At 41.0% G+C, this 55,798-nt stretch carries 66 protein-coding genes (1 of these 66 cut by a window edge); 30 read left to right on the top strand and 36 right to left on the bottom strand.

Annotated features, from left to right (window positions below):
* A protein-coding gene (locus VB732_RS08345; protein WP_323230346.1) for a hypothetical protein crosses the window boundary here: on the top strand, positions 1-147 show its 3' portion. The gene continues 327 nt to the left of window position 1, outside the view; 147 of the gene's 474 nt are visible here — the last part of the coding sequence; its start codon lies off the left edge, out of view; it ends in the stop codon at positions 145-147.
* A gap of 302 nt (positions 148-449) precedes the next feature.
* On the opposite strand, the gene sds is transcribed toward VB732_RS08345, so the two are convergent.
* The gene (sds, locus tag VB732_RS08340; protein WP_323230345.1) at positions 450-1,421 is read right to left on the bottom strand and encodes a solanesyl diphosphate synthase; all 972 of its coding nucleotides are present in this window, start codon (positions 1,419-1,421) and stop codon (positions 450-452) included.
* A gap of 1,059 nt (positions 1,422-2,480) precedes the next feature.
* Between sds and VB732_RS08335 the strand changes: the two genes are divergently transcribed.
* Positions 2,481-2,678 (top strand): hypothetical protein, encoded by a 198-nt coding sequence (locus VB732_RS08335; protein WP_323230344.1) that lies wholly within the window; start codon positions 2,481-2,483, stop codon positions 2,676-2,678.
* Positions 2,679-2,859: 181 nt separating this feature from the next.
* On the opposite strand, the gene murI is transcribed toward VB732_RS08335, so the two are convergent.
* From murI to VB732_RS08310, 5 genes are all read right to left on the bottom strand, one after another.
* Positions 2,860-3,726: a glutamate racemase gene (murI, locus tag VB732_RS08330; protein WP_323230343.1), complete on the bottom strand. Its 867-nt coding sequence runs from the start codon at positions 3,724-3,726 to the stop codon at positions 2,860-2,862.
* Positions 3,727-3,851: 125 nt separating this feature from the next.
* A complete protein-coding gene (locus VB732_RS08325) occupies positions 3,852-5,744 on the bottom strand; it encodes an N-acetylmuramoyl-L-alanine amidase (RefSeq protein ID WP_323230342.1) in 1,893 nt (630 codons plus the stop codon).
* Between the two features lie 310 nt (positions 5,745-6,054).
* On the bottom strand, positions 6,055-7,947 hold the full coding sequence (locus tag VB732_RS08320) for an N-acetylmuramoyl-L-alanine amidase (RefSeq protein WP_323230341.1): 1,893 nt from the start codon (positions 7,945-7,947) through the stop codon (positions 6,055-6,057).
* A 597-nt stretch (positions 7,948-8,544) separates the two neighbouring features.
* Positions 8,545-10,023: a cation:proton antiporter gene (locus tag VB732_RS08315; protein ID WP_323230340.1), complete on the bottom strand. Its 1,479-nt coding sequence runs from the start codon at positions 10,021-10,023 to the stop codon at positions 8,545-8,547.
* Positions 10,024-10,221: 198 nt separating this feature from the next.
* Positions 10,222-10,422, bottom strand: coding sequence for a hypothetical protein (locus VB732_RS08310; RefSeq protein ID WP_323230339.1), 201 nt, complete (start codon positions 10,420-10,422; stop codon positions 10,222-10,224).
* A gap of 29 nt (positions 10,423-10,451) precedes the next feature.
* Between VB732_RS08310 and VB732_RS08305 the strand changes: the two genes are divergently transcribed.
* Positions 10,452-11,192: an SIMPL domain-containing protein gene (locus tag VB732_RS08305; RefSeq protein ID WP_323230338.1), complete on the top strand. Its 741-nt coding sequence runs from the start codon at positions 10,452-10,454 to the stop codon at positions 11,190-11,192.
* A gap of 215 nt (positions 11,193-11,407) precedes the next feature.
* On the opposite strand, the gene VB732_RS08300 is transcribed toward VB732_RS08305, so the two are convergent.
* Complete coding sequence (locus VB732_RS08300) at positions 11,408-11,770, bottom strand: single-stranded DNA-binding protein (protein ID WP_323230336.1); 363 nt, start codon at positions 11,768-11,770, stop codon at positions 11,408-11,410.
* 363 nt (positions 11,771-12,133) lie between these two features.
* Between VB732_RS08300 and VB732_RS08295 the strand changes: the two genes are divergently transcribed.
* The 3 genes from VB732_RS08295 to mreD all read left to right on the top strand — a co-directional run bounded on the left by VB732_RS08295 (position 12,134) and on the right by mreD (position 14,692).
* The gene (locus VB732_RS08295) at positions 12,134-13,141 is read left to right on the top strand and encodes a rod shape-determining protein (protein ID WP_323230442.1); all 1,008 of its coding nucleotides are present in this window, start codon (positions 12,134-12,136) and stop codon (positions 13,139-13,141) included.
* A gap of 98 nt (positions 13,142-13,239) precedes the next feature.
* Positions 13,240-14,049 (top strand): rod shape-determining protein MreC, encoded by an 810-nt coding sequence (gene mreC, locus VB732_RS08290; RefSeq protein WP_323230335.1) that lies wholly within the window; start codon positions 13,240-13,242, stop codon positions 14,047-14,049.
* A gap of 25 nt (positions 14,050-14,074) precedes the next feature.
* A complete protein-coding gene (mreD, locus tag VB732_RS08285; protein WP_323230334.1) occupies positions 14,075-14,692 on the top strand; it encodes a rod shape-determining protein MreD in 618 nt (205 codons plus the stop codon).
* Positions 14,693-15,167: 475 nt separating this feature from the next.
* Here mreD and msrB read toward each other — a convergent pair whose 3' ends face one another.
* Both msrB and VB732_RS08275 read right to left on the bottom strand, forming a co-directional pair.
* Positions 15,168-15,662, bottom strand: coding sequence for a peptide-methionine (R)-S-oxide reductase MsrB (gene msrB, locus VB732_RS08280; RefSeq protein ID WP_323230333.1), 495 nt, complete (start codon positions 15,660-15,662; stop codon positions 15,168-15,170).
* 168 nt (positions 15,663-15,830) lie between these two features.
* The gene (locus VB732_RS08275; protein WP_323230332.1) at positions 15,831-16,364 is read right to left on the bottom strand and encodes an MgtC/SapB family protein; all 534 of its coding nucleotides are present in this window, start codon (positions 16,362-16,364) and stop codon (positions 15,831-15,833) included.
* A 405-nt stretch (positions 16,365-16,769) separates the two neighbouring features.
* On the opposite strand from VB732_RS08275, the gene ssuD reads away from it, so the two are divergent.
* The 4 genes from ssuD (at position 16,770) to VB732_RS08255 (ending at position 21,835) form a co-directional block, all read left to right on the top strand.
* Positions 16,770-17,927, top strand: a complete 1,158-nt coding sequence (gene ssuD / locus VB732_RS08270; RefSeq protein WP_323230331.1) for an FMNH2-dependent alkanesulfonate monooxygenase — start codon at positions 16,770-16,772, stop codon at positions 17,925-17,927.
* Between the two features lie 51 nt (positions 17,928-17,978).
* Positions 17,979-18,545 carry an NADPH-dependent FMN reductase gene (gene ssuE, locus VB732_RS08265; protein WP_323230330.1) on the top strand — a complete coding sequence of 189 codons (567 nt, stop codon included), beginning with the start codon at positions 17,979-17,981 and terminating at the stop codon, positions 18,543-18,545.
* Positions 18,546-19,055: 510 nt separating this feature from the next.
* Positions 19,056-20,414 carry an FAD-binding oxidoreductase gene (locus tag VB732_RS08260; protein ID WP_323230329.1) on the top strand — a complete coding sequence of 453 codons (1,359 nt, stop codon included), beginning with the start codon at positions 19,056-19,058 and terminating at the stop codon, positions 20,412-20,414.
* A gap of 62 nt (positions 20,415-20,476) precedes the next feature.
* The gene (locus VB732_RS08255) at positions 20,477-21,835 is read left to right on the top strand and encodes a (Fe-S)-binding protein (RefSeq protein ID WP_323230328.1); all 1,359 of its coding nucleotides are present in this window, start codon (positions 20,477-20,479) and stop codon (positions 21,833-21,835) included.
* Between the two features lie 75 nt (positions 21,836-21,910).
* Here VB732_RS08255 and VB732_RS08250 read toward each other — a convergent pair whose 3' ends face one another.
* Positions 21,911-22,288 carry a hypothetical protein gene (locus VB732_RS08250; protein ID WP_323230327.1) on the bottom strand — a complete coding sequence of 126 codons (378 nt, stop codon included), beginning with the start codon at positions 22,286-22,288 and terminating at the stop codon, positions 21,911-21,913.
* Positions 22,289-22,463: 175 nt separating this feature from the next.
* On the opposite strand from VB732_RS08250, the gene VB732_RS08245 reads away from it, so the two are divergent.
* The 4 genes from VB732_RS08245 to VB732_RS08230 all read left to right on the top strand — a co-directional run bounded on the left by VB732_RS08245 (position 22,464) and on the right by VB732_RS08230 (position 27,597).
* Positions 22,464-26,204, top strand: coding sequence for an NACHT domain-containing protein (locus VB732_RS08245; protein WP_323230326.1), 3,741 nt, complete (start codon positions 22,464-22,466; stop codon positions 26,202-26,204).
* Between the two features lie 85 nt (positions 26,205-26,289).
* Entirely contained in the window at positions 26,290-26,496 is a 207-nt protein-coding gene (locus VB732_RS08240) for a hypothetical protein (protein WP_323230325.1), read from the top strand.
* 182 nt (positions 26,497-26,678) lie between these two features.
* Positions 26,679-27,347 (top strand): HAD family hydrolase, encoded by a 669-nt coding sequence (locus VB732_RS08235; protein ID WP_323230324.1) that lies wholly within the window; start codon positions 26,679-26,681, stop codon positions 27,345-27,347.
* Positions 27,348-27,426: 79 nt separating this feature from the next.
* The gene (locus VB732_RS08230) at positions 27,427-27,597 is read left to right on the top strand and encodes a hypothetical protein (protein WP_323230323.1); all 171 of its coding nucleotides are present in this window, start codon (positions 27,427-27,429) and stop codon (positions 27,595-27,597) included.
* A 12-nt stretch (positions 27,598-27,609) separates the two neighbouring features.
* Here VB732_RS08230 and VB732_RS08225 read toward each other — a convergent pair whose 3' ends face one another.
* From VB732_RS08225 to VB732_RS08165, 13 genes are all read right to left on the bottom strand, one after another.
* Entirely contained in the window at positions 27,610-27,750 is a 141-nt protein-coding gene (locus tag VB732_RS08225) for a hypothetical protein (protein ID WP_323230322.1), read from the bottom strand.
* A gap of 9 nt (positions 27,751-27,759) precedes the next feature.
* Positions 27,760-27,954: a hypothetical protein gene (locus VB732_RS08220; protein WP_323230321.1), complete on the bottom strand. Its 195-nt coding sequence runs from the start codon at positions 27,952-27,954 to the stop codon at positions 27,760-27,762.
* Positions 27,954-28,379 carry a hypothetical protein gene (locus tag VB732_RS08215; protein ID WP_323230320.1) on the bottom strand — a complete coding sequence of 142 codons (426 nt, stop codon included), beginning with the start codon at positions 28,377-28,379 and terminating at the stop codon, positions 27,954-27,956. The genes VB732_RS08220 and VB732_RS08215 overlap by 1 nt, the downstream gene beginning before the upstream one ends.
* The gene (locus VB732_RS08210) at positions 28,380-28,862 is read right to left on the bottom strand and encodes a hypothetical protein (RefSeq protein ID WP_323230319.1); all 483 of its coding nucleotides are present in this window, start codon (positions 28,860-28,862) and stop codon (positions 28,380-28,382) included.
* A gap of 4 nt (positions 28,863-28,866) precedes the next feature.
* Complete coding sequence (locus VB732_RS08205) at positions 28,867-29,097, bottom strand: hypothetical protein (protein ID WP_323230318.1); 231 nt, start codon at positions 29,095-29,097, stop codon at positions 28,867-28,869.
* Positions 29,097-29,684: a hypothetical protein gene (locus VB732_RS08200; RefSeq protein WP_323230317.1), complete on the bottom strand. Its 588-nt coding sequence runs from the start codon at positions 29,682-29,684 to the stop codon at positions 29,097-29,099. Before VB732_RS08200 ends, VB732_RS08205 begins: the two co-directional genes overlap by 1 nt.
* Positions 29,685-29,775: 91 nt before the next feature.
* On the bottom strand, positions 29,776-30,603 hold the full coding sequence (locus VB732_RS08195; RefSeq protein ID WP_323230316.1) for a hypothetical protein: 828 nt from the start codon (positions 30,601-30,603) through the stop codon (positions 29,776-29,778).
* A 14-nt stretch (positions 30,604-30,617) separates the two neighbouring features.
* On the bottom strand, positions 30,618-33,125 hold the full coding sequence (locus VB732_RS08190) for a hypothetical protein (RefSeq protein ID WP_323230315.1): 2,508 nt from the start codon (positions 33,123-33,125) through the stop codon (positions 30,618-30,620).
* Positions 33,126-33,128: 3 nt separating this feature from the next.
* Positions 33,129-33,452 (bottom strand): hypothetical protein, encoded by a 324-nt coding sequence (locus VB732_RS08185; RefSeq protein WP_323230314.1) that lies wholly within the window; start codon positions 33,450-33,452, stop codon positions 33,129-33,131.
* Positions 33,453-33,845, bottom strand: a complete 393-nt coding sequence (locus tag VB732_RS08180) for a hypothetical protein (RefSeq protein ID WP_323230313.1) — start codon at positions 33,843-33,845, stop codon at positions 33,453-33,455.
* A gap of 38 nt (positions 33,846-33,883) precedes the next feature.
* Positions 33,884-34,645: a LamG domain-containing protein gene (locus VB732_RS08175; protein ID WP_323230312.1), complete on the bottom strand. Its 762-nt coding sequence runs from the start codon at positions 34,643-34,645 to the stop codon at positions 33,884-33,886.
* Positions 34,629-34,985, bottom strand: a complete 357-nt coding sequence (locus tag VB732_RS08170) for a hypothetical protein (RefSeq protein ID WP_323230311.1) — start codon at positions 34,983-34,985, stop codon at positions 34,629-34,631. Before VB732_RS08170 ends, VB732_RS08175 begins: the two co-directional genes overlap by 17 nt.
* A 2-nt stretch (positions 34,986-34,987) precedes the next feature.
* Complete coding sequence (locus VB732_RS08165; protein ID WP_323230310.1) at positions 34,988-35,320, bottom strand: hypothetical protein; 333 nt, start codon at positions 35,318-35,320, stop codon at positions 34,988-34,990.
* Positions 35,321-35,539: 219 nt separating this feature from the next.
* On the opposite strand from VB732_RS08165, the gene VB732_RS08160 reads away from it, so the two are divergent.
* Complete coding sequence (locus VB732_RS08160) at positions 35,540-36,124, top strand: tyrosine-type recombinase/integrase (RefSeq protein WP_323230309.1); 585 nt, start codon at positions 35,540-35,542, stop codon at positions 36,122-36,124.
* Positions 36,121-36,273 (top strand): hypothetical protein, encoded by a 153-nt coding sequence (locus tag VB732_RS08155; protein WP_323230308.1) that lies wholly within the window; start codon positions 36,121-36,123, stop codon positions 36,271-36,273. Before VB732_RS08160 ends, VB732_RS08155 begins: the two co-directional genes overlap by 4 nt.
* Positions 36,274-36,426: 153 nt before the next feature.
* Here the strand turns inward: VB732_RS08155 and VB732_RS08150 are convergent, their stop codons facing one another.
* A complete protein-coding gene (locus tag VB732_RS08150; protein WP_323230307.1) occupies positions 36,427-36,678 on the bottom strand; it encodes a hypothetical protein in 252 nt (83 codons plus the stop codon).
* Between the two features lie 59 nt (positions 36,679-36,737).
* Between VB732_RS08150 and VB732_RS08145 the strand changes: the two genes are divergently transcribed.
* Entirely contained in the window at positions 36,738-37,082 is a 345-nt protein-coding gene (locus tag VB732_RS08145; protein ID WP_323230306.1) for a hypothetical protein, read from the top strand.
* Positions 37,083-37,114: 32 nt separating this feature from the next.
* Here the strand turns inward: VB732_RS08145 and VB732_RS08140 are convergent, their stop codons facing one another.
* The 4 genes from VB732_RS08140 to VB732_RS08125 form a co-directional block, all read right to left on the bottom strand.
* Positions 37,115-37,582 (bottom strand): DUF4102 domain-containing protein, encoded by a 468-nt coding sequence (locus tag VB732_RS08140; RefSeq protein ID WP_323230305.1) that lies wholly within the window; start codon positions 37,580-37,582, stop codon positions 37,115-37,117.
* Positions 37,583-37,645: 63 nt separating this feature from the next.
* The gene (locus VB732_RS08135; protein WP_323230304.1) at positions 37,646-38,386 is read right to left on the bottom strand and encodes a hypothetical protein; all 741 of its coding nucleotides are present in this window, start codon (positions 38,384-38,386) and stop codon (positions 37,646-37,648) included.
* A gap of 199 nt (positions 38,387-38,585) precedes the next feature.
* Entirely contained in the window at positions 38,586-38,906 is a 321-nt protein-coding gene (locus VB732_RS08130; RefSeq protein WP_323230303.1) for a hypothetical protein, read from the bottom strand.
* A gap of 134 nt (positions 38,907-39,040) precedes the next feature.
* Positions 39,041-39,424: a hypothetical protein gene (locus VB732_RS08125; protein ID WP_323230302.1), complete on the bottom strand. Its 384-nt coding sequence runs from the start codon at positions 39,422-39,424 to the stop codon at positions 39,041-39,043.
* A gap of 283 nt (positions 39,425-39,707) precedes the next feature.
* Between VB732_RS08125 and VB732_RS08120 the strand changes: the two genes are divergently transcribed.
* The 10 genes from VB732_RS08120 (at position 39,708) to VB732_RS08075 (ending at position 44,607) form a co-directional block, all read left to right on the top strand.
* A complete protein-coding gene (locus VB732_RS08120; RefSeq protein WP_323230301.1) occupies positions 39,708-39,890 on the top strand; it encodes a hypothetical protein in 183 nt (60 codons plus the stop codon).
* Between the two features lie 83 nt (positions 39,891-39,973).
* Positions 39,974-40,288: a hypothetical protein gene (locus VB732_RS08115; RefSeq protein WP_323230300.1), complete on the top strand. Its 315-nt coding sequence runs from the start codon at positions 39,974-39,976 to the stop codon at positions 40,286-40,288.
* A 100-nt stretch (positions 40,289-40,388) separates the two neighbouring features.
* Complete coding sequence (locus VB732_RS08110) at positions 40,389-40,574, top strand: hypothetical protein (protein WP_323230299.1); 186 nt, start codon at positions 40,389-40,391, stop codon at positions 40,572-40,574.
* A gap of 94 nt (positions 40,575-40,668) precedes the next feature.
* A complete protein-coding gene (locus VB732_RS08105) occupies positions 40,669-41,088 on the top strand; it encodes a hypothetical protein (RefSeq protein ID WP_323230298.1) in 420 nt (139 codons plus the stop codon).
* 30 nt (positions 41,089-41,118) lie between these two features.
* Positions 41,119-41,577 carry a hypothetical protein gene (locus VB732_RS08100; RefSeq protein ID WP_323230296.1) on the top strand — a complete coding sequence of 153 codons (459 nt, stop codon included), beginning with the start codon at positions 41,119-41,121 and terminating at the stop codon, positions 41,575-41,577.
* A 7-nt stretch (positions 41,578-41,584) separates the two neighbouring features.
* Positions 41,585-41,800 (top strand): hypothetical protein, encoded by a 216-nt coding sequence (locus VB732_RS08095; protein ID WP_323230295.1) that lies wholly within the window; start codon positions 41,585-41,587, stop codon positions 41,798-41,800.
* Entirely contained in the window at positions 41,800-42,045 is a 246-nt protein-coding gene (locus VB732_RS08090; RefSeq protein WP_323230294.1) for a hypothetical protein, read from the top strand. The genes VB732_RS08095 and VB732_RS08090 overlap by 1 nt, the downstream gene beginning before the upstream one ends.
* The gene (locus tag VB732_RS08085) at positions 42,032-42,253 is read left to right on the top strand and encodes a hypothetical protein (RefSeq protein ID WP_323230293.1); all 222 of its coding nucleotides are present in this window, start codon (positions 42,032-42,034) and stop codon (positions 42,251-42,253) included. The genes VB732_RS08090 and VB732_RS08085 overlap by 14 nt, the downstream gene beginning before the upstream one ends.
* Positions 42,254-42,337: 84 nt before the next feature.
* Positions 42,338-43,741 carry a transposase gene (locus VB732_RS08080; protein ID WP_323230292.1) on the top strand — a complete coding sequence of 468 codons (1,404 nt, stop codon included), beginning with the start codon at positions 42,338-42,340 and terminating at the stop codon, positions 43,739-43,741.
* Between the two features lie 278 nt (positions 43,742-44,019).
* Positions 44,020-44,607 carry a Uma2 family endonuclease gene (locus tag VB732_RS08075; protein WP_323230291.1) on the top strand — a complete coding sequence of 196 codons (588 nt, stop codon included), beginning with the start codon at positions 44,020-44,022 and terminating at the stop codon, positions 44,605-44,607.
* Between the two features lie 2 nt (positions 44,608-44,609).
* Here the strand turns inward: VB732_RS08075 and VB732_RS08070 are convergent, their stop codons facing one another.
* The 3 genes from VB732_RS08070 to VB732_RS08060 all read right to left on the bottom strand — a co-directional run bounded on the left by VB732_RS08070 (position 44,610) and on the right by VB732_RS08060 (position 48,029).
* Positions 44,610-46,541 carry a hypothetical protein gene (locus VB732_RS08070; protein WP_323230290.1) on the bottom strand — a complete coding sequence of 644 codons (1,932 nt, stop codon included), beginning with the start codon at positions 46,539-46,541 and terminating at the stop codon, positions 44,610-44,612.
* A 315-nt stretch (positions 46,542-46,856) separates the two neighbouring features.
* Positions 46,857-47,753 (bottom strand): alpha/beta hydrolase, encoded by an 897-nt coding sequence (locus tag VB732_RS08065; protein ID WP_323230289.1) that lies wholly within the window; start codon positions 47,751-47,753, stop codon positions 46,857-46,859.
* 132 nt (positions 47,754-47,885) lie between these two features.
* Entirely contained in the window at positions 47,886-48,029 is a 144-nt protein-coding gene (locus VB732_RS08060) for a hypothetical protein (RefSeq protein WP_323230288.1), read from the bottom strand.
* Between the two features lie 429 nt (positions 48,030-48,458).
* On the opposite strand from VB732_RS08060, the gene VB732_RS08055 reads away from it, so the two are divergent.
* The 3 genes from VB732_RS08055 (at position 48,459) to VB732_RS08045 (ending at position 50,605) form a co-directional block, all read left to right on the top strand.
* Positions 48,459-48,836 carry a hypothetical protein gene (locus tag VB732_RS08055; RefSeq protein WP_323230287.1) on the top strand — a complete coding sequence of 126 codons (378 nt, stop codon included), beginning with the start codon at positions 48,459-48,461 and terminating at the stop codon, positions 48,834-48,836.
* Positions 48,837-49,097: 261 nt separating this feature from the next.
* Positions 49,098-49,604, top strand: coding sequence for a hypothetical protein (locus tag VB732_RS08050; RefSeq protein WP_323230286.1), 507 nt, complete (start codon positions 49,098-49,100; stop codon positions 49,602-49,604).
* A 221-nt stretch (positions 49,605-49,825) separates the two neighbouring features.
* Positions 49,826-50,605: a photosystem II S4 domain protein gene (locus VB732_RS08045; RefSeq protein ID WP_323230284.1), complete on the top strand. Its 780-nt coding sequence runs from the start codon at positions 49,826-49,828 to the stop codon at positions 50,603-50,605.
* Positions 50,606-50,772: 167 nt separating this feature from the next.
* Here VB732_RS08045 and VB732_RS08040 read toward each other — a convergent pair whose 3' ends face one another.
* From VB732_RS08040 to VB732_RS08020, 5 genes are all read right to left on the bottom strand, one after another.
* Complete coding sequence (locus VB732_RS08040; protein ID WP_323230283.1) at positions 50,773-51,549, bottom strand: SDR family oxidoreductase; 777 nt, start codon at positions 51,547-51,549, stop codon at positions 50,773-50,775.
* A 541-nt stretch (positions 51,550-52,090) separates the two neighbouring features.
* Positions 52,091-52,408, bottom strand: coding sequence for a hypothetical protein (locus VB732_RS08035; protein ID WP_323230282.1), 318 nt, complete (start codon positions 52,406-52,408; stop codon positions 52,091-52,093).
* Between the two features lie 229 nt (positions 52,409-52,637).
* Positions 52,638-53,198: a hypothetical protein gene (locus VB732_RS08030; RefSeq protein WP_323230281.1), complete on the bottom strand. Its 561-nt coding sequence runs from the start codon at positions 53,196-53,198 to the stop codon at positions 52,638-52,640.
* Between the two features lie 632 nt (positions 53,199-53,830).
* Entirely contained in the window at positions 53,831-54,436 is a 606-nt protein-coding gene (locus tag VB732_RS08025; RefSeq protein ID WP_323230441.1) for an exopolysaccharide biosynthesis protein, read from the bottom strand.
* A gap of 60 nt (positions 54,437-54,496) precedes the next feature.
* Positions 54,497-55,387: a lipid kinase gene (locus tag VB732_RS08020; RefSeq protein ID WP_323230279.1), complete on the bottom strand. Its 891-nt coding sequence runs from the start codon at positions 55,385-55,387 to the stop codon at positions 54,497-54,499.
* Positions 55,388-55,798: the final 411 nt, after the last annotated feature.

The following is a 55,798-nucleotide window of genomic DNA, read 5'->3' as shown; positions in this document are numbered from 1 at the left end:
GAACCCGTAGATAGTATCGTTTTTTTGGAAACGCCGGGTAAGACCACTCATACCGTCGAAATTCGGCGAACCGATCTAGAGAAACGTATGCAGAAAGAGTTGCGACAGCTGCGATCGCCTAAACAGATACCCCCTGATATTGCATAGAAAAATTTGGGATGTAGGATTTTTTAGATACAATCCCACATCCCAAATTTTGAGTCTCAAATTTGTTTGAAAAAGTTTTTGATGAAAAAAAATTAATCCCAATAACCACCTTTTTAGTTCTTTAAAGAACCAGGCGATCGGCTTAATTTTCTGACTAATCTAAAATTGGTTAACAAACAGTTATCAGTGAACATTTTTCAGAATTTAGCTGATCACTTAGCCAATTATTGTCGCCTAAGAACAGGTGGTAGGTTTAATTTGGGGTTTAAAACCTATTTTTTACCTGTTAACTGGTGAATGGTTTAATAAAGGCGACTCAGTGTGTACTCAGCGATGTTGATCAGTGCCTGGTGAGATTCTGAGGGTGGGAGAACTGCAAGATGTTCAATTGCCAACTTAGCATGGTGAGCAGCTAACTCTCGCGCCTGCTGTATGCCTTGACTATCTTGAATTAGTGCTAGTGCTTGCTCTAAATCTCCATCTTGAGCAAACTCCCGGTCAATCAGCACTTCCAAGGATGGTTTTTCCGCTAAAGCAAATAAGACTGGTGCAGTCAGATTACCACTTTTGAGATCAGACCCCACTGGTTTACCCAAGGTATCTGTTGTACTAGTGAAATCTAGAATGTCGTCAACAATTTGAAATGCTATGCCAAAATGACGACCGTAGCTATATAAATGCTCAACAATTTCCCGCGAAACTTCACTAAGTAACCCAGCAGCTTTAGAACTGTTGGCAATTAATGAAGCTGTTTTGTAATAACTCTTTTGGATGTAAGTTTCAATAGAGATACCAGCATCAAAACGATTTAGTCCTTGTTGGATCTCTCCGGTAGCCAGATCCATAATTACTTCTGAGAGGAGTTTCACCACCTCCAAATTGTCCAAGTTTGCTAAATACCAGGAAGATTGGGCAAAAAGAAAATCTCCTGCTAATATGGCAATGCGATTACCGAACAAACTATGAACGGTAGGAACGCCTCGCCGCACGTCTGATTCGTCTACCACATCGTCATGTACCAAGCTTGCTGTGTGAATCATTTCTGTAATCTCAGCTAGGCGGCGATGACGTGGTGTAATGTCTTGATCTAACATTGTTGCCCGCGATATCAGCAGGACAATAGCTGGTCTGATACGCTTTCCCCCAGCTCCGAATAAATGTTCGGCTGCTGCAAACAAAATGGGGTGGCGATTTCCAACTAGCTGTTTTAGGTTATCTGCTAGTAGTCGCAGGTCTGCTTCCACAGGGGTAAACAGGGAGGTGGCTGGGGTCATGGATGGGCGGACTCTGACTTAGGTTACGAAAGTTTACATATCCTACACTCATTTTAAGATAACGCTGTGCCAGCGCAAAGTTTTCATCAGGTAATCTCATTTTTATGAGTCTATCGGTGATAATTAAGGTTGCTAATGCTTTTGTCAATAAGCAATTATGCTTAATTTTGGAGTGTTCGTTTTAAACTAACTTAAAACATGACTTCTCAGTATATGAAAACAAAGATAAGCCTAAATTATATTAAGAGTGTTCCAAAAAATAAATGATCTAAAACCTGTCATTGCGAGCGCTTCTCTACGAGACGCTCCGCGAACGCTCGCAATGACAATTGAGCATTTTTTTACTTGGAGTACTCTAAGTAGTTTCCCAGTACACGTTTACCGCCACAGATAAAAGCAAAATTCAAGCAGTATTACTTATTGACAAAATGGCTATAATTTAAATTAAACCGCCAATGGATAAAACTAAATTTCTTCAGAACTGAAGTGTAGCTTTTCAAAAAATTTGAAATTTAGCCTTTGGGTAGGCTTCAAATTCAGAATCGTTGTGTTACGCTAAAATGTAGGAATTTTAAATTTTTCAGATATTCACACCCCAAAAGTAAGTCACTTACTAGGTGATTTTACTGCATCGGTGATGTGGGTCTAAAATAATTAGTCGTAGCTTAGAATTAAGGGAATTATTCTCTTGGTTTTTCCTACGATATGCAAAACTCCTGGCTTGGAGCTATGCAATATCCCTATGGGAAGCCGCTACACGTCTTCAGCGCACGTTGAGCGCAAGCATTGCTCTTTTCACAGCAGTGTGAGTAAAAATAACGCAGATCAAGTAGATCGCTGAGAATCGTAGTCTTAGGTTGCTAAACGGTAATCTAGCTGCTGTGGATCTATGGTCTGCAAGAAGTCGCATTAGACAATAAATTCTTTGTCCGTAGAGAATCTTATCTCTATAGGTAATTTTACCATAGGAAACTCTAGCAATCAAGTACGTACTTAATTGCTGAGGTTCTACTAATTTGATGGAATTTTGTATTCGTTTGAAAAGGTGCTGGTAGAACAATGATTCACGGAAGTATACCTATGATGATTTTTATTTTAGCGTCTGGATATTTGTTCACAGTCTACCTATTATTGGCATTGGCAAAACGAACAGGTACAAAAGCTGTTCCGAAAAGTTTCTCTTCATCTGCCGAAGGAAAACATAAACAGGAGATATCGGTAAGGACAAAGGTGACTGAGGCTGTTAATAGTCAGTAGTCAGTAGTCATTTGTCCTTTGTCTTTGATTTAAAGACGAAGGACAAATTAGTTTTATTAGACCTCTTGCATAAATGCTTAAACTGTCATGTTGAGCGGGGTTAAACAGAGTAGTGAGATTCTTCTCCTCACTGCGTTCCGTTCAGAATGACATTCTTGATTTTTTGACTTTTGCAAGAGGTCTATTGAAGTTGGGAAATAGCGGTATCAGTGAAGCAAACTTCTTCAACCATTGGGGTATAGCCTAGCCACTGCACTCCTGACTGGGAAAATTGTTGTGGACAACCGCTAACAGCGAAGCGAGTTGGCAGTGGGAGGTGGGTATTTTTTAAGCCTAGCAAGTCTAACTCTTGGGCACAAGCTGCCACGACATGAACGGCTGGGTCAACTAGCTTGACTTGAGGGGGAAGAAGCGATCGCAATACTGGTGTAAGGTGGGGATAATGGGTACAGCCGTGAACTAAGGTGTCAATTTCCTGCTCTATTAAAGGTTCTAGGTAGGCTCGTGCCACTTCAGCAGTGTAGGGGTCATGAATCCGGTTTTGCTCAATCAGTGGTACAAACTCAGGACATCCAACTTGCCAGACTTGGACATCAGGAGCAATTTCGATTATGGCGTGTTTATAAGCATTACTTTTTGCGGTAGCTGGAGTGGCAATTACACCAATCCGCTTTCCTTCCTGCACCGCAGCTTTAGCACCTGGTAGAATTACTCCCAAGATGGGTATGTTGAATTCTTGACGCACGGTTTCAAGGGCCAGGGCAGAACTGGTGTTGCAAGCCATAATTACCATTTTTACCTGCTGCTGTTGTAGCCAGGTAAGAATTTCGCGCGTAAATTTTAAAATTTCTGCTTGTGAACGAATTCCGTAAGGAAGTCTAGCTGTATCCCCAAAGTAAATAATTGATTCATTGGGGAGTTGCCGATATAGTTGGCGCAGTACCGTCAATCCACCCACACCACTGTCAAAGATGCCAATTGGGGCACGTTGGGGTTCAAGAGCCGAAAAATCGTCAAGATTCGCTTCAAAGATCGAAGATGAATACACAGGCGGATATTAATTTAGGTTTTGGGATTTAAAATACAGAATTTAGCAGACAATGCACTAATTGACCACTAAATTCTGCCTGCCAAAGGAATCTAAATACCACCTTTTAATAGTAAGTTCTATAATTAACGCTGCAAATATTTTAGGATACCACGAGCGATCGCATCTGCCATCTGATTTTGATACTCTGGCGTTCCCAATCTAGGATTGTCTTCTCGACCAGACATATAGCCTGCTTCTACTAAAATCGAGGGCATAGAGCTTTTCCTGAGAACGTAGAATCTGGCTTTGCGGGTTCCCCGGTCTTTGATTGTACCGATGTTCTGGAGGATGCTATTCCGAACTGCTTCAGCCAAAGCATAACCGCTATCGTAATAATACACTTCTAAGCCATTCACATCAGGACGACGATCAACCGAATTAGCGTGAATGCTGACAAACAAAGTCGCATTAACTCGCTCGGCGATATCTACCCGTCCCTGAAGTTCTACGAAAAAATCAGCGTCCCGCGTAAGTACTGCTTGTACACCATTTTGCTCTAAAATTGCTGCTACCCTTCTACCAATAGGCAAGACTACATCCTTTTCTAACAGTCCACCCAGACCAGGAGCACCTGGGTCTTTTCCACCATGTCCTGGGTCAATAACTACTAATAATTTTCCTTTGGGAACCGATGGGCGCGGCTGTGGCTGTGATATAGGACGGGGATTATCTATGGGGTTTGGAAATTGACCTTGGTTTGACGATGATAGAGGAGGTAAAAGAACCGGGGGGGTGATGCTACCAGAGGGTCGTAATTCTAGAGCCAAAAGTTCGTCGCCAACCTGATTGAGTTCGCCAATTTGCACTCCGGCTGCTGGTTGAACTAAGACGACGACAGTATTAGATTCTTGTGGTTGCAGGCGGACTCGCAGGATAGGGCTATTAGGATTAAAAGTCGGGCCTGTAACTTTAGGAGCTAATCGAGCGTTATTGATAGTAATACGGTACAGACCAGAAGTTCTATCCCAGCCTCCTGTAGCAGATAAAGCTTGGTTGGCTCTAATCAATAGTTGTGTACCGTTATTAGCCAGTTGCACAGATTCGATAGTTGCTGTACTAGATGGTATGGGGCGTGGACTATTACCTCCAGGTAACTGGGCAATGCCACGACTGGGCAGAAGCACAAAACCACTACTGTTACTATTAGTTGCTCGCCAATTTTGGCTATTTTCGTCCACCTGTAAAGTCATGCGAACAACAGATGGGCTTGTTTGTAGTTGGCTGAACTGAATACGGCTGACACCAAAGCGATTAATTGACAAATCGCGTTGTTCTAGATTTGGTGATAAAGTAGCGCTGGCAATGTCGATGTTAATTGCCCTTTGATCGTTGCTACGATTTACCTGGATTTGAGGATTACCACCATTGGTACGAATAAAAAAACCATCGCCTGTGACTTGTAGGTTCTCTATTTGAGTAACCCTGGCGGCAAGCATTCCATTTTTTGGTGGATTAACAACAGAGGGTGTTGTTACTACGTTATAAATATTTCTTGGGGAGAACGGTGATGGAGATGTTCTCAGTGAAGGTTCTGTTGCTAGAGCTTGTTCTTGTTGCCCACCAGTATTTGTTGAAGGGACATTTTCGGCTTCTGGCGTAGGTAATTGCACCGTCCAACGATCGCCAGTTCTACCAACAAATTGTACTCTCTTGGGGTCTAAAGTATAACCAGGAGTCATTTCAACGACTATGCGCGTTGTTTGTTCGTCAAACTGCCCAATACGGATAGCGCGAATTGCACCGCCTACCTGCTGCGTTAGTTGAGGACGGCCAAACGTGGTTCCTGGCAAATCAATTACCAAGCGAGTGGGGTTAAAAATTAATTGTGCTTGGGGTTGAACATTCCCTACAGTATTAAATTCCAGCTTGTTTTGATTGACATCAAAACGCCAAGATTCCAGTGTCGCGGCCATTGCTGGCGACGATAGCATGAAGATAGTTCCAATAGTACTGGATAGTAACCAGCGTAATTTCACAGTCTTTTCTCCTGATTCATATTCATGGGAGCCGTTAACATCTCAACATATTGGCAAATCCTCACACCATCACCGCATACACTTGAGTATTATGCTGTCATTAAGACACAGCTAATGGCGTAAAATATAGCACGCTCCTCTGATTTTGCCATGCCATTAGCTTAGATAAATTAAACTTGCAAAGCATCAGATGACAATAACAAAGAAGCTTCTCTTGTCCCGCCGCAAGAATACTGAAATTGTTGTACTACTAAATTGGAGAAAAAAGGTAAAGATTAGATATATTTACTCAAAATTTTGACTAAATTACTTATCTTCTCTTTAGATACTGAAGGATACCACGAGCGATCGCATCTGCCATTTGATTTTGGTAAGCAGAGCTTCTGAGTTTAGCGTTATCATCTCGACCAGTCAAATAACCTGTTTCTACGAGGATAGAAGGCATAGAACTTTTTCTGAGAACAAAAAATCTGGCTCGCCGCACTCTTCTATCTTTGATATTTACGCTTTGGAGAATACTGTTATGCACAGTGCGAGCTAGACCCAAACCACTATCGTAATAATATGTTTCCAAGCCACTGACATCCGAACGACCCGGGCCGACTGCATTAGCGTGAATGCTAACAAAAACATCGGCATTTGCCCGCTCTGCTAATTGCACCCGTCCCGGAAGGGTAACGAAATAGTCAGAATCTCGCGTCATAACTACTTGTACGCCATTTTGCTGCAAAACCTGAGCAATTCTTTTGCTAATAGGCAAAATCACATCTTTTTCGCGTAGTCCTCCCAGACCTACTGCTCCGGGGTCTTTACCGCCATGTCCGGGGTCAATGAGGACTACCACTCGCCCCTTGCTAACTGGACGCTGCGGTTGTTTTGGGGGCTGAGGATTGGGATTGTTTGGGTCTGGGAATGGCCCACGGTTTGGCGGTGGTAGCCCAGGTAAAGCAAAGCGGGGTTTTGCGGGGGGGACTGCAACAATTCGACGAGAGCCTTGTATTGGTAAAGCCAAAAGCTGTTCGCTAATTTTCCGGGGTTGCCCAAATTGCACTCCGGCTGCCGGTTGAACTAAGACAACGACTGTGTTGGGTTCTTGCGGTTGCAGGCGTACCCGGAGAATGGGGCTATTGGGGGCAAAAGTAGGGCCTGTAACTCTGGGAGCTAACTTGGCATTGGGAATTGTCAGGCGAAACAAACCGGAAGTTCTATCCCAGGTTCCCGTCGCAGATAAAGTTTGGTCGGCTCTAATTAGCAGTTGTGTGCCATTATCAGCCAGTTGCACAGACTCAATTGTTGCTGGCGAGTTGTTGGCAGATGGTCTGCTAGGAAGGGAAACGGGTTCTGACTGATTATCTGAATTATTATTTCCAGGCAATCTCACAACGCGACTAGGCAGAACCACCAAACCGCCACTGTTACTATTACTTGCTCCCCAGTCTGGGCTATTTTTGTCTACCCGCAAAGTCAAGCGGACACTAGGAGTTTGGTTTTGGATTTGGGTGAATTCGACGCGGCTAACACCATGTTTGTTAACAGGTATATTATTCTGCTGCGCTAGACGTGGTGATAAAGATGCGCCAGAGATATCCATGAAAATGGTAGCGCGATCGCGGCTACGAACTACCTGAATCGGAGGATTACCTCCACTGGTGCGGACGAACAACCCATCGCCTGTTACTGTCAAGCCCTCAATTTGCGTTGTCCCTCGTGTAGTAGTGGCAACCCTTGAAATACTAGGTTGCGGCTTAGAATCTGGGGTGACAACAGTATAAGCACTTCTGGGAGATAAAGCAGGAGATGAAGCTACTTTATCAACTTCTGGTCTAGGTAATTGCACCGTCCAGCGATCGCCAGTTGTCCCAACAAATTGGACTCGTTTTGGGTCTAAAGTATAACCAGGAGCCAGTTCGACAACTATGCGCGTTGTTTCTGTATCAAACTGCCCAATGCGAATCGAGCGAATTCCACCCCCAACCTGTTGAGTTATTTGTGGACGACCAAATGTAGTTCCTGGCAAGTCGATTACCAACCGAGTCGGGTTGAAAATTAATTGTGCTTGGGGTTGAACTGCTCCTACAGTATTAATTTCCAGCCTGTTTTGATTAGCATCAAAGCGCCACGATTCAAGCTTCGCAGCCATTGCAGGCGACGATAGCATGAAGATAGTTCCAATAGTGCTGGGTAGTAACCAGTGTAATTTCACAGTTCTTTCTCCTAATTCATGTTCATCCGAGCCGTTAATATCTCAACTCATTGGGAAATCATCACGCCGTCACCACTTAAACTTGACCTTTGATGCCTTTTTTTGATTTTTGAAGCTGGTATAAACACACACTTAAAAGAGTTATCAGGTTTCATAATTGGGTTTAAATTCCCATGTGAAATTATCCACCTCAGAGGTAGAAACTCTAACTTTCAAAGACAGCTAGAAAACTAATAACTGATAACCGTTCACTGATAACTGTTTTTTGTTTTTTGCCATCAATGCACTAAGTAGATAATTCCCATTACTGTCAGACGATCTAGCAAGATTTATGGGTGTTACTCCCCAATTATCTGGAAAATATTCAGATAAAGACCCACAAGCCAAGGGAGACTGAAAATAAATAACATTCCAAAAGCTGGTAGAAATTATAAACAGACGATTATTCTACAATCAGATGGGACGGAAATTTAGTAAGAGAAGTTTCCACTGCATAATTGCAGAATCTTCAAAGCCCAGTGATAGTACTGAATTTAGACTACTGAGTTTTGAGCGAAAATAACTCAAAACTCAGTGATAATTTACCCAAGAATTTAATTAGCGATCGCTAGATTCTGGAGTTACTTCCAAACTGTCACTATCATTTGATGCTGATATCCTTGCCTCAAGTGGTTCAATTAACAACGAGTTTCCAGAGGAACCATCTAAAACCAGTTGCTCTGGGCCTGCATCCACAGTTTTGGGATCTGGAAATACAAATCGTAACAAAGGAGGAGCTAAAAAGGTTGTCAAGATAACCATCATAATGATTGCCGCTCCTAATGGTTTCGAGAGAGCGCCACTGGCTGCGCCGACACCAGCAAACACTAGTCCAACTTCCCCTCTGGGAATCATCCCCACACCGATCGCTAAACGGTTGATTTCCGGTTGACCAAACACGCTTAAGCCTGTGATTACTTTACCGAGAATGGCTACTAAAATCAGGAAAGTTGCCATAATTAGACCTTCTCGATTATCGGGAATTGCTGGGTTTAGAACTCCCAAATCGGTTTTTGCCCCAACAGTCACAAAGAAAATTGGCACTAACATATCGGCAATAGGGCAGACTTGCCTTTGCAGTTCTTTGCGCTTATCTGTCTCTTCTAGAACTAAACCCGCCGCAAAAGCTCCCAAAATCGCTTCTAAGTGGATGACGGCAGCAAGGTATGCCATAGCAAAGGCAAAGATAAATGCTGGTATTACCAGTCCACCGCGTGTTTTGAGTTGATCAGCGATCGCTACAAAGGATTTATTGAAAACATTGCCTAGTAAGATTGCTCCCAAAATAAAACCACTGGCGCTGATAATCAAATAAATGACTTTGCTGACATCCACCACGCCATCTTTAGCTAGGCTGGCAACTACCGCCAAAACGATGATTCCTAAAACATCGTCAATTACAGCAGCACCCAAAATAATCTGTCCTTCTTTAGAATTGAGTCGCCCCAACTCTGACAGCACCTTGGAAGTAATACCGATACTAGTGGCAGTCAAAGCCGCCCCTGCAAAAATTGCCGGTACAGCACCAATACCAAATAAAGTCATCAGTCCCACAGTACCAGCAGTAAAGGGTACTACTACCCCAACCACTGCTACAACGGTGGCTTGGATACCAACTGCCATTAATTCTTTTAAATTCGACTCCAAGCCGATTTCAAACAGCAGGATGATCACACCCAATTCTGCTAAAACCGAAACCACCTCAGACTGCGCTGCAAACACTGCTGGAGTGGCTTCAGGGCTTAAACCAGCAGTGATTTGCAGGAAGGACATGATCAAAGAGTTAGAACTGTCTGTGCTGCCTTCTGGAAACACTAAAAGGTGGAAAACAGAAATGCCCACTACTACACCACCTAATAGTTCGCCTAAGACAGGCGGCAAACCCACTCGGTTTGATAACTCTCCACCAACTTTGCTGGCGAGATAAACTACTACTAAGCTTAGTAACACTGCTGCTACTACCATTGAACTGTCTGCGGCTTCTGTTGCCGTAGCCAGCAGAGGAAAAGAGAAGTTGATTGGATTTAACAAATACATGGGTTCCGTGAAAATCCTTCTCTTTGATTTTGACGTGTTTCTGAAAAACGTTTATCTGTAAAGAAGCTATTGGCAGGTTCAAAAGCTTAGTTTGTGCCATTTCTCCACTCCATCAAGCGCTATCAGAAAACTTCGCAAACCTGGGCTACAGATAGTTTAGAAAGTCGCAGTAAGTCGAAGTCGGTAATTAATTCGCCATCATGACAAAATCTTTAAAAATGTTGGTGTAATTTTTTTAGTTTCAAAAAATGTAACCATTTCAGCTTTTGACGATCGCAGTGTCAAAGTAAGAACATACAAATCGTATCTAGCGATCGCACTAAAGTTGTGAAAAACTTGTGGTGGCTGTTGAAACTCAACAACCACCAGAAGATTGCTACATACGTTTATTAAAAACATCTGTGGATATTTTGAGGAGTGCAAATTTTATGACTAGAGCCACTTTATCCGGTTCTCAGTTTCCATCTGGAAACTTGTGGAAAATACTGCCTTTAGCTCTGCTAGTATGTACAACTTTTACACTGCCTGCATTGGCGCAAGAAAAAGATAAAATGTGGCGAACCCTTAGTGTTAGTGGTCGCGGAGTTGAAACGATTCCTACAACCTTGGCACAAGTCAGTTTAGGAGTGGAGATTCAGGGAAAAACAGCACAGGAGGTACAGCAAGAAGCCGCCCGAAGATCATCGGCTGTAGTTGCGTTCCTCAAGAGCCAAAATGTCGAAAAATTACAAACTACTGGTATCCGGCTGAATCCAGTCTACAGCTACACTAATAATGTGCAAAGGATTACAGGCTATGCTGCCAATAACACCGTGAGTTTTCGTATTCCTACCGAAAAAGCTGGGACATTATTGGATGATGCTGTGAAAGCGGGTGCAACACAAATTAATGGTATTAGCTTTGTTGCGAATGATGAAGCGATCGCAGCTGCTCAAAAACAAGCATTAAAAGAAGCCACCCAAGATGCCCGGCAGCAAGCTGATGCTGTTTTCAGCGCTTTGGGTTTCAAATCCAAAGAAATAGTCAGGATTCAAGTTAATAATGCCAGTGCGCCTCCACCACCCATGTTTTTACGCGCTGAAGCTGCCAAGGTAGCTGATTCTTCAACTCCTATCGTTGGTGGTGAACAGGAAGTAGAAGCATCGGTAACGTTGCAAATTAGTTATTAGTCATTTGTCATTACCCGTATTTCTCACAAGCTGCTTTGCGTATAAGTAATAAGTAATGAGTAATAAGTAATAAGTTAAGAATTTTACTCATTACTCCTTACTCACTACTCATTACTCCTCCATTCGAGGTGTGGTGAGAAATCCGGGATTAGTCCTTTGTCATTTGTGAGGGCAAAGGACTAATAATCAATTCCCAATTCCCAATTCCCAATTAATTAAAAATGTTCCGAAGACATATCTCCTGCACCGCCCTCTCCATCTCGCTTAGAGCCTAATAATTCCAGTTGGTCTACTCTAATAACTGGTGAAGATCGGTTTGCTCCTGTTTGGCGATCGCTCCATGTGTCAAACTTTAAGGAACCTTTGATGCCAATTAAGCTGCCCTTACGCACATAATTACCTGCTACTTCAGCCGTTTTGTCCCATAGTTCCAGCGTGAACCAGTCAGGTTCATCGCTGTTGCGCGATCGCCTTTTTACCGCTAGTGTCAATCTACACTTCACACTACCAGACTCAAAATATTTTATATCTGGGTCGCCGCCTACACGGCCAACAAGGGTGACAATATTGATACTCATAGGTTTTACCTTTCAGTACAAGTGTACTTGTGAATTCTGACTTTCATCATAGCGAATTGTGAAACACTTGAAAATAATGTGTTAAACAGTTAACAATATAGTTGACTTGAAAAATTATACATAACTACTTGGAGAAACACATAAAAGTATACTGATATACTAAGCAAACCAGAGAATATCAAAACATAGATGACTGAGACATCGCAAATATTCCTGGGAATCATATAAAAAATTAGTTTAGTTTACTGAACTCAGGATATAAACATAATCGAATCTACTCTTACCGTTGTAGTCAAGAAGTATCGCACATAGGGGGCTTATAGACGCGTGGGTATTTTTAGGAACTTTCGCACATCATGGGATATGGGTATCGACCTCGGTACTGCTAACACCCTGGTTTATGTATCTGGTAAAGGAATTGTATTGCAAGAGCCTTCTGTAGTTGCTATCGATGTCAACGAAAAGGTAGCCCTAGCAGTAGGAGAAGAAGCCAAAAAAATGCTCGGCCGCACACCTGGAAATGTGATTGCCCTCCGCCCCTTGCGAGATGGTGTAATTGCTGATTTCGATATAGCCGAGTTGATGCTGAAAAGCTTTATTCAGCGCGTAAATGAAGGCAAATCTCTCATTTTACCCCGAATTGTCATTGGTATTCCCAGTGGAGTCACGGGTGTAGAAAGGCGGGCTGTGATGGATGCGGCTCACCAAGCAGGAGCAAGAAAAGTTTATTTAATCGATGAACCTGTAGCTGCGGCCATTGGTGCAGGACTACCGGTTGCTGAACCTACAGGCAACATGATCATCGATATTGGTGGTGGTACAACAGAAGTCGCGGTGCTGAGTCTTCAGGGCACGGTAATCAGTGAATCAGTACGCATTGCTGGGGATGAATTGACTGATTCAATCATTCAGTATATTAAGAAAGTTCATAACTTAGTTATTGGTGAACGGACTGCCGAAGACATCAAGATTCGCCTTGGTTCTGCGTATCCTACCCATGATGATAATGAAGCCATGATGGAAATCCGAGGCTTACACCTGCTTTCTGGTCTACCGCGAACTGTAACTATCAAAGGCCCAGAAATCCGTGAAAGTATGTTGGAACCGCTATCAGTAATTATAGAAGCTGTGAAGCGGACACTGGAACGTACACCTCCAGAACTAGCAGCAGACATTATTGATAGAGGTATTATGCTAGCTGGCGGTGGTGCTTTGCTTAAAGGCATAGATACCTTAATTAGTCATGAAACGGGGATTGTTACCCACATTGCCGCCGACCCCCTTTGTTGTGTTGTGCTGGGAACAGGTCGAGTGTTAGAGAACTTCAAGCAGTTAGAACGAGTTGTTATGGAAAGCTCTCGCAATATGTAACAAAAAAATATCATACTTGAGTTCTATTTGAGTTCTATTTGGGTTCTATATAAAGAGAATCCAAATAGAACTTAATTCTTTAAGTAAGTAAGGTATATATGGTTACAATACGGCGTTGGTGGGATCGCAAAGGTTTACAAATCGGCTTGTTAGCTTTAGTAGTTGGTAGTGCTTGGATATTGCGGCAGACTCAAGGTGAATTGGTGCTTGAGACATATCAAGCAATTACCCGTCCATTAGAGATGTTGCATTCAGGGCCAACTCCAGAAGAACGGATTAGAGATGCCCGGATAATGGAATTGCAAACCCGTATAGTAGATTTGGAAAGTCAGAAGACAAAGCTACAAGATTTATTAGGCTATGTGGAAAAAGAGCCACTGGCATCACGGCCAGTTCCAGCCCGGGTGATAGGACGTGGTGCTGACCAGTGGTGGCAACAAGTTACTCTGAATCGCGGCGCAAATACAGGGATTCAGGAAGGCTTCATAGTCAAGGCAGATGGCGGACTAGTGGGTTTGGTGGAGAGTGTAACTCCTAATACTAGCCGAGTATTATTAATCAGTGACCTCAAGAGTCAAGTAGGTGTATCAGTTAGTCGCACGGCAGCTAAAGGCGTTTTGCGAGGAGATTCTTCGGCGGAAGCTGTGCTGGAGTTTTATGAAAAAGTTCCAAACGTTAAGGTAGGAGATTTAGTTTCCACCTCTACTTATAGTCAGAAATTTCCATCGGGCTTGGCAGTAGGACGAATTAAGTCCCTTGATTTAAAGAAACTTCCCGCATCGGTGGCAAAAATTGAGCTTTTTCCGCCAATCCGCTCTCTTGATTGGGTAACAGTTTATCCAAAGCCAGAAAACCAAGATTTAGAAAACGAAAAATCGGCAAATCAACTGCCGCAAAAGTCTAAGTAAATTCTTCTAGAAAATACATAAAAAAATGAAGATTCCTGCGTTTAGTAGTAGCAGGCAGAAAAAGCCAAAATCGTCGGAGCGAAAATCTAAGTTTCAAATCCAGCCGCTTTCTCGTTGGCATCCCGGTGTACGATACTTGGTCGGGTGGATAGTGACGGCTATTTCTGTACTGTTATGTTTACTATTATTGCCAACCCGCCTTCCAGGTATGGAATTGTTAGGAATTGGCCCTAACTGGCTGTTAATTTGGGTGGTAGCTTGGAGTGTGAAGCGCTCGGTATTTGCCGGAGCCTTGGCAGGTATAGTTCTGGGGCTACTTCAAGATTCAATGACATCACCTAACCCGACTCATGCCCTCAGTTTAGGGATAGTGGGAGTTTTAACTGGTCTGCTCCAAAAACAGCGTTTTATTGAAGAAGATTTTATTTCGATTGCTGTAATTGTCTTTGTAATGGCAGTTTTGGCAGAAACTATCTTTGGGTTGCAATTAACTTTGATAGGGAATGAGCGCAAGGTGACAGATATTTGGACATATTACCAGCGCGTCGCTCTAGCTTCTGCCATTCTTAGTAGTCTGTGGGCTCCTGTGGTCTATTATCCCTTGAATCGTTGGTGGCAACGGATGAAATTGTTGGAGCAATAGCCAAACAATTTTGGATTTTGGATTTTAAATTTTGGAGTGACACCGATAATCAAACCAACACCGTATCATGGTAGTTAGTGGCATTTATGTTTGACGCTTTATTTTTTGTATTCAAATAATATCAGGTAAGTCACCTCCTGATTTTTTGACGGCAGAATGTAGAAGCTTTCACTAAGTAACCTAGTTGGAGAACGCTGATGTCGAAGGAAAGAAAAAGTAATAAAGAAGTTAAAAAACCTAAAAAAGATCCCAAAGACAAAAAGGAGAAAAATAACCCAAACCAATAGGAGGATTAAAGTAAATAGCTTTAGCTAAGACCAAGAGTTGTATTTTTTTATTGACAATATTTCGTCCAATAGCATTTATGAGGAGAAGTTATTGTCAACAGTTGATTCACCCTTGGTCAAGCCTTAAAATTTGATAATTTAGGTTAGGTGTGTGAGGTTTACAACAGGCTATTCAGTGCCGCAACTTATTAAGCAGGAGTAAATTTCAGCGAAACACCGTTCATGCAGTAGCGTTTGCCAGTGGGTGCGGGGCCGTCATCAAAAACATGACCCAGATGACCACCACAGCGACTACAATGCACTTCAGTTCTGGTCATAAATAACGACCGATCTACAGTAAAAGCGATCGCACCTTCAATCGGTTTAAAAAAGCTGGGCCATCCAGTACCACTGTTGAATTTGGTATCAGAGGTAAATAGTGGTAGTTCACATGCGGCACAATAATAAGTGCCATCGTCGTATTTTTTATCCAATGGGCTGGTATGAGGGCGTTCAGTCCCGTGTTTACGCAATACATTAAACTGTTCTGGCGTTAAAATCGTGCGCCACTCTTCTTCTGGTTTGGTAATTTCAAATCCACTCTTAGAAGTTGTCATCTCTTTTGGCCCCCACTTTATATACCTTGATAGCAATGCTGTGCCGACTATTACTGCACTAGCCTCTAAAAAATAGCGTTTGTCCATATATCTATTATTTTCTATTTTTTAGTTAACTGGCCAATTAACTCCAGTACGGAATTCCCTACATTAATTACTATAATCAGCGATCGCTCTGAGTTAGCCTTGATAAACTGATTAAAATTCGCTAAGAAACAACAAATTATTTTTTATTCAATTGGAGCATAACAAGGGTCAATCATCATCTTCATCAGAGGTGGTTGTGAGAGCGTGAGCAGTTCCCTGTTTTCCCCGACTCGTCAGAAATACAAATGCGCGATTCAGGCGCTTTACCCCACTGAGGGTAATGAGGGTAAGTAGTCCTCCTAGTAATCCCATTTGCCACAGACCACAACCAATCGCAGCCCCCAATCCCGCCGCAGTCCAGACACAGGCGGCTGTAGTTAAACCTTTTACTTTTGGCGTTGCAGATTTTCTAGGAGACTCTTGTAAAATCAATCCGGCTCCGAGAAATCCTATCCCGGTAGCTACACCTTGAATTGTCCGACTCAGCGCATTAGTAGCATCATAGGGACTCTCGCCCTCAGCCTGCAAGGGAATCATGACAAATATTGCTGCTCCCATACTCACGAGCATGAATGTTCTCATCCCTGCTGGTCTACCTCCTTGCTGACGGTTAAATCCAATCAAGCAACCAACCAAGAGCGCTAAAGACAATCTAAATGCTATGTGTGGCCAATCGTTGGCAGTAATGAACATTGGCCCCATTGTCTTTTTTCTCCTAGAGACAGAACGGAATTTTGCGTCTATTGTTAGTGGACTGACTACCCACGTTCATAACTGAAAACCTAAATACAGTAAGTTAATAGGTTCTACGTATATTAAGATAAATTTAACAAAAGGTTATGGATAAGTAAACTAATATACACAAATCTGCCATTGTTGTATTCTCCCTACAGACAGAAGGAACAGGACAGGAAAATAGCCATATCAATGCACAATTTTTGCGATCGCCTCCGGTGTCGATAAGATAGCGGCACCGTTTAGCTCTGATAGTAATACCGGAGTTTCTGAAATAACTCTTGCTTCCTTAAGTAGAATATGTGATACTCTAAAATCTACAAATAAAGTACGGTATTTGTATCGTTTTACCGTATTTTAAGGACAGGACTCATGCAGCTACTATGGTTCATCCCAACCCACGGCGACGGACGTTACCTTGCAACTGCCACAGGTGGTAGAGCAGTAAGCTTTCCCTATCTGCGGCAGATAGCCCAAGCAGTGGATGATCTTGGTTACACAGGGGCATTACTGCCCACAGGACGTTCTTGCGAAGATGCTTGGATTGTAGCGTCAACGCTAGTATCACTGACACGACAGATGCGTTTTTTAGTAGCGATTCGTCCCGGCTTGGTATCACCTGGAGTTGCAGCGCGGATGGCGGCAACTTTCGATCGCCTCTCTGGGGGACGCTTGCTGATTAATGTCGTGACAGGAGGCGATCCTGTAGAACTGGCGGGAGATGGCTTGCATTTGGATCACGATCGCCGCTATGAACTAACAGATGAATTTTTGACAGTATGGCGATCGCTCGCTAGTGGAGAACAAGCCAATCTTCAGGGCGATTATCTCAATATTCAAGATGGTAAGCTGCTGTTTCCACCTGTTCAGAAGCCATATCCACCTTTATGGTTTGGCGGTTCCTCTCCTGTTGCTCAAAAAATTGCTGCCAAGCACGTAGATGTTTATCTAACTTGGGGCGAACCACCGGCGCAAGTAGCCGAGAAGATTTCATTAGTTCGCAGACTTGCAGAAATAGAAGGCCGGACTTTGCGGTTTGGGATTCGTTTGCATGTGATTGTGCGCGAAACCGAGGGTGCAGCTTGGGATGCAGCCAATGATTTGATTAAATATGTAGATGACGAAGCGATCGCTAAAGCTCAAAAAGCTTATGCCCGGATGGACTCAGTTGGGCAACAAAGAATGACTCAATTACACCACGGGAATCGTGAGGCTTTAGAGATTAGTCCGAACCTCTGGGCAGGAGTCGGTTTAGTGCGAGGTGGCGCGGGAACAGCCTTAGTAGGAGATCCCCAAACTGTAGCGGCGAGGATGTTGGAATATGCAGATTTAGGTATTGAGTCCTTTATCCTCTCTGGTTATCCCCACCTAGAAGAAGCTTATCGAGTAGCAGAACTTCTATTTCCCCATTTTCCCTTAGAGAATCTGCCAGCAGTAGAGAAGCAACACGTCTTGAGTCCATTTGGCGAGATTGTAGCAAATGAAGATTTCCCTAAGCAGCATAAAGAGAAAGCCACATCCATATCCTAGTAAAGTTTAGGTTATTCCCCATTCCCCATTAACACATAGGAGTTTAATTGAGTGACAAATATTTTAGCGATCGCAGGTAGTCCAACCCATCCATCTAGAACTTATGGTTTGGTCGAATACACCGCCAAGCTTTTACAACAAGAAGGCTTGCATGTAGACATTATTTCAGTTCGGGATTTGCCTGCTGAAGATTTAGTTTTTGGAAGATACGACAGCCCTGCGTTAGAACAGCCCAAAGCTTTATTAGCAAAGGCAGATGGTGTGATTATTGCCACCCCCATTTACAAAGCTGCTTACACAGGAGTCCTGAAAACATTTCTAGATTTGCTCCCACAAAAATCATTGACAGGTAAACCCGTATTACCAATTGCCCTTGGTGGAACGATCGCTCATTTATTGGCAATTGAATATGCTCTAAAACCTGTATTATCTGAATTAGGAGCGCGGCATATCTTAGCTACTGTTTATGCAGTAGACAAACAAATTCAACGACAAGCTGATAACAGCGTCGTCTTAGATGAGGAAATTGACCAAAGACTCAAAGATGTCCTTAATGAATTTGTTAAAGCTGTGGCTTATGATGCCGCCGCCCCTCAAGAATTGGTTCATGCCAATTAAATAATCAAGTTTATACCTCCGTTTGATTGTAGCAGAAGGGTAATTTCTACCCATCTGTTACTTTTTTCAAGTTAATCAGAGCCACATAACTTTACTTTCATAAATTGCACTTTTATTGCAAAAATAAAATTATTTATAGACTACGCTCATACTTACTTTCCAACTTCTATAGTCTATTCAACTAACACCGCTATAATTTATTTTTTATATAATATCTTGCATATATGCAAATTGTCTCCTAACTCTACCTGTAGTAGATGAATGAAATTTACTCATCTACTACTTTCTCCACTTAAATTTCAAATTTTATCAACAAATTGACAAAATTATAGGTTGGATAAGGCTAATACCTTACAGCAGTTTTCATATATTTGAATTACACCTGTCGTAGGGGCGCAACCAGCCGCAGGAATCGCTTTTCATATTAAAGCCACCGTATATTAATGGCAATGCGCTTTTTTGGTCAGTTTAACCAGTAAATTAGAAGTAGGGCGTAAAAAAATAAACTCAATGAAAGCGATGTCTAACGACAGGCCCCAAGGCGTGTGCGCTACTGATTTTGCATCTATTATCGGCGAAGAAAATGCTGTTTACCTTTGGGAAAATATCGAAATAGGTCAGCAAAACCGCATCCAACAGGCTATAACTTCTGGAAAACCTCCCAGTTGTATCGTCTATCCCCGCACCCAACAACAACTAGCCGCAGTTATCGCCAAAGCTCACGCTAACAACTGGCGCGTGCTTCCCTGTGGTAGCGGCAGTAAACTTAGCTGGGGCGGTTTAGCTAAGGGTGTTGATGTTGTAGTTAGCACGGAACGCATCAACCAACTGATTGAACACGCCGTTGGCGATTTGACTGTCACTGTAGAAGCTGGAATGAAGTTTTCGGATCTCCAGGCACTTTTGGCAAAATCGCGGCAGTTTCTCGCCCTTGACCCCACAGCACCGGAGTCAGCAACCATTGGCGGTATTGTTGCCACAGGTGATACAGGTTCTCTGCGGCAACGCTATGGTAGTGTGCGCGACCAGTTACTAGGTGTTACCTTTGTCCGTGCTGATGGAGAAATCGCCAAAGCTGGGGGAAGAGTAGTTAAAAATGTTGCCGGATATGACTTGATGAAGTTGCTTACTGGGTCTTATGGCACATTAGGATTCATTAGTCAACTAACTTTTCGCTTGTATCCGCTATCAGAGGCATCAGGGACGGTAGTACTAACTGGTAGTGCTGAGGCTGTATCCCAAGCGGCTGATATCCTTCGAGGTTCGGCTTTGACACCAGTTCAGGCTGATTTGTTATCAACTAAATTGGTGTCTAGCTTAGGTTTGGGTGAAGGACTAGGATTAATTGCTCGTTTTCAAAGTATTACTGAGAGTGTTAAAGAACAATCAAACCGAGTTTTGGAAGTTGGTCAAAAGTTAGGTTTAGATGGGGCAATTTTTGCCGATGCTGATGAGGCTAGTCTATGGCAGAGATTGCAAGAACGAATACATTTTTCTGCCACAGAATCTGTGATTACCTGCAAAATAGGAGTGTTACCTACTGCTGCTGTAGAGATTTTGACTCAGGTGGAATTAGGTTTAATTCATATTAGTAGTGGTTTGGGTTTGTTACAATTAGAGAGTAAAAATCAAGTTTTGAAAGTGCGCGATCAGCTACACTCTGTTGGAAGCGATGCCTCCGGCGGGTTGCGCCTACGCACTCAAGCGAATAAAGGTTTTTTAACAATTCTGTCAGCACCAGTTGCGGTTAAAGAACAAATAGATGTTTGGGGTTACACGGGTAATGCTTTACCTTTGATGCGCCGTATTAAGGAACAGTTTGATAGTAAGAATATTTTAAGTCCTGGGCGGTTTGTGGGTGGAATTTAGTTTTAAGAAAACGAACCGCAGAGGCACAGAGAACGCTGAGGTAGAGAGGGGAAGGGAGAAATATGCAAGTTTCAGAAAATTCTGTTAATAATACGGCTAGTTTAAAGAATTTGAAGGGCTTTGATGAGAGTCATCCGCCTGACCCAAAGTTAATTGATAGTTGTGTACATTGTGGATTTTGTCTTTCGACTTGTCCGAGTTATCGGGTGCTGGGTAAAGAGATGGATTCACCTAGAGGACGCATCTATTTAATGGATGCAATTAATGAGGGTGAGATTGCCCTGAATACAGCAACTGTAGAACATTTTGATTCGTGTTTGGGATGCCTTGCTTGTGTGAGTACTTGTCCTTCTGGTGTGCAGTATGACAAATTGATTTCTGCAACTCGCCACCAAGTTGAACGTAATTATCCTCGCAGTTTGCCAGACCAATTTTTTCGTCAACTGATATTTTCTCTGTTTCCCTATCCCAATCTTTTACGGTTTTTATTAGTTCCGTTATTGGTTTATCAAAAATTGGGGTTTGCTAAATTCTTTCGCGCTACAGGTTTACTTAATAAAATATCGCCCCGTTTGGCAGCAATGGAATCAATTCTGCCAGAAATTACCCTCAAATCTTTTCAAGATAATCTGCCTAGTGTGATTCCTGCTAAAGGTGAGAAGCGCTATCGAGTCGGCGTAATTTTGGGTTGTGTGCAACGGTTGTTTTTCTCCGCCGTGAATGAAGCAACAGTGAGGGTTTTAACAGCGAATGGTTGTGAAGTTGTGATTCCCAAATCTCAAGGTTGTTGTGCAGCGCTTCCCGAACACCAAGGACAAACAGAACAGGCGAAAGCTTTAGCAAGGCAGATGATTGATAGTTTTGCTAACACTGATGTCGATTTTGTAATTATCAATGCTGCTGGTTGTGGTCATACTTTAAAAGAATACGGTCATATTTTAGAAGATGACCTAGAATATCGGGAAAAAGCGAAGGATTTTGCAGCCAAAGTTAAAGATGCCCAAGAGTTTTTGGCAACTGTTGGTATAACAGCAAAACTGTCGCCACTCACTGATAAACCCTTGAATTTAGTTTATCAAGATGCCTGTCATTTATTGCATGGTCAAAAGATTAGCGTCCAACCGCGTCAGGTATTGCGACAAATTCCAGGAGTGAAGTTAAAAGAACCGGTAGATGCGGCTTTATGTTGTGGCAGTGCTGGGGTTTATAATATGCTGCAACCAGAAGTTGCTGAAGAATTAGGTCAGCAAAAAGTGCAGAATTTGTTGAATACTGGTGCTGAGTTAATTGCTTCTGCTAATCCTGGGTGTACTTTGCAAATTACGAAGCATTTACAGTTACAAGGTAAGAATATTTCAGTTATTCACCCAATGGAGTTGTTAGATTATTCGATTCGGGGTGAAAAGTTGGAATTGTCATAAATTAGGGTGCGTTAAACCTGTCTTAACGCACCTTACTATTAAGCATTTACTTAGAAAAGATATTACCAAATAAAATTACTGTCCTTGACGGTTACGATCAACAAACTGATTATTGGGGTTATTCCACCAAAGCTGTCTTGCTGCTGTTTCACCTTCATAGCAAGCTGGCTCATCGCCATCTAGTTTGACATAAGCCGATCTTTCTCCACAGATGCTGCCCTTAAAGGCTATGTCGTAGGGACAAAGGCAGTTTGGGTTACTTTTAGTGCTGCGTTGTGTGGCAACTTTTGGTAGGCGAATTCGACGAGGTTCTACAAGAGTGCCGTTAACTGCGGTGTTTTGAGCGTAGATTGAGGGAAGCACAGATGCTGAGGTATTTGATTTTGCTATTGCTGGTAAAACAGTTCCGACAAAGGCCAAAACTAAAGCTCCGTTGAATATAGTTCTTTTCATTTTTCATGCCCTTCGATATTTCTGAATTGGTCTATGTTTCGAGAATATCGAGGTTATCAATACTTTCCAAGAGCAGAATAGTTCACTTCGTTCTGAACTGATCTGAACTACACTACTCAATCGGCAATAAATTGACTATGCTGTTGTTGTTAATCACTGAGATTAGATATTACCAATGATTTCAGCGTCTAAATCTCGTAGCTTACGAGCAACTCCAGAAGGGCTAAAAAAAGTCCTACAACGAATGGCTGAACTAGAAAAGTTCATTGAAAAGAAGGACAAAAAAGGTTGGTCGCAAGAAGACCTTGCAGATAAATCAGGTGTGAGTCTCAGCACAGTCAAAAGGTTTCTGAAACCAGAGCCAGTTGATCGAAATTCTATTATCTGGATTACTAAAGCCTTAGATTTAGATCCGCTAGATGTTATCAATCCTCGTGAGTGGAACCCAACTATCACCAATTCCGAATTAGACCAGAAAATTCTAATTCATCGGCAAGTTTGCCAAGGGATGCTTGAAAAACAGGGATTAACCATTAATCCGTTGATGGCTGGTGGTGGAACAACGTTTAAGCGAGGAGATATTTATGTGCCTTTGGGATTGATAGAGCGAAAACAACAACGCCAAATTAGCAGTGAGGAATCCTCAAACCAGCCAACGGAGTATGAAGTTACCCGGACATTACAGCATGATGAGTTTTTCGAGCAAGTTCTCAGATTAGGGGTAAGTCCCAAAAGTAAGGGTAAACGCATCGCCATCATCGGAGAACCGGGAGCCGGAAAAACTACACTTTTGCAGCAGATAGCAGATTGGGTGTTTGAAAACACTGATCAGGATGTAGCTATTTGGGTGTCATTAGCAGATTTGCAGGTGAAAACCCTAGAAGAGTATTTGCTACAGATATGGCTAAAATACGCTTTGAAAACAGCGCGAGTCACACCAGAAATGGAAGATTCTTTTGTGGAACTGTTCAACAGGGAGCGAGTGTGGCTACTGTTGGATGGTGTTGATGAGATGTCGGTGGAAACTGGCAATCTTTTGACTGCGATCGCATCTCAACTTACCACAGGCTGGATATCCAATGCGCGGATTGTACTAACCTGTCGGCTGAATGTGTGGGATGCTGGTAAAAATGCTTTAGAAAGATTTGATACCTATCGTACTTTAGAATTTAGCTATGGCGATCGCCACAAACCCGATTCGGATCAAGTTAACCAATTTCTCATCAACTGGTTTGTAACTAGTAATCCGCACTTAGGTAAGGCATTACGTACAGCCTTAGATCAACCTGGAAAAGAAAGAATTAAAGATTTGGTCAAAAATCCTTTGCGGTTGTCACTAATGGCTTATTCCTGGCAACTCAGACAAGGTAAATTACCAAAAACTAAGGCTGCATTATACCAAAGATTTGTGGAAGCTTTCTACGAGTGGAAACAAGAATACTTTCCCTCTGATTCTGCAACTCGAAAGCAATTGAATCAAGCTTTGGGAAGATTGGCGAAGCTTGCAATTTCTCAATCTTACTCTCGATTTCGCCTCACCCGTCGCTTTGTTTGGTCGGTATTGGGTGAATCGGATACACCTCTATTTCAGCTAGCAACGCAACTGGGTTGGCTAAATCAGGTAGGTGTTGCAGAGGAAGATCCAGAAGAACCTGTTTATGCTTTTTACCATCCCACATTTGAGGAATATTTTGCTGCTTGTGCAATTGATGATTGGCGCTTTTTTCTGACGCACATTCCAGATAATCCTAATGCAGGCATTTACCGTATTTTTGAGCCACAGTGGAAGGAAGTGATTTTACTGTGGTTGGGACGAGAGGATGTAGCGAAGGAGAAAAAAGAAGAGTTTATCAAAGCTTTAGTTGAGTTTGATGATGGCTGCTGGTATTTCTTTTGTTATCAAGCTTATTTTTTAGCAGCTGCTGGAATTAGCGAGTTTGTGGAGTGCAATCGTGCTGATGAAATTGTAAGCCAGCTTGTTAGCTATGGCTTTGGTTATTTTAATGAAGAGAAACAGGAGCGAGTGACTGATCTAACAGTAGTTGTAGAGGAAGCTAGAAAGGCTTTGAAAGAAACTAATCGAGAGAAGGTAGTGCCCGCGTTAGTCAAGCTGATTACAACTACTAAGAATGAATACATCTGTATACTAGCGGCTGATATCTTGAGAGAAATTAGCCCTGATAATCCTACTACAATTAAATCCTTAGTTCAGATAATTCAAAACACTAAAAATGAAAGCATTTGTTGGATGGCATCTGCTAGCTTAAAACAAATATACCCTGGTCATCCAATTGTGATTGATAATTTAGTACCCCTGATTGAGCGAGTGGAGGATTTAGATAGTCTTACACTATTGAATCAAAGTTTAGGTGAAATTGATAATAGTCATCCTACTTATCTAAATTACTTATTTCAGTTAGTGATTGAGCCTTTTGCTCAAAATATATTTCCTCATGAGACTGATATTATACTAGAAGAAATATCTAACGAACATACAATTTCAGAAGAAGAACATGAATATATATTATTGTTAGATTTAATATTTGAATTAATCCCAAATGAATTTATCTCATATTATAATAACGCGCAATCTGTACGTGACATTTATTTTTTGGTGTGGAAATTTTCAAGAATGTGGTGTCAAGGACAAATACAAATAAAAGTTGACAATCACACTACGCTTACAAATATAGAAAACTTAGTTCATAATTCACAGTATACATTAATTCGTTTATACGGAGCTTTTATATTAGAAATAATCCAACCCAGTCATAAAACCGCAGTTGCTGTCGTTATTGATTTAATACTTACCTCTCAAGATGAAACTGAGTGTTTGTTAGCAGCTTTTATATTAAATTATATTCAACCCAAAGCGCAACTTGCAATTAGTACCGTAGTTAAACTAATTAATATCACTCAGAATGAAAATCTATGGGTTTCTGCCAATTGTTTATTAGTACTAATTGATCCTAGCAATCAAATCGCAATTGATTTTCAAAGCAGGGTGATTCAGAGTTTTCCAGAAGACTCTACCCTTAATGTTAGAGAAAAATTTACGTTTTGGTCTTTGTCACAAAAAATAGCAATTAACTTAGGAAAAACCAACTTAGGAGATGCAACTGCAATTGCTACACTGATTAATATAATTCAAATTACTAACAATGACTCTATTTACACTACCGTAGCTGAAAGTTTAAAGCAAATTGGTATGGGTAATAAAAGAGCAATAAATTCATTGATAAATCTGCTGACTACTACTCAAAATAAAAATACTCAGAGAGGTATAACTAATAGCTTACCGCAAATCCTTGAAGGTGAACAATTTGCAGAAGTAGCTATTGAGTTAAAAGACTACTTGACAAATGATGTTTGGGAAAATGATAGGAGCCTTTTTGATAACTGCTACTCCATTGTTTGGCGCTGTGCCGAAAACATGAGCTACCCAGAATTTTATCGCGCTTGGCACGGCGAAAGTTCCACAGTTCAAAATTCAGAAAATCTAATAGCTGATATCGCCTCTCAACTCCAACCAACTAACAAAAGCTATCCCATCGTCATCAACTGTGAAGCACTTCAAGACGAAACAGATATAAGCGCCATATCACAGGAACTCTGTAACCAAATCTATCTAACGGTTTTTCTCGATAATCCAGAAATTCCAGCAGTTAATAATGCGCCTCAATTCAAACGAATTGTCCTCCCAATTAAAAAACGACTCCAAACACAGCATCTCGCTTTGATTATTAACAATTGCGAACCCAATCAGGCGCTTATCACCTTTTGCCGCAGGGTAACAGATGTGCTACATATTGCCTGGATTACCGATCAATTTTTAGAAGCACCTCTGAAAGGTTTTCCGTCTACACATCCAAATTTAGTCAGCGCAATTAAAAGTTGGATTAACGAGATTGAATAAAGAATTGAGAAGTGCGATCGCACTTAGCACAACTACACTTTAGATGTGTACAATCAAATTAATGTGCAAGATAAAGTAATAAATCATGCATCGCCAGATTAACATCACTTTGCCAGATGAGACAATTGAATTAATTGATCGAGTTATTGAAAAAGGCGATCGCAGTAGATTCATCAACGAAACTGTGCAATACTATATTGCTCAGAAAAGCCTAGCCAATCTTAGAGAACAGTTAAAAGAGGGAGCTATCCAACGCGCAGAACGTGATTTGGAGTTGGTAAAGTTTTATTGAGGCGATGTCTGGCGACAAGCCGCTTCTTTACAAGACGCTGCGCGAATGCGTCTACGCACCTTCTGGAATTATCTCAGGCGATCGCCATCTCTTCTATAACCCTTTTCTCTTCTGTTAGGACGATGAAGTAAGCTCTTTGCCATGCCATCATCAATAAAATAAAACGTCAGCCGAGGTTTTTCATGGCATTAGAGGGAGTGATTTTAGATGTTGATGGCACATTGGTATTAAGTAATGATATTCATGCCAATTCTTGGGTAGAGGCATTTGCAGCTTATGACTTAGAAGTGCCATTTGAAACAGTCAGACCACTCATAGGTATGGGTGGAGATCAACTGATTCCCAAAGTAGTGCCAGAATTAAATGATGAAGAAGGAACTGGCAAAGCGATCGCCGAGCGACGCAAAGAACTTATATTGAACAAATATAAATTGCAAATTACTGCTGCCAATGGTAGCAGAGACTTAATATTAAAGATGCAAAAATCAGGATTGCATCTAGTTGTTGCTAGTTCAGCAAGTTCTCAAGAACTGGACATATTACTCAAAATTGCCCAAGTAGATGATTTGCTATCGGAAGTAACTACATCCGATGATGCCGAAGCATCTAAACCTGCTCCTGACATTGTAGAAGCTGCCTTGAACAAAGGGCAAATGACACCTGATAAAGTAGTGATGCTGGGAGATTCGCCCTACGATATTGAGTCTGCCGGCAAAGCAGGGGTAGGTGTGATTGCTTTACGCTGCGGTGGTTTTAGCGATGAACAACTGTCGGGAGCGATCGCAATTTACAATGATCCAGCAGATTTGCTACGCCACTATGACTCTTCTATCTTGGGCGCAAATGCTTGAATACTAGCGTCAACGCACTTTCTAGAATTATTGCAGGCGATCGCAGACCACACACAACTAAACTAGAATCCCCAGTGACATGGCTATATACAAAACCGGAAGCAAGCTAGAGATGCACCAAGTCTATGTGGTATCTCTCAAAGAAAAAATCGAACTGCTTGAAAAACAGAAAGCCGATATTGACAAGGAACTAACCGAGCTACGTAAACAATTAAGTGATAACGAGAACTACGAACCGTCAGAAGAATGAATCCAAGCGTGACTATCTACCCGAAAGTCTTCTGATTGTTTCTAATGTGGAGCGGAACGCCTGCCGCCGCCGATCGAGTTCAGCTTTTCTCAATGCACGAGAAGAAATTCTTTTCAGCCAAGGTAGAGTTTGGTGTGGTTCCAGATTCTTCATAAATCCCGTTTAACTGCGATCGCGGTCATGTTCTTGTTGGGTTTCGTACTCACGCTGAAACTGCTCTAGTTTTTGTATGCGCTTCTCTAGAAGGGTATATCTGATGCCATTGACCTGAATCATCTCGCTCATCTTGGTATTTAGCGCATTCAGGATCTCTAGCAATTTTTCTTGATCCAGAGGTTCGGTAATGTTGTCAGACATTATTCTTCTTGGGTATTCTCTTCATATTCTCTAATACTAAAATTGGTATCTTTCTGCAAAAATCGCTGCACATCTCTAGTGTAAAAAAGAAGCCGCTTAAACTTGTGATTAATTTTCTGATCCAATTGCCCCAAAACCATCTGCATAACATCTTTACGATTCACATACTCTTGAATATGTAAATCTAAGGTTTTTTCTAATTGGCGGATTTTCTCAGCATTCCTAACATGCTCCTTCATTCCCTCTTCAATTTGGGCAACAGAAGATGAGATTCTGTTGATTTTACTAATTATTTGTACAGCTACTCCACCGATAACTAAAACACTAACGAGTATTCCTAGAAAGACCCCAGTGTTTTCCAGAGTTAACGTTACACCTGGATTAGAAGAATTAGTAACAGCTATTTCTGATTTTGCGGTACTCATTTAAAGTGCATCAATTTTGGCTTCAATTCGCTCTAGGTCATCACCCAGTTGAAAGATCAAGCTATCAGTGAAATTCTCTACAGGTTGTAGATATTCCCAAATAGTGACTCGAAGATTCGTCAACCACGTTGCATCAGAAATTACTACCTGATAATTATTAGCAACCTTGGGAAACTTTATAAGCTTAGTCCGATTGAGTTTAAGAGGAATTTCAATAGATGTAATAGCAGGTGAATTAATCCCAGCTATTGGTGCAGCGAACTGATATTTAATGTTGCCAGCAAATCGCCAGCGCTTGCCAGAAGGCACAGTACACAAGCATCGAACAACAATGACATGAGACTCAAATAAAAAAGGAACCTCAAAAGCAGGAATAGGGCTGTAACTGTAAACTTGTCCTGGTGACTGTGCTGCAACCCTTGCCTCGTCATAAACCTGATTCCAGTTATTGGGGTTGTTTAGTTCTAGCGCTAGGTCAGCCATTAAATTAAATAGCCCCTACTGCTGCGAGATTCTGTTCGACTGTTACCAAGTAATCATCAACATTAACCTCGCACAAATCCAGGATGTCTAAATAATCACTGAGACTGATAAGACCTTTAATAAAATGCTGCTGGGCTAATTCAGCGCATTCTAGCTTTTCAATCAGCCTCAATGATTCGCCTTCAGGCATTCCTTGGTTTGTAATGATCGTTAAACCAAGAATGTCATTTAGCATTAGTACTTCTCTGGCTTAAAAGATACCCCACGATTTTTAGCAGGGTCGCTAGCTACAGCAGCTAAAATTGCAGCTTTAGTTTGTTTGTAGCTAGGCGTATCAGTCCCAGCACCAAAAGGAAAAGTGTAAGTTTTGGTGGCTTTCTTCTTATAGTTGTCACCAGTGATTTTAGATGGGGTGTTCGTTCCCGCACCTGTTGGAACAATTGAGATGGTGGCGCGTGCGGGAACAAATCCTACTTCCCTTTCTAAATTGGCAATTCCTTCTGTAGTGGAATCAATATTCAAAATTGCTTCTGTCACACCAGTATCAGCAATTTTTGTCAATGCTCGACCAGAGATATCAACCAAAAATTTATCTGTACTTGCAACAGGTTCACCAAAAGCCTTCAAAGCACAGGATTTTATGTTGCCGGGTAAGCTATCAGCCGCACGGACAATGTTAATTACCTGTTTTCCTGCTTTAAAGTCCTGATATTTTCTTAATTGAGATCCAACTGGTGCATCTGGAACTACGGATTCCTCAGTAGCTCCAGGAGGACGGAGATATTTGAGCGCTGCATTCAAATTGTTAAATCGTCTTGCCATACTGATTAATTTTCTATACCTATAATCCATGTCTAACACGGATTATTTGTCCTAACGCGTTGGTCGAGAAGTATACTTCCCGGTGTGTAAACTAAGTCGATGCGACCCTCTCTATAACCGACTTGAGATTGACATCAGACATGGCCACTAAATTAATGTGAGCGGATCTGCCATAGATCAACAATTGGGCATAACGGAATCTTACAGGCACAGTTGGACGTAAAACAGGCTTATTGATTGTTTGTCCATATACACGATGGGTTCCGGGTGTCATTGAATAGGTACGGTTATTTTTGACAAATTGAAAATAATCATCGTTATAAGAATGCCCCTGTATTTCTAAAATTTTCTTGATAACTCTGATTCCTTCCGCCTCATTTTCTACGAGTAACCTAAAATCATACCCATGCTCATCATCTAAGTAGGTGGCTTTATATTTGCCCTTTTCGATAATCAACAAAGGTTTTGTTAAATCCCTTTTTATTGCCGTCGCCAGTCTTTCTGCATCAGCCCTAGATATTGTATCTGAGCTTTCATTCATTAACCTAAATGTAATTTCTTGCCTAGCTCCTCTGGTTCTGTCGCCCGGCGAAGAGACTGTTAGCCTTTCTTGAAAATGTAATTTTACTTGTGGTTTGTATTTAATATCCCTTTGATGTTCGGGAACAGGAATTCCGTAGATAGGAGCTTGTAAGGCTTGCGCTTGACCAACATCAAACTCAAAAAACAACTTCCTTAGTAACATAGTGTTAGCATCGTCTTCATCTCTTATCAAGCAGGCTTGATAAGCATTTTCCTTTGGAGTTTCCAGTGAATCCTTTCTCTGGTTTTTAAACCAAGCATTGACCCGTTTATTATGCTCCCTGCGGATTAAATCATGAAGATGTTCTACTGGTGAAAAGTTAGCAGGTAACGCCATTTATCCCCCGTTGTCTATTCATCACTATCTAAATCAATTTCACTCAAGTTCAAAGATAAGCTTGCACTTTTAACCTCGGTTTCTTTAGCTTTTGTCTGAGCAGCATCCTCAATTTTTAATCCCTTTGGCACTTCTGGATCTTCTTTGATAGCTTTGGTAAGTTCAGTCGCTGATTGAGTAAAATCCGTTCCTGCTTGTATTACATCTATTGGGACTTGAGAAACTTGTAAAATAAAGTCAGCAGATTCTTGTCCCTTCTGTAGTTTGCTAAATATTCCCCATTTAAGATTAGGCTGAGGGTTGAAAACTTCATAAGCTCTCTCACCCACAACTCTAAAATTACGTAAAGCATTGCCTACTTTAGCTGATTGACCTGCTAGATATTCAATAGCATTAAGGATTACATCACTCATACTTGTAAAACTGCTGATCACGTTTGCGCCTGCCTGATAAATGCGGCTAGCTTTTGTCCATGCAGCGCTTAAAGTAGCGTAATTTTCTGCTCCAAGAATACCTTGCAGTACACTGCTGATAGCACCACCAAGCAAAGTATTTAAATCTAATGCGTTGCCGTTTTCGTCTTTAATGCCTATCAGTGTTAATCCGTTTCCAATTGCCTGTAACAACGTTTGGGCGAGATTGTTACTCAACATTCCAGCATTGTGAACGGTAGTGATAAATATCAAAACATTAAGAACTCTATCTAACTGCAACCACTTAAACCCTCTTCCCAGAAAACCCGATATCCCACCGGGAACCTGATCACCCAACCTTGCTAATATTGTTTGTTGCCCAGTAAGCAATGCAGCATTCGCCCCAGTGTTGATGGCATCTAAAATATTTGCTGAGTTCGTGTTGTTGTTGTTGGTGATATCTGCTGCATTGTCTTTTAGTGCTTTGTTCATGCAGCCCCCTGGTTGAGTGGTTCGGCATGTCCCCGTCGCCGCCGCAGTTTCTATCTGCGGGATTGTTGGAATGCTGGGTCTAATTGCCGATGCTGCACGAGCAGGTATTAGAGGCAGTATTCCAAGTATTTGGTCGAGTTTTGGTAACGCTTCTTGATTCACCTTTGCTTGCTCTCCAAGCTTCGTATCAATTTTGGTGATTGTTGCTTTATTAGCATCAATTTCTTTTTTAGTTTGAGTTAAATCTGTTTTCAGCAATCCTAAAGATTCTCGATTTGTTCGCTGAAATTCTTCAAATCGTTGATCAGCCGTCATAGTACTCAGTCGTTCAAAGTCAGCTTGTCTTTTATCAAATTCCTTTGATAAATTTGATTGCTGTAAATCTCTAATTCCAAGCGCTTTGTTATTCTCTCTCTTAAATTCTTCAAAGCGTTCATCAGCCGTCATTGTGCTTAATCGTTCAAAATCAGCAAGTCTTTTATCAAACTCTTTTGATAAATTTGATTGTTGTAGTGGTGCAATTCCTGAATTTTTCTTAGCTTCATTTAATGCAGCATTAGCTGTACTATTTGCAGTTGCAACGGAACTTGCTAAATTTGAAACTCCATTAATAGCAGTACCGCCTAAAGTTAGTGCGGCAGCAAGCTGACCACTCAGACCAGCCACAACACCTTGCAGTGCAGAAACTGCAACTCGTGCCTCAGTTCTTGCAGCGCTGACAGCATTTGCGGTAATGGAAGCAGTGTCTACAGGTGGCGGTTGTAGGACTGGTTTCGTTGGCTTTATACTGGCTCTAACTGATGCTAGTTCTGCCTGTAGTTTAGAAACAGTAGCGCTAATCGCAGTCTGAAATCCATCATTAGCCTTTGAGCTAATTCGTGCTATGTTGGCGTTAATTTGTTGGATTTTAGAATCTAAATTAAACTTTGTTTGGCGAGTTTCATACAGTGCATCATTCGCCTGCTTTTGCGATTGAGATACTTTACTTTCAAGAATTGACCTACCTTGTCGTGTTTCATAGAGTGCATCATTTGCTTGCTTTTTTGCATCTGCTGCATTTTTAGCAATAGTTCCGGCTTGCTTATTTAATTGATAAAAATCCTTAGCATTAGCGCTTAATTCTTGCTCAATTTTCTGCATCTTGGCATCAAAGCTTTTGAGCTTTAATCCGTTGTTTATTGCTATCGTGTTTGTTTTTGTTAAGTCAACTCCTATTTGACTAATGTCATCAAAGGCTTGGCTAGTGACAAATTCTTGAAGCTTTACCAGCAGAACCAACCCAATTGCAGAGAAAATTCCAAGGATACCACCAACGCGAGAGGCTTTATCAAGTAGAGCGCTACCAGGAATATTTTTAAAGAGTGCAGCTTGTATTTTTTCTGATAGGTCAGTTGCTTTTTTTGTGGCATCCGCCACCTTCTTGGCATTAGCAGCAGTACCCTTGAGTGCCTTCATTCTTTTGGCGGCTTCCTTCGCGCCAGACTTAGACATAAATTGAGATGTTACACGCTTGATTCTCTTAGCCTCAAGTAACATCTTTCCTGGCTGACCATTAGCGTATTTAGAAAGTTTATAAGACCTGAGAGCGCTAGGGGATATCTGCTGGGAGACTACCATGATTTATTCATCTACAAAGAAATCAATAATTGCTGAGAAAATACCTTGTGATTGATTAGCTGTCTCACTGTGTTCAGTTGCGGCATCCAATAAATCTTTTAAATCATCGATAACAGATTTAAGAACTCCACCAAGTTCAAGAATGTCTGTTTCTGCCTTCTTTAGCCTTTTCAGGATTTGTGAAAGGTCAGCGTTACCATCACCTTGGTTGCCTTCACAACACTGCTGCTGCTTGCGTTCTAACTCTCGTATACGCTGATTTTGTGCATCAATTTTGCGGTTGAGTGCTGCTAATCCTTGGTCGATATCTTTACAAACTTCTGTCATTTATCGACCTACCTTATTAGCCATATTTTTTAGGCGATCGCCCGTTCCTTTGCACGGAACACAGCAATATCCTGGGTATTTATTGTGGGTGCATTTATGAGAACCGGACGGGCAATCCCCTAAACAATCGCTACAACCGCCACCACTAGCAGCCGCACCATTTAGCCAGTTATCTATCTCTGCTTGATTTTTTAAAGCAATAATTTGAGTAGGAATAGCCCCGTAGCTCTCTGATGCAATATTGATTCCGTTATCAGTTGGGTAAGAATACCCTCCCGAATATATTGGGTTGATTTTCCATCCGGGGAGTTGAGCGCAAGATAGAAAGTAGCTTGTTTCTCCTAATCCGGTTACTCCTTTCCACCCAAAGCATTTTTTTTGTAGCTCAGACATTTTTTATAATTAGCTAAATGCTTGTGTTGGTATTGCAGTTAAATTAATGTTTCGCCATTTTTGGTAAATAGCAATTCATCAAGATAGCCTTGGTAATAAAAGTTACTTACATTTCCTTGCTTGCCTACGGTAAGTACTAAGCTAGAGTTCAACCTAGCGTTTACCAAGGAGATAGCATCAAGCTCTTCATTTAGCCATAGACTAATAACACCATTTATCCGCTTAACCCCTACGTGATACCAAGTATTAATGGCTAATGTGGTATCACCATCAAGGCTTAACAAAGCCCCACTTGCACTAGAATTACGAATGTAGAAATTAAGCTTTCCGTTATTCAAGGCAAACTGCCAACTGAAAGGAATAGTGCTATTGTACCTATCTAGAATTGCTCTACTGCCACTTACAGATGTCGGATAAATCCATGCCTGAACTGCAAAATCATTCTGTTTTAAGTCAAAGTCACTTGATGCAGGGAATGTCAGAAAGCTAGCACCATCAAAATACAATGATGAGGTTTCAAGCTTTTTTTGAGTAGTGGAAGTAACAGGATTACCGCCTCTGGTCGCAGTTCTGCCAAAGCTGGAACTATCAATAATAGAAGTTCCGCCGTTAGTGCCCTCTCCGTGAAGTAAAAGCAAGGTCGTCGGCTGAACAACAGTAGTATCAGATAATAGTCCTGCCAACAAATTTTCTTTAGTAATCTTGTAGGTTTCACTCGTGGAAGGATTTTGAAGTAACAAAAAATCGCCATTTTCAGCGCTAGTTTTTGTAATTCCGATATCCTTAATCTGCTTGAGCATAACTTTCCATAACAATTGTGTTTGTTAGATAAATTTGACCATTTCTATCCTTGACGTAATCATCCCATCGAAAAATATCTAGCAGTTCGTATAACTGCTCATTGTTGTATCCAATAGGGGTGTTTTTTTCGTCAATAATAATGTTGCTGTTTTCATCCGTTAAGTAACCTTCAAAATTACTTAATGCTTGCAATACAAGAGCAACTACTAATTGTTCAGCACGATTATTTGTTTGGGGTGTTAGACCTATTGCTACTAAATCGGCTTTTTTGATGACCAATTCAGTAGCAGTCTGACTAGCATTAACACCAAATAATTGAGCAAGTGTTAGTGCTTGCATAATTAATAAAGATCGGGGTCGATTGTTCCTGCACCTTCAAGTACCCGGTCGATTTCTACTGAAATGGTATTTCGTAAATAGATGGCATTATCACGAGTGGTAATCGACGGACTAAAGCCATCCACAACCGCAACAGATTGATCAATATTGGTATCTTTGCCTTCGTCCGTTAGCGCTGCCTTGAACTTCAGCATGAGCGCTATCAGCAAAGATTCAGCAGTGTTATTAGCACCAGGGGTCAAACCCGTAGAAACTAAGTCGGCTTTGCTGATAGTTAAGGTGTCTGCGTCCTGGGTGGCGTTTGTTCCAAATACAGCGATAAGTGTTGGTTCCATGAAACGGATTTTTATGAGGTGAATAAATCCGTTGTACGCGCTAGCAAAATTTGTGTAAATGTTCCACTTTTATGTAGAAGTGGAACATTTACGGATGTCGCGTATCCTTTACTGGGAATAGGATTGAGCGAATATTTACTAATAGTGAATATTTAGGAAGTTCCACTTTCACCTGAATCAAAGGTAAAAGCGGAACATACGAAACTTATTTTTATATCCATGCCAAAGAATAACAGAAAGGGAAAAGCCTCGGTGCTGACAGATGGTGAATATTCAAAAATCAGGCGACAAATCAGAACCGAGAAGTACAGATTGCTTTTAGACCTAGCTTGGTTCACCGGCGAACGGTGGGGGGCCCTGGTTCAACTGAGGGTGAGCGATGTTTACGATCGCGCTGGACGACCCAAAGAAGACATCATTTTCCCGGCCATCATCCGAAAACACAGGCCAGACGGAACAGCCGAAACAACCGAAATCCCAGTACATCAAATTTTGAAGGAATCACTAGAGCGATACCAACCAGCAACAGATAGCGAGTGGCTCTTTCCCTCAAGATGTGGAACTAAGCCGATTTGTTGGAAAAATGCTTATAACATTTTGATGCGGGCATCAGATAACGCAGGATTTGAAGCTAAAGGAATCTCTACTCACAGTACCCGCCGGAGCATGGTCAACAAATTGCGAAAAAGTGGGATTGAAAAAGAAATCATTCGCACTTTCACCGGACACCGCGACAACAAAGGACTTGAACCTTATTTTGAAATTGACATGGACGAACGCCGGGGCGCGATCGCAACTCTATGAACGCCAAACTCCTATTTCTCCAAATCGAAATCTTCTTTGACCGCTTGCAGCAAGGGGAATACGACCATCCTCTGTATTTGGCTATGGCATTAGAAAACCTTGCAAGCCAAGCATGGGATGAAGTTGACCAGGTTTACCCCAATCTGTGACAAAGCAAGATGTGCCGGATAAGCTCAAACTAGTAGATGTTTATTCACAGAATTGCAACAACTGCGATCGCCTTGTAAGGTTGGCGATCGCTTTTTATTGGTCATTTGTCATTGGTCATTGGGGAATGGGGAATGGGGAGCAGGGAGCAGGGACTACTGATCACCTGGGGGCAAGTAACGAACTAAAGCTTTTTTCAGATCGGTCTTACGCCAGGTTTTTTCTGTTTCGGTAAGAGCGAATGCCAAAAGTTCTTTAGCTTCCTCAATTCTGCCAAGGTTCAGATCGACTTGGATTATTTTGCAAGCTTCAATTAACCCAACTAGGCGTGTTTCAAGGGTGTCGGGGATTATTCTGTCTAGACTCTCGAAAACGTCGTCATCGCTAAGATGTGGATTTTTAGTCATACTCTGAATCCGAATTCTTATAATATATTGCCTTGTAACACGCAATAGAGGTGATGAAAATGAGTAAAGGCGGGCCCACAAGTACCACTTGGAAGTCTGGATGGAACAGTGGGAAAACAACCACAATTCGCGTGCCCATTGCACTCAAAGACAACATTTCGATTTATGCTAAAGCGGTAGATTCCAAGCTGATAAATGATATCCCCGATCTCACAGGGGATTTTTTACAACAAAAAATTCTTGAGGTGATTGAACGCTACGTCGAATACAAGCGCCAAAATTATCACCCTAACCAGAACTCTAGGGAATTAGATACTAGTACCCGCGCCTGGGACGAGCTGCGGAAGTTCAAGATGATAATTGAAACGTCTTTCGACAAACTTGGCAGTACCAACGTTGAATGATGATGCCTGATGCTAAAGGATTTTTCCCATTCTTATAAACGTGGATTCCTTTGCACTTTGGGCATGGTGGGCGGCTGCTCATTTTTCCATCCTCGGATCAAGCTTTCAATCTCAAATGGTAATTTACCATCTGCGATCGCAATTTCCACATCCGCCTTTTTACACTTGGCCTTTGTACTATTCACACTTCCCAAATAAAGGCGGTTAATCTTCCTGCCCGTCATCCAACAGTACCGAAAATACCAATATTTATTACCAGACCGCTCAACCCAGTACTTCTCTATCCAGTGGGTATCGTGTTGGGGGGCAGATTTTAAGGTATCAGTTGAAACTTGCTCCCCAACACTTTTACACGGAGATTCCGAGTCTGAGTTTTGCCCCCCAACACTATGACTGTCTTCGGCAGCAGTATCAAGTTTGTTCCAGAATGGATCGTAAACGTAAGCAGGAGTATCAACCTTAGTAAAAGCTTCTAAATCAAACAGCGTAGGTTCTTTCATAATCAAACTAGTTATATGGTCGCTGCTCTTCATTTGAGGGCAGTTTTTTTATGCGATTATTCCCTAGTAATCCCGTGGGAGGTTACTAGGGAACCAAGAATTTAAAAGTTGCATGAATGCAGATAAATTAAGCGATTTATCTGCCCAATAACACTCACGTAAACAGCTAATTAACCATGCTTGAGAATCAGGAATTTTTTGATGTCCACCACGTTTGACAAAGTGCTTTAAAGCTAATCGGACATCTGAAATATCAAACTCAAGTAGATGTCTAGTTGCTCGTTTATTCGGATCGAAGTATATTTCATACTCAGCGCAAGCTATAAGTATCTCGTGTTGCCTTTCTAACTCTTCAAATTCGGCAGTTGTAAGAGTAATACTATTGCTGCTGCTGTTAACCCCCTGTTCGGCTGAGATACCATTTGAGGGCTGTGAATTGTAACTAGAGTTATGGTTATGTAACTTTTTTTCTCGCCGCTTTTTGGGTGGATTTAACCATGACAATGGTCTTACAAGTAACTTGGTTATCTTCCAAGAATATTGTTTAATTACTTGTAGAACACGAGATGATACCAGTATTTCAAATATCTTTTTAAGGTAATTGTGAGAGTATGGTTTACCTCTGGTCTTGGCTACCCAAGCATTAAATTCTGATAAATCTGGTTCAATTTCTGCTGCTATTTGCCCTTGCCTCATCAGCCACTGCCAAAGGATTTTAGCGGCGGGTGGAATATGGTGTTGATAACAGAATGCATCGTGTTCTTCCGTCCACGGAAGATTGTTTTTAAATGAATTTTCTGGCATACTACTATTAGTTTGTTTTCGGAAAGCCACCCATGATCGCTAAATCTCTGGTGGCTTTTTGATTTTTTTAAGTCAATTACGAATTACGAAAAATCATTAATAAACTTCCGCATCGCTGATTCTGTTTTTAGTCATCTGCGATCGCACTTCTCCCCCTGCCCCCTGCCCCCTGCCCCCTACAAGATCGATCGCAGTTTGGCTAATGCCTGTCGCGCTCTAGGTCACGAATCACTTTTTCTAAATACCAGTTATCCGACTGTCCTGGGTTTTTTCGCCGTTGCTGGAGCAAAAGTCTTTTGGCGGCTGGGACATCACCCTTGAGCAAGGTTAGTAAATCAGCTTGTAGGTATCTGTTTCTGGGGTCGGTGCGGTATGAGTGGGATTTGTTACCCTGTGGTTGGTTGAATGTAGATACAACAACTTGCCACTGGCGGCGAACCTGCTGCCATGCTGCTATTAGGGCGATTATGCCGTAGTAGAGAATGCAAAGGTTGAGCAGAAGGCTGATTAGAATGTACATAGGAAATTGAAAGTAGATGTTCAATTCCACGATGCGGGAAATAACCTGATTGAGACATCGGGAAATCCCGCATTTGTAATCTTCACAACCCCTTCACAAAGCAAAACCGCCCTTACCTGTAAAGGTAGGACGGTTTATTCAGGTTCTTCGGTAGTGTCCGAGGTTAAATCATAAATTTCTTGTTTAAGTGCTTGTACCTCTTCTTGGAAAACAGCTTCTAGTTTCTTGCTTTCATCTAGGCGCGTCTCAAGCCGTTGCTGATGTCCATGCACGTAGGATAGAAAAGTTTTTTCTATCAGTTCGAGACGCTCAAGGATTTTCCCAGGATTAGGGTTTCTGTGGCTATCTGTCCGAGCGGTATTTTCTCCTGTGCTATTAATCGCAGCATTTCCGATCTGGTTAGTCCCCTCAACTGGGCTATTTTGTCCATATTCTCCCAGTCGTTTTGACTCATTCTTACGTTGACTGTTTTTGCGTCGTCCGCCAATGTCTTGGGTCGTGCCATTCTTCGCTTTCACTAAAGTGTAGCTCCATTTTATCTTTACAAAATCTTTTTTGTATACACAAAACTGTTGACAGGTTATGTCTTTGCATTATACTAACATTAGATTAGTAAAGACAAAACTATTTTTAGCTCCCCCACGCCTAACCCTTTGCGTGGCATCACCGGAGCAAGCACCCACGCCATTGCATGAAGCCCCGGCGCGGAAACACCCTACAATCACCGAGAACTAAGCGCGGTAACGAGTTTACTGCGCGGTGATATTTTCATGTCTGCATACTTACAACTTTCGGAAAAACATGACAACCACAGTTTTAGAACTGCTTGAAAACCTGAAACACTACCCCGGTGCGACGGTGGTAACTATAACAACTGCTGTCGATGATCAGGAATTTGCGATCGTTGGCTTCAAATCTCTGGATGGCGACGTGAACATCATCATCGGCAGCAAGGCAGAGAAGGAGGAACAGGAGGAAATCTAAGGAAGAGGGTGTATTGAAAAGGCGATCGCCTACCGTCCGAGGAAGCAATCGCCAGCAAACTGAATTTAAGGAGATTGTACCAATTGTCAAAGCCAGTGGGATATTTTACCAGCTACAGCATAAACGACGGCTCCTTACTAGAATCCCTCCAGGAGGATTACGGGCCAACGTTTGAGAAAATGACCAAACGCGAAAAGCTGTTTTTGATTTCGGCGATTGCATCCCAATTGTGTGATCAAGCTCCAGGGCGCTGCCGGGATGAAATCTACGTAGTCGGCCATCAAATTAATAGCTCATTATCCGTGAGTGACCGAGAGGGATTAATCGAAGCGCTGATTAATCAAGTTCGTCACGGGCAAAGCCTAAAAGTCGTCACGGAGGTATCGCCTATGAAATAAACCCCACCAACTACAACACCCCTGAATATATAAGGTTGCACCAGCGTGGCTGGCAAAGTTTACGCTGGTGTTTTTTTTGCACAATTGAGAGTTTGAAATTATGAGTTATCAAGACGAGCTTAGACCGTGGGCAATTTTTCGACGTTTGCCCACTGGTGGAAATTCATTAGTTTATAGATTTCGCACACGAACTGATGCCGATGCCTACACGAGCATTCTACGACAGGGCGGCGGGAACTTTGAGGTAGTTTACGACCTACCCCAACCGCAGGAAGTTAAAGGATAACTCAATTTATTTGCGATCGCGCTAGCAAATGAAGTGCGATCGCAATTAATCCCAACACTCAAACTGAGTACCCGTCAAAAATAGCACACCTTTCATGCATGAATCACTAAATCTTGATGATTTTAAGCATATTTTATACATCATCAGAGACAACCATAAAAAGCATTACTCTTTAACTCACAAAGAAATTCGGGTTTATTTGGACTGTATGCACAATTTGTGGTTGTCCGAAGAAATGTCATACATTCCTGACTCCTACTACCTGCCATCTATCAAGTTTCACCTTTATGCGATGTTGTGCAGAATTTCGCATGAAAAGCGGGCTTTCCTTGCTAGCGAATTACTCAAATTGCTTGTGCTACTAGAACAACCCAACCAGTCAAAACAACAAGATAACTTGACCGAGGAGACTGACCAAGAGCCAAAACAACAAAACCTAACTTCTGAGGAGCCAGATCCAGACGATATCCCTTTTGACGCTGCGACTAAAAGCAAAGTTGCTGAAAGTTTTTAGTCGCAGTTTTAGTAAAAATTGGAGGTTAACATGACCCAACCCATCGACCGGGGCAAACAAATTATTAAAGATGCCATCCGCTCAACCGAAACAGGAGAAATTGCAAGAATTCCAGTTGCTGATCAAGAAAATTTAGTTGTATTTGAGCAAGCATTGAGAGCGGCAGACGTTCAGAGAATGGTTATCCAAAAAGGGGTTAGCGTCGAATTTTATTTTCCAGAACCACCAGTTGAGCAAGCCAAAAAACACATGCTGACGGTGATTGAAAGTGCCGATTCTGAAGTGCGAGAAATTTTATTTCCTTACCTACAGGAGGATTATGCAGATGCAGAAATTGCGATCGCATCTCCCGAAGTTCAAGCAGCATTAGTTACTCGTGGAATGACGGCTTCATTGCAGCGAGTCGGCCCACAAAAACCAGAAATAGTGATTGCTAGTTATGACCAAGTAATCAACGGAGAATTGGACAGATTTTTAGAAGAACTTTAAACACGTTATGACAACACCAACGCCAAATAACGAAAATATCCCCGTTCCAGATCCAGCCTGGGATTATTACATTGAATGGCACAAATTAATTAGGGCTAAAGCTCAACTAGAAAAAGTAATTGAGTATATCTCGAAAGTTGAAGATTTCTCAGAAGACACTCAAGAAATACTCTTAGAAGATACAGCAAAAGTTATCGGCACTCTCCAAAGCATAACCGCCTGATGGATAATTTGCCCAAAGATGAATTTGACTTTATTAGTTTGCCCAGAAATGTGTGCATTTTGAATACTTTAGCTATGGGAGTAGCTATACAAATCCTTGCCAAAATCACGGGGGAAGAAATAAAAGCATGGAAATCCTATGTAGGAGCAAAAGCTAGTGAGCAGTACAGTCAATTATCTGCTGAAGAAATGCAGAAAATAATTAACGAACTTAAAAGCTTTACAGCGCCTGATGAGGCTACCTGACACAGTAGCCGAAACGGTGGAAATTACCCACCGTCGCGGGTTGTGTCCAAAGCAATCCGTCCCACTATTTCTAGGGAGTGGGGCGTTAAAACTAGATTGCACCCCACAAACTGGCGGTGTTGTTACTTTCAAGCGCACCTTCCCTAAAATTACCGGGTTAAACCCAGCGTTAAGAGTGAATCGCGCCCCTCTTTTGGTGGGGTGTTAGGGGATTCAAGCGTACAAACTGGGATTTTCAATTATTCGTGGTAGGAACACGAATTTTAAATAACCCCAATTAGCAAACAGAACCATGACAATTGAATCGATTAGATCCTTGGGAGTTGATGTTAGCAAGTCAAGCGTAACTTGTCATATTTTAACACAATACCCTGTAGGTGGATTGAAGACCTATTGGCAAAAAACTAGAACTAAAGCTAATACTTTATTCCCTAGTTTTTACTCTAGCCCCAATCCTAAAAGTAAGCAAAAATCAGCTTTTGATTTTGCTGATTATGTAATAGACAACAAACCTGATATAGCTATTCTTGAGCCAACAGGGAATCATTACTCAAGGCTTTGGGCGAGAATCCTAGAAAGCTTAGAAATTAAGATTCTTTGGGTTGGACATATTGAACTCCGACGCTATCGCGGCGGGAAGAACTTACCCAATAAATCTGACGAGGCTGATGCTTTAGCTATGGCTGCCTATGCTGTGGATCAGGAGAATTATTTAGAATCTGGTGAACTTAATCCACGCCAATTTTTAATGCACCGTCCACAGTTAATTGATGAACTGCGTGAATTAGTTCAGCAACTCGAACATCTTAACCGTGTTCAGTCACCGATTATTAACTACACTCGCCAAGCCCTGGCGTGGCAGTTCCCAGAAAAAGCCCACAGTAAAACTGTGAGTACCAAGTTGGGAAATGTTCCGCCGTTGTGGGGTTGGTTAGCCGAAAGGGAGTTAGAGGTATACCCGCGGAGTTACAAATCAATATCTAAGCAATATCTTAAATCGGCGGCGGTACAATTTGGGCTAAATATAGATCCGGCTGTCAGGCTTCATGCTAATTGGCTGTGTGACATCGACATCGAGGAGCAGCGACTAGAAACTAAACTCAAGTCGCTGGTCAATGATGAACAGTTCAAAACCTATAACGAAATTTTCGATCAGTTTAGTTTTGGGTTGAGAATTCGGGCCAGGCTGCTGAGTCGGATTTATCCGTTTGAAGCGTTTCTCAGCAACGGGAAACAGTTGATTGAGCGAGAAGTCAGGGAAGTCAAGAAAAAGCAAGTCACCCGTGAGAATGGTAAATCTGTAGTGAAATTCCTGGCGGGGGATGTGAAAAGGGTTAAGCGCAACCGTTCGCGTGATGCTTTTAAACTGAGACTGGGTATGGGAACGGTTCTTGAACAGTCTGGAGATAAGTTAGTTGAAAAAGGAGCCGGCAGCGCCCTTTGTCGGATGAACTTCTGGCAGCACGTGATCACCAAAATTGAGGTTGACGGGCGGCTGCCTGATAATCCCATCGGTAACGAGATTGCTGTTTACAAAGAAACACTCAAAAAAAATGTTGATGGTTCAGGTAAACAGCTGCTTAACGGTAAGCACTTGCAAAATAAGCTGATGTCTAAGGTTGCCAACCTTCTATTTCGGGAATTGTCGAGAGCGATTGCGATCGCGCAGCCAACACCAGAGGCGAACGTAAAATGAGTGAACAAATGACGGGGCCCTGTTTGACGATGACGACGATGACGAGTATGACAATCAAGGGAACTTAGAATTTTACGGTGAGTGCCCTAGATGTGCTGATGGTCAAATGTTTGTAGACCCAGAGAATGGTGAAGAACTAATTGCTTTTTGCATTGAGTGCGGGTATGTGAAGGATTTGGAAGAAATTCATTAATTCGCTAAACCCCTACAGCAATAATGTAGGGGTTTTAAAATCCCTCAATAGTTTAGAGTGAAAGTAATATGCTCAAAATAAGCTTATGGACGCTGTTACAACCACGTTACCTTCTACACTCAAATTGAAAATCGATTTAACTGACGAGCAATTTTTCCAGATGTGTCAGAAAAACCGCGATTATCGATTTGAGCGTACAGCATCAGGGGAATTATTAATTATGCCACCTACAGGTAGTGATACTGGCAGACGTAATGTTAAGATTACCACTCAATTAGATATTTGGAATTCAGAAAGTAATTTAGGCGAAGTTTTTGATTCTTCAACTGGCTTCACTCTACCTAATGGTGCAGAACGTTCTCCCGATGCTTCTTGGGTGAAAATTGAGCGGTGGAACGCTTTAACCCCAGCACAACAAGAAAAATTTGCCCCTATTTGTCCTGATTTTGTAATAGAGTTGCGTTCTCGCACTGATTCTTTGAAAGAATTGCAGGAAAAAATGCAGGAATATATTGAAAATGGCGCTCAACTAGGATGGTTAATTGACCGAAAAAACCAGCGAGTAGAAATTTATCGTCCAGGTAAAGATGTAGAGATATTAGACAATCCTGCTAGTTTATCAGGAGAAAATGTTTTACCTGGATTTGTGTTGGATTTACAGTATATTATGTAGCTTTATCGATTCGGATATACATGGCGCATCTCAAAGCGACTTTGTTCCCAAAGTGGTATCAAAGCCTGTTTAGCAGCATTTAATTGAGCTTGCGAGAAAGAAATTTTACCATTTTCTATAATCCAAATAAATGTCCTAGTTATTAAGTCTGCATTGAAACTATTCTCGTATTCACAATTATTTATTCTGGCTACTTGCTTATCTAAGCAGTCAATAGCATGTTTAAAAGTCAAGTTTTTCCAGTCTGTGATGTTGTTGAAAATTTCTTCTTGCGTATTTTTCCACTCAATCCGACGCAGATTTCCTATAATATAGTCTATGCCTGTGATGGAAGAATCAGTATTACGCACCAAATTTGTATAGGCTTGGTAATATGCTTTCAACACAGAAGCAGCAATATTTTCTATATATATATGTAGCCAAGATTGGATGTCACGAAGATAAGGTGCTAAATCTCTAATATTATCAATTTCTGGAATCAACGTGCGATCGCTTGTATGGTTTGTTATTCTTGCTAGTAATTCGGCTTCAGATATCTGAGACTTTTGTGAGTAATAATTAATAACTTTGGGAATATATTTCTCTAATAACCACTGCTTAGTATATCTAGCCGTCCAAGTTCCCCGGACTCCAATATCTTGCTGCCATGAGGTAACTCTATTTGGATCAATTGATTGTAAATTAACATCATTCAACTCATAAAATATATGAATTTGGTTGTTAGATAATAACAAGGAATCTATATCAATTTTAGGAAATATAAATGTATGATCGCGGATTCCGCGACTCACCCGAATTGACATATTATGTCTATAAAACAGATGCCATTCTGACTTGCCTTTAGTATAATCAAAGTCATTAGCAAACTGCTGCATTAAATTCCATAATTCCTGGCTTACGGAAAAAAGGATAAAACCTCGACTCTCTGAGAACTTGGCGAATTCAAAATTCCATGTTTCTAAAGCATTTTCAAATTCGATGATTAAATTTTTATATTCTTGACAAACTCCATCAATACATAAACATAATTCTACTGCTTCTATATCTGATAAAATTAGAGTTGTTTGGCCTAAATATACCTCAAAAGTATCTTTATCTAACTGTTTAAAAAACCGACGACATCCCCAATCTGGTTGAGTGTGCAATCCAGTCATTAATTGACCTAAAATATCTTGATGATTTAAGGAAATTTTTAGACCTCTGAAAATAATACTGCTGAACTCTATTTTACAATTACCCTCTGCAAAAGCCTTGGGTAAATTACATGCGATCGCTACTTTCTTTCTCACAACAACTAAGCGGTAGCCTTCTCTGGTAGAACAAGGCTCAAAATCACATTTTTCTAAAACATCCTGTAAATTAGGATATTGTCTGATTAATCTTTCTATTAAGTTAGATTTATTATCAGTTAAAAAGCTTGCCGTATTCTTATTGAGCTTTTTAACGAAATTAAAGTTTAGTTTATTATAAAAATCTAATGCAATGTCATGATTTTTTAGCGCATCTATATTTATGTCAAATATTGGCTTTTGATTACAATATGAGCCTTGAAAAACCTTTATTTCATATCCGTTAGTAATTATAAAAAATAAAGGATTAAAATACTCACTGTAAAATTTAGCTTGTTCAAAAGTATCATTTAATTTATTTTTCTGCGGTTCTCTAATTTTAATAAAAATAAGTGAAGTATCTGGATTTTGTTGCTCAAGCTCATTTGTAGCATAATAAATCTGAACATTTTCTGAAGTTCTACCGTGGTCTCCTAATTTAGATATTTTTAAATGGTGTTCACGATAACATTTCTCTGGGTAACAGAGATGTTGAAACATTGGCAAAATAAACTTTTCTTTTACATCATCTTCATTCTGTAAAAGATGATGGTCAAAACCTTGTATCCATCTGATAAATTTTTTAATTGGCTCTGGAATAATCATCAGATAACCTACCTGCTATTATAAATTTGCTCTGGCTTATTTTGTCTGTGTAATTAGCAATTTATCAAGTCAGGTTAGATAGGATAGTGATTTTAAATACCATAATGAAAGCAAAGAGAATTTTCTACTACATAAACTTACTTTAGCTATGCGGAAAACACGATAAACAAACCCACGTTCGCCTTTAGCGTTCCCGCAGGCTAGTGGGTAAAATCTCGTATAACCAAAACTTTTAGTAGCTAAATTAGACTTTTGAAGCGATCTATTAAGAGAGAAGCCAGGCGCGAACAGTCCTGTCTCCTTAATAAAAAACCACTAATTAAGCAAAGACAAGAATTTGCGAATTAACCCAACTGTGACTGCCGGTACTTCCAACTGTGGCGTTAACCCCACATTTTCCAATTGTTGAAAAAATCGGATGGCTTGGGGATTCATTTCGGCAAGGCGGCGACCAATTGATGGCCCTGTAAATTCTGACTTTTGCCCCCAAATAATCGCAGTAGGCGTGGTCAACTGTTGAATGTAAAGAGATAAATCAAAGCATAAATCGCCACGGACAAATGACAGTGCTGCATACTCAGCATTCGGCTGCTGGGCGGATTGTAAATAAGCATCTACAATTTCTTCATATACTCGATTAGACTGAGCAAATTGCCGTTGTTCTAAAAAGCTGCGAATACCGCCACTGGTAGCTACTCCAGTACTGTAAATTAAACGGTCAACAACGGGAACGCTGACTAACTGAGCAAAAAAACTACGTGAGTAGTTTTCGCCAAAGTCTGAAAGTCCAGCAGGGGTGGTGAGAATTAAAGACTTGAATAAATCAGGATTAGCTGCTGCTACCCGAATTGTAAAGGCTGCGGTCAAAGAAGAAGCGATCGCAGTTACTGGCCCAGTACAAGTTTGCTCGAAAAACTCCCGAATCGTGGTCAAATAATCGTCAATATTATAATTCCGTACTGGATGCTCAGACCTACCCCAGCCAATTAAATCGGGCGCAATGACTCGATATTCAGCAGCAAAAGCTGGAGAAACTTTCGACCACTCATAAGCAGAAGATCCACCACCAAAGCCGTGCAGAAACACCAAAGTTTCCCGATCGTCTTTGGCAGTTATATTGTCCCGCCAAGGCGAGCCAGAGGCAGTATAGTATACCATTCTACCTAGTGAGGTATTTATGGAGCGTTGGTCAAATCCTACTGGTTGAAACATAAGTATTTTTTGTTGACTGTAGTAATTAATTTCATAAATAACAGAATAGACCTGTGAATGTAGGGATACTGAGAGAGGATTTGATCGTTGCTTTGCCTTACCTTATATGCACCAGGCGACTAGAAGTCGCGGCTACACGAGACAAAACCTGCCTTCGCAGGTTGAAAAGCCTTGGTTTTGTGTTAGTCCGCGCAGGCGGACTTCGTTTGTATAGCCGCGATTTCTAATCGCTAGGGCTAGGTGCAAGATGTGAGTTACCGCGTCTTCTTTGGTCATTCCGAATACTTACTTATTTAGTTCGAACTCCTCACTCACTTTTATTATCAGCGAACCAACCACTCTAGGACTTCTCGCCACCGTTAGATTAAGTAGATATAAAATTACTGGATTCCTTGTAAAGATTTAGGAAGTTTTTTTGACAAAAAAAGTAACTTAACGTTGTCAAAAATGCCACTATTCAAATAAGTTCCAAAGTAAGATTTTTATCAATAGGTCTATTAGACCTCTTGCAAAAGTCAAAAAATCAAGAATGTCATGCTGAACGGAACGCAGTGGAGAGAAGAATCTCACTACTCTGTTTAGCCCCGCTCAATATGAAAATTTAAGCATTTACGCAAGAGGTCTATTGTATTACTCAAAATTAGACTAACATAACTGAGTGTTCGTAGTTTACCGCCGTAGGCATCGCTAGCTTGTCAAAGACTCATGACTAAAGTAACATCTCAAGAAATTGCACAGTTTCGTTCTCAATTGGCTGATGATCCCAACGATATGGAAGCGTTAGATTTGATTGAAGACTGTGATGGAGATTTAGAAGATGCGGCGATGACACTAGCTATCCGAGCCGGACAACAACCAGAAAGAGCAAATTCCGAGTGGTTAGATGCCTTAGCTAGAAAATGGCGTGTGGTTATTTGCGAACAAGAATATCGGGAAGATTTGCTTAATACATCACCTCAAAAGATGATGGAACATCTAAAAGCAATGCCGACATTTCCGAGGATTTTGGCAGCGCCAGTTTTGATATATGTCCTCAAGCAAGGCGTGAATAACTTTTGCGAGCCACTAGATTCGCTCAAGTGATCAGCCGATGTATATTTAACTTGGCTTAACTTGTGCGATGCCTGCGGCGGGCTACGCCTACGCAGTTTGCCGTTGAATTTAATACACACCTAATCCCCAACTCCTTCCTTACAATGGAAGGAGAGTAAGAATTAAAGCTTTTGCAAATTCCTATAGAGATGCAATTAATCGTGTCTCTCCAAACCAATACAAGATTGATTCGACCAAGACTGATACGCTGTTAATCAAGGCAAAACTTCTATTAGACAAATTGTAAATTCAATGAATTACCTTGTTGCCGTATTACCAGACCGCATTCAAGCCGAAGCTGCTTACTTAGCTTTAGAAGAAGAAGGCATAAACAGCACTATCCTGGGAAAAGGGTATAAAACGGCTGACGAGTTTGGCTTAATTGACCCCAAAGACCAAGCCAAAAAGCAAGCACAACTGATGGCAACCTGGCTAATCCCATTTGGCTTTTTTGCAGGTTTTACATTCAGCCTGATCACTGGTTTAGATACTTTTGCGTGGGCGGGTGAAATTGGCAATCACATCATTGGCGGACTTCTAGGTGCTGCTAGTGGTGCTATGGGTGGTGTATTTGTGGGTGGCGGAGTCGGTTTACTCGTAGGTAGTGGTGATGCTTTACCTTACCGCAACCGCTTAGATGCAGGTAAATATTTAGTTGCTGTGCAAGGTTCTGAAACTCTCACTCGGCAAGCAACCCGAATATTACGCCAGTTTGATCCAGAAAATATCCAAGGTTATGCTGACACAGGTAACGTGTAATAAATAAATCCCAGCTTACACATTACAACACAGAGGCTTGAGCTATCTCCTTGTTCTTTGGAAGTGGCGCAAGCCGTAATTGTAAGAAATAAATCAGAAGCAGAGAGGCTTTTGGAGATCAAGGTTCCTGATCATTGCTTAAGATAGTCTTGAAGAAAGGAATAGGGCACTGATAAATGACAAGTGACAAATGACAAATGACTAATTCATAATTTTTAAGAATGTTGCCACGAGAAGAACTTTTAAAAGGTGTTGAAAATCGAGATAGTGTAGCTCGTGTAATCGACCAAGCAGAACAAGCCATCAAAACTTGGGAAGTAGTTTTGACTGATTTTCTGTCTCCCCCAGAATTGGCGGAAATTCAACGGGTGTTTAACCGATTAACAGAAGTGCAAGTAGTTGCATGGGGCGGATATCCCCAAGCTGAACGTCAAAGAATAGCGATCGCTCGTTCGGAACTTCCCTTAGATCAATCTCAAGTTAGCCTTGTCGCGGTGGAAATAGCTGGTAATTTCTTATTTGATACCGCCTCTCACCGCGACTTTTTAGGCGCAATGTTAGGAACGGGAATTGTTCGTGAAAAGACGGGAGATATTATAGTTTTGGGAGAACGAGGGGCGCAGGCGATCGTCGCACCAGAGTTAGTGGAATTTTTGGAAATGAGTCTGAAACAGGTGCGATCGGTTCCTGTGAAGACTCAGCGAATTGAGGTAACTGAATTAAAAGTTCGGGAACCTAAGAAAAAAGAACTAACTACTGTGGAGGCTTCTTTGCGGTTAGATGCGATCGCATCTGCTGGTTTTGGTATGTCCCGCAGCAAAATGGTTGATTTTATTGATGCTGGTGATGTCCGCGTTAATTGGAAGGAAGTTACACAAGCTAGTTCTCAAGTCAAATCAGGCGACTTAATCGCCATTCGCTCTAAAGGGCGTTTAGAAGTTGGTGAAATCGCCGTTACAAAAAAAGACCGTTACCGAGTTCAATTAACAAGGTATATGTAATTAAGTTAGGAGTTAAGAGTGAGGAGTCAGGAGTTTTAAATTCACCAGTTTTTTTAATTTTAAACTCAAAACTCCTAATACCAATTTGAAAAAACAATGCGACAGATGGGTAGGGGCACAACAATGTTGTGCCCCTACGAATAATTGACGCGTCGCAAACTACATATTTAGGCTTTAAAGTGTTTTGCTAACATATTCAACAGAAGTTTTCGTGGTACAAGCCGAGATAATTTGCTTCTAATTTGAGTGGTAGTATCAGAACTAATAACGGTTGGATAGCCTCTTTCTAAAGCGTCTAAACACTCCCAAACAACTTTTTCACAAGAATACACTTTATCTGTACTACTTGCCAGCGCTGGAGGAAAATTAGCTTCTGCAAAAAAGTTTGTTTCTATTGGCCCTGGACAAGTGACTAAAATACGGACACCATATTGACGGTTTTCTGCCCATAGCGCTTCACTAAAGCTGAGAATAAAAGCTTTACTGGCAGCATAAACAGAAAGGTATGGTATCGGTTGAAATGCCGTAATAGAGGATACGTTAATAATACTTCCAGAGCGACGTTGCCGCATCAATGGTAAAAATTTATGGGTTAAATCCACTAACGCTAAAATATTTAATTGTACGATTTTAATTTGTCTTTCTCCATCTCCTTCAGCAAAGTCGCCGTAGTAACCAAAACCAGCATTATTGATTAATACGTCAATGCTTAATCCCTTTGCTTTAGTGGCATCAAATATAGCAGTAGCTGCATTTGATTCGGTAAGGTCTTTGATGATAACGTCTACTTGAATTTTGTGTTTTTCTTGTAGTTCTTTAGCTAATTGGTTTAGTTTCTGTTCCGAACGAGCTACGAGTACAAGATTTGTCTTGCGTGCAGCTAGTTCCTGAGCAAAAGCTTTACCAATACCACTAGAAGCACCAGTAATTAAAGCAGTTGGCATTCTACATATTCAGATAGTTTTTAAGCACCCTATAAATTCTAGCTATGCTGGCTATAGTTTTTAACTACCTAAAGTGATATACCCAAAAGAGTAAAAACAGTACTTAGACGACGTTTGAAAAGTCCTCCCGTGGGTATCAAAAGTTCTACATTCCTCTAAATTCCCCGATAAATTAGGTGACTTTGATTCCAGTTCGCCTCTTTTTAAGCTACAGTGTGTACACAAGTCATAAAATCCTTCGCTGGTAAGATACAAGCTTTAATAGGCAAGGTTCTGACTTAAGGAAGTTGATTATCAATAATCTGACATTATTGATATAGATATAATGGAAATCAAGGATTTTATAAATAGTTTTCCGTTCTTTTCTGTCTATTTGATTCCCACTTTAACTTCTGCATATAAGGTAGTTTTTCTAAGGGGATTAGGTATGAGACGAAAGTGCCTACAGTCACAGCGAAACACTTTTAAAACAAGCTCTTAGTACTAAAGTCTGAGTGTAGGAAGCCTCCAATTAAAACTTGTCCTTTCATCCCCTAAGACCCTAAGACTGAACTCTCGGAAGCGATGTGAATTCTCCAACCACACCGATATGAGAAATTCTTAAATCTTCTTCATCTATATATCGAATAGATGAGTCGATTTTTTCTGGTAATTCACCGTCTTTGCACGACCACTCAAATATGAATTTAGAGTCTAAGTGTTTGAGTCCAGAAAATATCTGCTTCCATTGGCTTCGCCGAATTCGATTTCCCCATCTTGATTGTAATTCTTTCGAGTAGGCTTTTGGTTGATAAACAAAGAAATCAAACGGTCTTTCAATTAAGTTTTTGTGATCTAGTAAGTGAATCAGATGAAACATAAAGCCATCTTCAGAAAGACCACTTACGAGATTTTCTAGAAGTGGCACAACATCACCAACTGACACATGTTATAACACAGATTTAGAGAAGATGAAATCTATTCTTTTTATGGGCAATAGGATCTTTCCTGACAGATAAGAAACTAGGGCGTTAGGTTAGCATAAGATGTAGCAATGTATAAAAATAATAATTTTTCGATGACAATTTCAAATAAATTTGAATTGCTGATTACCATTTTTCAGACCAATAGATAATTTCTGAGGCGGAACTATTAATTGCAACGCCGTAACTATCTCCGTGATTCCACTTAAACCCAGGTCTACCTTTATCGTCTGTATTTAGTACCAATATTTCATAATTCGCTGGAAAAGATTCTGTAGGAGAGTCGCTAGTGTAGAAAAAAGTTGTCGGGACACCGTTAGGCTGATTTATGTGGTCGTTTGTGTTACCACCTATATATTTGTGCTTTGCACTACTTCTGTATTGTGAGAGTAATTTTCCTATCTTGTCTGGTGGCTGTTTCATTCTTATTTGAAAGAAACTACTTCCTTGCAAAAATTCAGGAGAGTAAGCAACACGAACGCCTTTAGCATCATTGGGAATATCATTAGGAAAATGTTTTACTTGATCATTATCAGACCATAGTTGATTACGAATTTCTTTGTAGCGTGATATATCAGTTACTATTTTGGGTTCGCTGGTACTGCTAAAAGTTGTTCTTATAAAAAAGCTACCCCCGACAATACTAAGACTAGCAAGGGCTAATAGAAATTGCGATCGCTTTATCATCGAGTTGGGTGTGCCTAACCTTTAGAATGATATACCCAACTAATAAACCAAATTAGTACTATTGCGGAGATGACATTGGAGATATTAACAAAAACTTTGTCTATTTAGGGCAAATTCGGAGTAATTGTAAAATTTTTGTGAAGCTGCTCAATGATTACCTAGTCAAAAACCGTAGGTTATCCTCATCGAGACTAGTACTACTAGCGTAGCTAAAGAAATCAACACCGCAGCCATCTATTTTTTTCAATTCTTCCTGATACAGCAACAACTAAGGCGGATATATAAATAGTAGATGCACCTTAATTAAATCACAGCCCTTCAGCTTTTAGTTGGGGGCTTTTTTTCTTGCTGATATTTTTAGTTTTGAAATAAAATAATTTCTTTAAAAGCCTAATATTCCCGGATATGGTAATCAATAGAGTGGATTAATAAATAGTAGATGCACCCTAATAAATTACAGCCCTCAGCTTTTAGTTGGGGGCTTTTTTATTGCTGATATTTCTAATTTTGGAATAAAATTAATTTCTTTAAAAGTTTAATTTTCCCGGATATGGTAATTAATAAAGTGGATTAATAAATAGTAGATGCACCCTAATAAATTACAGCCCACAACTAAAAGCTGAGGGCTTTTCTTATTTAAATATAGATGGCAGCAAACCGGGAGCTAACCATACTGCGTAACCAAGAAATCCAAACATCAAGGTAATCAAGACAGTAATGCCGTAGCTGATGCAAATTAATAAACCGTCAGATTCGATAGTGGCAACAGTCAAAAGCAAAATACCTATAGTAGGGATAGGATTTGTAAACGGAATTGGTAATATCAGTAATACTGTTAACAAAGAAATACAAAACCCATTAATTCGCAAGATCAAAGGATTATGGGCTATTTTGGCAAATCGAGGACGAGCAATTTTCTCTAAAACTTTGGTAAGATGCCCCAAATTTTGCAAAAGTAACTGGGCAAAGCGGCGAGGAAATTTGTAGTTAGCGATTCTTTTCGGTAGCCAAGGCGATCGCCTCCCTAAAAGCATTTGCGTTGACAACAGTAAACAAGCACCACCAAAAGGGCCAGTTAATCCCGGTGGCATAGGAAATAAAAAGGGCAAGACTAATAACGTAATTACCAAACTGAACCCTCGTTCTGAAGTTTGCGCCAGAACATCACCTAGAGTAAGCGGTTGTTCAGCTAGGCGTTGCAACAGGGACTTTATATCTTGAGAAAATCTCAGGTGCATTTGACGTGAGTTGATGCGAGTTCCCACATTTTTCGCAGAGGGAGATGACGAGAAAAACTCCTAACTCCTAACTCCTGATTTATGGGGTACTAAAACAGCTATAGCTTTAGATATAACCCGAAAATGAGCAGGAGTGTAAGTAGTAATTTCACCATCTGTATTAATAGGACGCGGTTTGCGAGTATATACTTTTATTTCTTGACCTTGAAGAGAACGTACACCCTGCCAATGTATATGTCGCCCTTGCCGCATGGCAGGGAGCAGAAGTATAATCTGCCACCAGTGTTTTATCTCCAAGCTGTAGAGGTCTAGCCTTTGATCATCTATTGTGGCATCGTCAGCCACAGCCATACCACCACCGTAATAACGCCCGTTACCCACAGCAATTTGCACTGTTTTTACGCGAACTGATTCACCATTGATCGCAATCTCCGCAGTAAAAGGTCTAGCTTCCCAAGTCACTTTCAATGCAGTGGCGGCATAAGCAAATATTCCCCAACGACGTTTGACTTCTTTAGTAAGTCGCTGGGTAATTTTTACACTTAATCCCAGACTAGCAACGTTAAAAAAGTGCTTGCCGTTTACCCAACCTAAATCGATGCGGTGTAAATTTCCATCTGCAATAATTTTGCAAGCTTCGCTAAGGGAATTCGGGATTTCCAAAGTCCTTGCTAGGTCGTTGGCAGTTCCTAAAGGCAAGATTCCCAAAGGTAACTGAGTATCAACTAAAGCATCTACTGCTGCATTGAGAGTGCCATCCCCTCCACCAATGATTACTAGGTCAACTTGATGCTGATAGCGAAATATAACTTCAGCCAGATGTTTCGGGTCTTCTGTAGACTCCTCAATTAAATCAAAGCCGAGTCTCTTTAGATATTCAATCGCTTCCGACAGACCCTTTTGCCCCTGGCGGGCATGACGATTTACTAACAGCAGTGCGCGGGAACTCATGGGTAGTACCTTTTGTAGTTGATATGTCCAATTATCCGCATCTATGTATTCTGCTTTAAGTTGACTACAAAAAAAGTGTTTAATTTGTTATGCTATTCATCAATAATTCATTTTATAAATGCTTATTATGTTGTAGCCAATAATTTTTAATTTATATTTTATCTAGTTGATCTCTACTCGTCCTTGGTGTGTTGATACTCAGTAAATAAAATTTTTATTCACTGAATGACTGGATTGAGGTATTGTTCTTTACAAGAAAGATATTTATGCCAATATATTATTATAATAAGCCAATAGCCAGGAAATAATACCAAACAAAGGAAGATTTTTCATTTTTAGTAAATAAATATAATATATTTCGTAAATTAAATTTAGACAAATACTATTAATAGCAGAAATGTTGAATCCTGA

The organism is Nostoc sp. UHCC 0252 (assembly GCF_034931145.1).
Classification (GTDB): Bacteria; Cyanobacteriota; Cyanobacteriia; order Cyanobacteriales; family Nostocaceae; genus Nostoc.
This window is presented reverse-complemented; position numbering and strand designations above follow the sequence as displayed.

Excerpts from the sequence above, each read along its gene's own strand:
- sds (WP_323230345.1), bottom strand. The coding sequence starts at position 1,421 with ATGACCCCAGCCACCTCCCTGTTTACCCCTGTGGAAGCAGACCTGCGA.
- VB732_RS08335 (WP_323230344.1), top strand. The coding sequence starts at position 2,481 with ATGATTCACGGAAGTATACCTATGATGATTTTTATTTTAGCGTCTGGA.
- VB732_RS08315 (WP_323230340.1), bottom strand. The coding sequence starts at position 10,023 with ATGTATTTGTTAAATCCAATCAACTTCTCTTTTCCTCTGCTGGCTACG.
- VB732_RS08310 (WP_323230339.1), bottom strand. The coding sequence starts at position 10,422 with ATGTTTTTAATAAACGTATGTAGCAATCTTCTGGTGGTTGTTGAGTTT.
- VB732_RS08305 (WP_323230338.1), top strand. The coding sequence starts at position 10,452 with ATGACTAGAGCCACTTTATCCGGTTCTCAGTTTCCATCTGGAAACTTG.
- VB732_RS08300 (WP_323230336.1), bottom strand. The coding sequence starts at position 11,770 with ATGAGTATCAATATTGTCACCCTTGTTGGCCGTGTAGGCGGCGACCCA.
- VB732_RS08295 (WP_323230442.1), top strand. The coding sequence starts at position 12,134 with ATGGGTATCGACCTCGGTACTGCTAACACCCTGGTTTATGTATCTGGT.
- mreC (WP_323230335.1), top strand. The coding sequence starts at position 13,240 with ATGGTTACAATACGGCGTTGGTGGGATCGCAAAGGTTTACAAATCGGC.
- mreD (WP_323230334.1), top strand. The coding sequence starts at position 14,075 with ATGAAGATTCCTGCGTTTAGTAGTAGCAGGCAGAAAAAGCCAAAATCG.
- msrB (WP_323230333.1), bottom strand. The coding sequence starts at position 15,662 with ATGGACAAACGCTATTTTTTAGAGGCTAGTGCAGTAATAGTCGGCACA.
- VB732_RS08275 (WP_323230332.1), bottom strand. The coding sequence starts at position 16,364 with ATGGGGCCAATGTTCATTACTGCCAACGATTGGCCACACATAGCATTT.
- ssuD (WP_323230331.1), top strand. The coding sequence starts at position 16,770 with ATGCAGCTACTATGGTTCATCCCAACCCACGGCGACGGACGTTACCTT.
- VB732_RS08260 (WP_323230329.1), top strand. The coding sequence starts at position 19,056 with ATGAAAGCGATGTCTAACGACAGGCCCCAAGGCGTGTGCGCTACTGAT.
- VB732_RS08255 (WP_323230328.1), top strand. The coding sequence starts at position 20,477 with ATGCAAGTTTCAGAAAATTCTGTTAATAATACGGCTAGTTTAAAGAAT.
- VB732_RS08250 (WP_323230327.1), bottom strand. The coding sequence starts at position 22,288 with ATGAAAAGAACTATATTCAACGGAGCTTTAGTTTTGGCCTTTGTCGGA.
- VB732_RS08245 (WP_323230326.1), top strand. The coding sequence starts at position 22,464 with ATGATTTCAGCGTCTAAATCTCGTAGCTTACGAGCAACTCCAGAAGGG.
- VB732_RS08240 (WP_323230325.1), top strand. The coding sequence starts at position 26,290 with ATGCATCGCCAGATTAACATCACTTTGCCAGATGAGACAATTGAATTA.
- VB732_RS08235 (WP_323230324.1), top strand. The coding sequence starts at position 26,679 with ATGGCATTAGAGGGAGTGATTTTAGATGTTGATGGCACATTGGTATTA.
- VB732_RS08230 (WP_323230323.1), top strand. The coding sequence starts at position 27,427 with ATGGCTATATACAAAACCGGAAGCAAGCTAGAGATGCACCAAGTCTAT.
- VB732_RS08225 (WP_323230322.1), bottom strand. The coding sequence starts at position 27,750 with ATGAAGAATCTGGAACCACACCAAACTCTACCTTGGCTGAAAAGAATT.
- VB732_RS08220 (WP_323230321.1), bottom strand. The coding sequence starts at position 27,954 with ATGTCTGACAACATTACCGAACCTCTGGATCAAGAAAAATTGCTAGAG.
- VB732_RS08215 (WP_323230320.1), bottom strand. The coding sequence starts at position 28,379 with ATGAGTACCGCAAAATCAGAAATAGCTGTTACTAATTCTTCTAATCCA.
- VB732_RS08210 (WP_323230319.1), bottom strand. The coding sequence starts at position 28,862 with ATGGCTGACCTAGCGCTAGAACTAAACAACCCCAATAACTGGAATCAG.
- VB732_RS08205 (WP_323230318.1), bottom strand. The coding sequence starts at position 29,097 with ATGCTAAATGACATTCTTGGTTTAACGATCATTACAAACCAAGGAATG.
- VB732_RS08200 (WP_323230317.1), bottom strand. The coding sequence starts at position 29,684 with ATGGCAAGACGATTTAACAATTTGAATGCAGCGCTCAAATATCTCCGT.
- VB732_RS08195 (WP_323230316.1), bottom strand. The coding sequence starts at position 30,603 with ATGGCGTTACCTGCTAACTTTTCACCAGTAGAACATCTTCATGATTTA.
- VB732_RS08190 (WP_323230315.1), bottom strand. The coding sequence starts at position 33,125 with ATGGTAGTCTCCCAGCAGATATCCCCTAGCGCTCTCAGGTCTTATAAA.
- VB732_RS08185 (WP_323230314.1), bottom strand. The coding sequence starts at position 33,452 with ATGACAGAAGTTTGTAAAGATATCGACCAAGGATTAGCAGCACTCAAC.
- VB732_RS08180 (WP_323230313.1), bottom strand. The coding sequence starts at position 33,845 with ATGTCTGAGCTACAAAAAAAATGCTTTGGGTGGAAAGGAGTAACCGGA.
- VB732_RS08175 (WP_323230312.1), bottom strand. The coding sequence starts at position 34,645 with ATGCTCAAGCAGATTAAGGATATCGGAATTACAAAAACTAGCGCTGAA.
- VB732_RS08170 (WP_323230311.1), bottom strand. The coding sequence starts at position 34,985 with ATGCAAGCACTAACACTTGCTCAATTATTTGGTGTTAATGCTAGTCAG.
- VB732_RS08165 (WP_323230310.1), bottom strand. The coding sequence starts at position 35,320 with ATGGAACCAACACTTATCGCTGTATTTGGAACAAACGCCACCCAGGAC.
- VB732_RS08160 (WP_323230309.1), top strand. The coding sequence starts at position 35,540 with ATGCCAAAGAATAACAGAAAGGGAAAAGCCTCGGTGCTGACAGATGGT.
- VB732_RS08155 (WP_323230308.1), top strand. The coding sequence starts at position 36,121 with ATGAACGCCAAACTCCTATTTCTCCAAATCGAAATCTTCTTTGACCGC.
- VB732_RS08150 (WP_323230307.1), bottom strand. The coding sequence starts at position 36,678 with ATGACTAAAAATCCACATCTTAGCGATGACGACGTTTTCGAGAGTCTA.
- VB732_RS08145 (WP_323230306.1), top strand. The coding sequence starts at position 36,738 with ATGAGTAAAGGCGGGCCCACAAGTACCACTTGGAAGTCTGGATGGAAC.
- VB732_RS08140 (WP_323230305.1), bottom strand. The coding sequence starts at position 37,582 with ATGAAAGAACCTACGCTGTTTGATTTAGAAGCTTTTACTAAGGTTGAT.
- VB732_RS08135 (WP_323230304.1), bottom strand. The coding sequence starts at position 38,386 with ATGCCAGAAAATTCATTTAAAAACAATCTTCCGTGGACGGAAGAACAC.
- VB732_RS08130 (WP_323230303.1), bottom strand. The coding sequence starts at position 38,906 with ATGTACATTCTAATCAGCCTTCTGCTCAACCTTTGCATTCTCTACTAC.
- VB732_RS08120 (WP_323230301.1), top strand. The coding sequence starts at position 39,708 with ATGACAACCACAGTTTTAGAACTGCTTGAAAACCTGAAACACTACCCC.
- VB732_RS08110 (WP_323230299.1), top strand. The coding sequence starts at position 40,389 with ATGAGTTATCAAGACGAGCTTAGACCGTGGGCAATTTTTCGACGTTTG.
- VB732_RS08105 (WP_323230298.1), top strand. The coding sequence starts at position 40,669 with ATGCATGAATCACTAAATCTTGATGATTTTAAGCATATTTTATACATC.
- VB732_RS08100 (WP_323230296.1), top strand. The coding sequence starts at position 41,119 with ATGACCCAACCCATCGACCGGGGCAAACAAATTATTAAAGATGCCATC.
- VB732_RS08095 (WP_323230295.1), top strand. The coding sequence starts at position 41,585 with ATGACAACACCAACGCCAAATAACGAAAATATCCCCGTTCCAGATCCA.
- VB732_RS08090 (WP_323230294.1), top strand. The coding sequence starts at position 41,800 with ATGGATAATTTGCCCAAAGATGAATTTGACTTTATTAGTTTGCCCAGA.
- VB732_RS08085 (WP_323230293.1), top strand. The coding sequence starts at position 42,032 with ATGAGGCTACCTGACACAGTAGCCGAAACGGTGGAAATTACCCACCGT.
- VB732_RS08080 (WP_323230292.1), top strand. The coding sequence starts at position 42,338 with ATGACAATTGAATCGATTAGATCCTTGGGAGTTGATGTTAGCAAGTCA.
- VB732_RS08075 (WP_323230291.1), top strand. The coding sequence starts at position 44,020 with ATGGACGCTGTTACAACCACGTTACCTTCTACACTCAAATTGAAAATC.
- VB732_RS08070 (WP_323230290.1), bottom strand. The coding sequence starts at position 46,541 with ATGATTATTCCAGAGCCAATTAAAAAATTTATCAGATGGATACAAGGT.
- VB732_RS08065 (WP_323230289.1), bottom strand. The coding sequence starts at position 47,753 with ATGTTTCAACCAGTAGGATTTGACCAACGCTCCATAAATACCTCACTA.
- VB732_RS08060 (WP_323230288.1), bottom strand. The coding sequence starts at position 48,029 with ATGACCAAAGAAGACGCGGTAACTCACATCTTGCACCTAGCCCTAGCG.
- VB732_RS08055 (WP_323230287.1), top strand. The coding sequence starts at position 48,459 with ATGACTAAAGTAACATCTCAAGAAATTGCACAGTTTCGTTCTCAATTG.
- VB732_RS08050 (WP_323230286.1), top strand. The coding sequence starts at position 49,098 with ATGAATTACCTTGTTGCCGTATTACCAGACCGCATTCAAGCCGAAGCT.
- VB732_RS08045 (WP_323230284.1), top strand. The coding sequence starts at position 49,826 with ATGTTGCCACGAGAAGAACTTTTAAAAGGTGTTGAAAATCGAGATAGT.
- VB732_RS08040 (WP_323230283.1), bottom strand. The coding sequence starts at position 51,549 with ATGCCAACTGCTTTAATTACTGGTGCTTCTAGTGGTATTGGTAAAGCT.
- VB732_RS08035 (WP_323230282.1), bottom strand. The coding sequence starts at position 52,408 with ATGTTTCATCTGATTCACTTACTAGATCACAAAAACTTAATTGAAAGA.
- VB732_RS08030 (WP_323230281.1), bottom strand. The coding sequence starts at position 53,198 with ATGATAAAGCGATCGCAATTTCTATTAGCCCTTGCTAGTCTTAGTATT.
- VB732_RS08025 (WP_323230441.1), bottom strand. The coding sequence starts at position 54,436 with ATGCACCTGAGATTTTCTCAAGATATAAAGTCCCTGTTGCAACGCCTA.
- VB732_RS08020 (WP_323230279.1), bottom strand. The coding sequence starts at position 55,387 with ATGAGTTCCCGCGCACTGCTGTTAGTAAATCGTCATGCCCGCCAGGGG.